Below are 56833 nucleotides of genomic sequence, written 5' to 3' on the forward strand. Positions count from 1 at the left end.
CCGCCGCTCTTGTGCGTTCCGGTCGCTGTTAGAGCGACGTGCGTCCAAGTGGACGCACAAAAGTACGCTCTAACACTTTAACGCTGCGCATCGTGCTTTCCGAAAATCGAACCGATTTTCGGGCCGATGCGCTAGCGGCCGAACAGGCTCCGGTCGCTGCCCTGCGGGGCGGACTTCTGTAAGTCGCCCGACGAGTTGAGCAGCTTGTAGACCGGCGAGCCGGTATTGCGTACCGAAGACGTCTGCGTGTTGTCGACGTTGATGGTCGCCTGCTTGTTGATGTCGGTTCCGCCAAAGTTGTCGCTACCGGCAAAAGCGCTGCCGGCAGCAATCAAAAGCGCGGCGGCGGTAACAACGATCTTCTTCATTTTCAAAACTCCTGGATTTTCTTGGTTCCACCAGCGCGGCGGGCAAATGCCGCCGCCGCTGTTGGAACGAACTGTTAGTTGTTGCCGAACAGGTTACGGTCGCTGCCGTTGACGGGTTTCTCGTGAGCCGGAACCGGATTCTGCGCCGAAGCCGAATTCCGAATCGAAGCCGTGTACGAGTTGCTGTCGACCGCGGCGGCCGGTTGGTTGGCACCGTTCGATCCAAAGTTGTCGCTGCCGGCAAAAGCGCCGCCGGAGACGGCCACAATGGCTGCGGTGGCAAGAATGAGCTTCTTCATTTCAAGTACTCCTGAGTTCCTCAGATCCCGAGCGGCGGACCGCCACTTTGCTGTTTGGGACCAGCTGTTAATTGTTGCCGAAAAGGTTGCGGTCGGCGCCCTGGCCAACGGGCTGCTTTTCAGCGTGAGCCGGCGCCTGGACAGAGGCCGTATACGAGCTGTCGATCGCAGCAGTCGGTTGGTTGGCGGCGTTGGACCCATAATGGTCGCTGCCGGCAAAGGCGCTGCCGGTGATGGCCAGAACGGCGACGGTAGCAAGAGCGATCTTTTTCATTTTTAGGACTCCAGTATCTTAGTCTTCCGTCCGGCTAGCGGCGTGTCTTGGGAGGATGCGCGTCGTTCGGACAGCCCCGATGTGGGAAGGCCATTCGGCGGATTCCAATCACGAAGTTGTTCCGTGTGGACCAAGAATCTACACCTTGAAATTGTACCAGAGGCATCTACTACCATGGTTTTATGGTTTGTTTTCAATATCTTATTCAAAATTAGCCATTCATGATTTGACGGATTGGCGAATTTGCGTTCACAGCGTGCTGCACGCATTGTCAACAGAAACGAACCGTTCGGTTCGATTTTAGAAGCGGCTAATAGTCACTTTTGTAAACTGTTATCCTTCCTGATCTCCGCCGCGGGTCGGATTCGATGTCACGGCAGCCGACAGTGGCCGCCGAAAAAGTGGGGTTTCAGCCCTGCAGATATAAACCTGCTGGTTTCGCCGGCCGTGTCGCGCCGCATGGATACGATGTCGCTTTCATGCCGACAGTCAGCCGGCCGGCATGATTAGATCACGCCATCTCAGGTGCCGCTTGGTGACGACGAAGCGGAGAATTGGGAAGCCGGTCAGAACCCGGCGCTGCCCCCGCAACGGTGGTGGAGTTCAAGTCGCAACGGGAGACCACTGGGCCACAAGCCTGGGAAGGTGTCGCGATGAGTCCGCAAGGACACTCCAGAGCCCGGAAACCAGCCCGAGATTTTTAGACTCGACTGATCGCGGTGGGCGGTCAAGAGGTGGATGATGCATCTCCGGCCCTGTCGCCGGCGTGCAAGCGGTCCTCCCTCCATCACCACCAGTTCAGTCCTTACACGAGGACAGGACATGGACGCGCGCAACGACATGCTGAGGCTCTTGCACGGCCGTAGGCAAGGCTATTCGCTCGAGCAGCCCTTCTACACCGATCCAGATTTCTTCAAGCTCGACATGGAGCTGATCTGGTATCGCGACTGGCTGTTCATCGGCCACGATTGCGAGTTGCCGAAACCTGGCAGCTACATCACCGCCCAGATCGGCGACTATCCGGTCGTGCTGGTCCGCGACCAGCAAGGCAAGATCAATGCCTTCCACAATTCCTGCCGCCATCGCGGCAGCCGTGTCTGCAATGCCGACAAGGGCACTGCGGCGAAGCTCGTCTGCCCCTATCACCAGTGGACCTACGAACTGGACGGCCGGCTGTTGTTTGCTCGCCAGATGGCAGACGGCTTCGACAAGAGCCAGTTCAGCCTGAAGCCGGTGGCTTGCGAAAGCGTTGGCGGCTGCATCTTTATCTGCCTGGCCAACGAGCCGGCCGACTTCGCGCCGATGCGCGCCATGATCGAGCCTTACCTCCTGCCGCACCGGCTGCGCGAGGCAAAAATCGCCTTCGAATCGACCATCGTCGAGAAGGGCAACTGGAAACTCGTCTGGGAGAACAACCGCGAGTGCTACCATTGCGCCGGCAACCATCCGGAACTCTGCAAGACATTCCCGGAAGCGCCGACCGTCACCGGCGTGCAGGGCGCCGACAGCGATCCGGAGATGCTCGCGCACTGGGCGAAATGCGAGGCGGCGGGCTTGCCGAGCAAGTTCCGCATCGATCCTGCCGGGCAGTATCGCGCCACCCGCGCGCCGCTGCTGCGCGACGCCGTCAGCTATACAATGACGGGCAGACGCGCGGTGAAGAGGGGCCTTTCCGACAGCGTTTCCACCGACCGTATCGGCTCGCTGCTGCTCTATCACTATCCGACGAGTTGGAACCACATCCTCGGCGATCATGCCGTCACCTTCCGCGTGCTGCCGATCAGCGCCACGGAAACGGCCGTCACCACCAAATGGCTTGTCCATAAGGACGCGGTCGAAGGCGTCGACTACGACCTCGCCGAGCTTACCCATGTCTGGACCGAGACCAACGACCAGGACCGTCGCATTGTCGAGGAAAACGCCTTCGGCGTCCTGTCGCCGGCCTATGAGCCCGGCCCCTATTCGGAACTGCATGAGGGCGGCGTCATCCAGTTCGTCGAATGGTACGCCTCCTTCATCGGGCCGCGCCTTGCCGAAGCCGGGCGGCCGGCGCTGCGCAGCGTCGCCTGAACGAGGTCAAGGGGATGAATGCGATGACGGACCTTGGCCTCTACCGCCATCTCGACGAGATGGCGCCCTGGAACGACAGGCTCCAGGTGCTGGAAGTCATCGGCGTCAGCGACGAGGCGCCTGACGTGAAGACCTTCACCTTCCGCTCTGACAACCAGACCTGGTTCCGCTACAGACCGGGACAGTTCGTGACGCTGGAACTGCCGACCACCGAGGGCCCGATGATGCGGACCTATACGCTGTCGTCCTCGCCGTCGCGGCCGTTCTCGATCGCGGTGACGGTGAAAGCGCAGGCCGGCAGCCTCGGCACCCGCTGGATGTTCGACAATCTGACACCCGGCGTTCACGTGAAGGCCTATGGGCCGGCGGGCGACTTTTCGCTGCACAGCCATCCAGCGGCCAAGTATCTGTTCATTTCGGCCGGCTCCGGCGTGACGCCGATGATGTCGATGCTGCGCTGGCTGAACGACTGCGCGCCATGGACAGATGTCGGCTTCGTCAACTGCGCGCGAAAGCCCGAGGAGATCATCTTCCGCAAGGAGCTCGAGCTGCTCGGCAGCCGCATGCCGGGCCTGACGCTCGACTTCATGATCGAGGAGCGGTCCAGCCGCGAGGGCTGGTTCGGCCATATGGGCCGGATCGACGCGATACGGCTGCCGCTGCTGGCCCCCGATTTTCGCGAGCGCGAAATTTTCTGCTGCGGCCCCGACCCGTTCATGCGCGCCGTGCGGCAGATGCTGGAGGCGGCCGGCTTCGACATGGCCAACTACCATCAGGAGAGCTTTGCGGCCCCGGCGGTGGAGGAAATACCGGCCCCGTTCGGTTCGCCGGCAGAGGGTGGGCCGGCAAAGGGCGGGCCGGCAGAGCGCGGGGTCGAGGTACCTGCCGAGGCCGCAACGCCGATCCGCTTTTCGCTTTCGGATATCGATGCCGAATGCGTTGCCGGCCAGACCGTGCTGCAGACGGCGCGCGCTTCGGGCGTACGAATTCCCGCAGCCTGCGAGTTCGGCCTGTGCGGAACCTGCAAGGTGAAAAAGGTCTCGGGCACAGTCGAGATGAGCCACAATGGCGGCATCCTCGATCACGAGATCGACGACGGCTTCATCCTGGCCTGCTGTTCGAAGCCGCTGACGGCGCTCGAGATCGACGCCTGACCGGGGAGCTTAAACCCCGTAGCGCTCGGTGCGGATGAGGCTTGCCGGAACGCCGGCATCGATCAGCGCCTGGGCGGCAGTCGACACGAAGGCATTCGAGCCGCAGACAAAGGCGAACCTTGGCGGTGCGGGCAGCCGCACCATCGATTGCTCTATCATCGCAACGTCGATCCGCCGTGAATAGTCCGCCGGGCGCCGGGCCGGCTCGCGGGTCAGCGCCAACACCAGATCGAAGCCGTCCCGGCGATCGTGGAGGTCGATCAACTCGTCGCGAAAGATCACCTCGTCCCAGACCCGTGCGGAAAATACCAGTGCCACGGGCACCGCCGATCTGCGCGCGGCGCGATGGCGGATCATCGCCATCAGCGGCACCACGCCGGACCCGCCGCCGACCAGCAGAAGCGGGCCGCCGTCGCTGTCGGACCAGACGAAGTGGCCGCCGAGCGGTCCGCGCAACTCGACCTCATCGCCAACCGCCGCGATATCGTGGAAGAAGGGGGAGACCTCGCCGTCATCGAGCCTTTCAATTGCCAGTTCGATCGTCTCGCCGGCTTCCGGCGCCGAGGCGATGGAGTAGGAGCGGCGCGCCTGATAGCCGTCCGGCGCCGTCAGCCTGACATCGACATGCTGCCCGGCACGATTAGGCGAAGGTCCGCGACGGCTGGAGGAAAAAGCTGGTGACGCGCGGCGTGCGCTTTTCGATGCGGGCGATGGTCACCGTCTGCCAGGGCGACTGCGCCGCCGGCCCATCGCTCATGGATCGCCCGTATAGCGCTGCTCACGCCACGGGTCGCCATAGATGTGATAGCCGCGCAGCTCCCAGAAGCCGGGCTCGTCGCGCTCGGTGAACTGCAGCCCGTTCAGCCATTTGGCCGACTTCCAGAAATAGAGATGCGGAACCAGAAGCCGCGCCGGGCCGCCATGGTCCGGCGTGATCGGCTTGCCTTCGTAGAGCAGCGCCACCATCGCTTTGCCGGCAATGAGATCCTGCGTCGGCACGTTGGTGGTATAGCCGTCGAAGGACAGCGCCAGCGTGAAGGCCGTCGGTGGCTTGATGCCGGCATCCGCCAGAATATCGTCGACCAGCACACCCTGCCACGCCGTGTCGAACTTGGTCCACGCGGTGACACAATGGATGTCGCGCGTCATCTTGGTCAAAGGCAGCGCGTTGAACTCTGTCCAGTTCCACGTCTTGATCGGCCGCGGTCCGTGCTTGAGCGTGAACGACCAGTCCTCGGTACGCACACGCGGCGTCGGCCCGGCCGACAGCACCGGAAACCCTTGCTCGAGATACTGCCCCGGCGGGATACGCGCATCCGCATCCCTCGGGGGCTTTCGTCCTGAAGAGAAGCCGCGGGTGACCATCGAGACAATCCGTTTGCATCAGGCCGCCTGTCGGCCTTCACCAATGTTGTCAAAGATACTCTGGCGGGCAACCAGATTCTTGGCTTATGCGCCGTCTGTTCGCCTGAGATAACCGGTGGCGATCTCGCGCATCCGTTTGGCATCGAAGCTTGGCCCATGGCCGCCATGGCCGATGCTGACAGGCAGATCGAGCAGCCGCTGCATGGTTCGGCGATAGGCTGATCGGTCGGAATCCGGCAGGTCGTCGATCAGCAAGGCGTCGTAGATGGCGTCGCCGGCGAAGAACAGGCCGTCGGCCTCATCGAACAGCGCGATCGAATCGGGCGAATGGCCGGGCAGATGCAGCACGCGGAATTGCCGGTCGCCAAGGTCGACCAGATCGCCCTCGTCAAGCGTCCGCGTCAGCGGCGCCGGCGGGATTCTGTAGTCGGCCGCTTTCCAGCCCGGCGCCGGCAGCTTCGAGACGGCGCCGTCGAGATCATGAAACATGTGGGCGTAGGTGACGGCGTCCTCCATGCTGTCGAATTGCGCGGCACTCATCCTCGGCCCCGCCCGCAGCGGGAATTCGTGCAGCGAGCCGACATGGTCGAGATGGATGTGGGTGGCGACGACGAGCAGCGGCTTGCCATCAGGCGTGTCGATCTCCGGCGCCAGCGGGCAAATCCCCATGCCGGTGTCGACAAGCAGGTCGACGTCGCGGCCGCGCAGATGCCAGATGTTGGCGCGCACGAAATCATCCACGAACGGCTCGGTCAGCATCGTCGTATCGGCGTCGATGACGGTCTTGCTGAACCAGTCAAGCATTCAGGAGATATCCGGCATCACGAGATTTCCGGCATCAGAAGCGAGCCGGCATCAGACGAACGGTTTTCCAACCTTGTACTTTTCGGGAACCAGCCGCTTCAGATAGGCCATTCCTGCGTCGGAGAGTTGGTTGGCATCCGGCAGCATGAAATCGTCGGGCATGTGACGGGTCTTGCCGGCAACGTTTTTCAGCGGCACCTTGTTCAGCACGGTTTTCTCGCCGTCATATTGCAGCGCCACCGAGCCTCCGCCCTGTTCGGCGACAGCGACCGCAAAGACGCCGGCATCGAAGGCTTCCTGCGCATCGACGGGGTTGATGGCGCCGACATAGCCGCGCGGCATGTAGCCGAGCGCATCGACGCGCGCCCGCTTGCCCGGCAATCCTTCGGCCAGCGCGCGCTCGAGGGCGGCCGGCAGGTCGCTGCCCGACAGCTTGACGTTGCCATGCGCATCGCGCTCCAGTTTGTCCGGCGGCACAAGACTTTCGACTAGCGCCTTGCCGTCGGCGGTGCTGACGCCTTCGGAGACTGCGACGATGCAGCGCTTGTGGCGATCGAGCGTGGCGCGCACGTCGTCGATGAAGGCTGCAGCCGAGAACGGACGCTCCGGCACATAAACGAGATGCGGGCCACTGTCGGGATCTAGCTGCCATGCGGCGGCGGCGGCGGTGAGGAAACCGGCGTGCCGGCCCATGACGATGCCGACATAGATGCCCGGCAGAGCACGGAAATCGAGGTCGACCGAGAGAAAGGCGCCAGCGACGAACTCGGCTGCCGAAATGAAGCCGGGCGTGTGGTCGTTCTCCTCGAGATCATTGTCGATGGTTTTCGGCGCATGGACGAAAGCCATCTTGCCGCCGGCGGCGTCGGTCAGGATCTGCTGCGTGCCGGACGTGTCGTTGCCGCCGATATAGATGAAGGCATCGGCGCCAGCCTTCTTCAGGCCGTTGAGGATGATCTCGCAATAGGCCTCGTCCGGCTTGTCGCGCGTCGAGCCAAGCGCGGCGCTCGGCGTCGCCGCAATCAACCGCAACCGGTCCTCAGGGATAGCCGAAAGATCGACATAGTTGCCGTCGCGGATGCCGCGCACGCCATGGATGGAGCCCAACACCTTGGCGCCGGGATGCCGCCTGCGAATCTCGAGTGTGGCGCCCACCACCGTCTGGTTGATGACGGCGGTCGGGCCGCCGCCTTGCGCGATGACAAAAGTTCCGGACATGCTTCACGTCTCCCGAGCAGTGACTTTGCAGGGCACATTCGCCTGTCTTGCGAGATCGCGCAACGGGAGAGTCGAGCGGCCGCGTCAGCCGCCTCGAGTTCAGACGATGACCGGGAGGGTCAGACGACGACGACCGGGTTCTTCCTGGAGACGCGGCTGTAGAGGTCGATGATGTCCTGGTTGATCAGGCGAACGCAGCCCGACGACATCGCCTGGCCGATGCTCCACCATTCGGGCGAACCGTGGATGCGGTAGCCGGTGTCCTGGCCGTTCTGGTAGATGTACAGCGCACGCGCGCCGAGCGGGTTGTCGAGGCCGCCGGGCTGCCCGGCCTGCCATTTCACCAGTTCCGGCTTGCGGGCGATCATCTCGGCCGGCGGCCTCCAGGTCGGCCATTCCTTGCCGTACTGGATGTTGGCGCGGCCGGACCAGCGAAAGCCTTCCTTGCCGATACCGACGCCGTAACGGATAGCGTCACCGCCGGGCTGCACCAAGTAGAGCAGCCGCTCCTGCGAATGGACGACGATGGTGCCGGGCTGCTCGCCAGTCGGGTCGACGACGATCTGGCGGCGGAACTCCGGCTTGACCTTGAGGTAGGGCACTTCCGGCAGCGTGAAGCCGCCGTCGGTGACGGAGGCATACATCACACCAGGGCTGGTGATGTTCTTGTCGACGCTGATGCTCGGGCGGACAGGGGTGATCGCGCCGGTGGTGACGCCGTCGAGTTGCAGCGCCGACAGGTCGAGCGTCTGGCTGCAGCCGGCGACGCCGAGCAGCCCCAGCGCACCGGCGCCGGACAACACTGCGCGGCGGGAAAGCTGGATTTCGGAAATTTCGATTTCGTCGCCATTGTGCGGCGGCGTCAGACCTTGCGGCAACTCGCGCATCTACCCAAACCCTACGCTGTCGGCGGGAAACACGGTCCGGCCGGATAGAGTGCATTTTCACCAATCATGGTTGAAAAAGCGTGAAGAACCGTCGCCCGATGTTAACCAGGGGCATTTTCGATTTTTGCCCCTTTACATCTTTGTGAGCCCAAGGATTTATCCTCTTCTTTGAGCTCAAGGAGACGAACATGTCCTTCGAAAACTGGGCCGCCTTTGCCGCCGCCTCGACGATCCTTCTTGTCATTCCCGGCCCGACCATCCTTCTGGTCGTATCCTATGCGCTCGGCCAGGGCTGGCGCACCGCGCTGCCGATGGCGGTTGGCGTGGCATTTGGCGATTTTACGGCGATGACGCTGTCGATGCTGGGCATCGGCGCGCTGCTGGCGGCGTCGGCCACCGTGTTCACGGTGCTGAAGGTGATCGGCGCCGGCTATCTGATCTATCTCGGCATAAAGCTGTTTCGCGCCGGCGGCACGCTCAAGGCCGAGCCGCGCCTGGACGCGGTGTCCTCGGCCAAGATGATGGCGCATGCCTGGCTGGTCACCGCGCTCAATCCGAAAAGCATCACCTTCTTCGTCGCCTTCCTGCCGCAGTTCCTCGACCGGCATGCCGATTTCTGGACGCAGATGGTGATCTTCGAGACGACTTTCCTGGCGCTCGCCTTCGCCAATGCCTTCGGTTACGCGCTGATCGCCGCAAGGGCACGCAACGTCGTTCGCAACCCGAAGGCGATCCGCATCTTCAACCGCACCGGCGGCACGCTGCTGGTCGGCGCCGGCATCGCCACAGTGGCGATGCGCTCGGGCAATTGAGGACATGACGTGGCAGTCAGGGATGCATTCGGGCTGACGTTTTCGGGCGCGGCGGAGGCCGGGTTCTCGCCCTACAGCCAGGCCGTGCGCGAACTGCAATGCTTCATCGGCGACCCGGTCGGCTCGGTCGATCGCGCCATCGCCGAGGATCCCGGCTTCGTCATGGCGCATGTGTTCAAGGGCTATCTCTTCGGCCTCGCCACCGAGCGCGAGGCGGCAGCCGTGGCCAAAACATGCCACGAGACGGCACTGCCGCTTGCAGCCACGCCGCGCGAGCAGGCGCATGTCGCAGCACTTGGCCATCTTGCCGCAGGACGCTGGCATGAAGCCGCTCGTCTGCTCGAGGATATCGCCATCGAGTTTCCGCTCGATGCGCTGGCGCTGCAGACCGGGCACCAGATCGATTTCTTCACCGGCAATGCCCGCATGCTGCGCGACCGCATCGGCCGCGCGCTGCCATCGTGGCAAAGCGGCATGCCGGGCTACCACGCCATACTCGGCATGCAGGCGTTCGGACTGGAGGAAATGGGCGACTATGCGCGCGCCGAAAAGCTTGGCCGCATGGCAGTCGACATCGAGCCGCGCGACGGCTGGGCGCAGCACGCCGTCGCCCATGTCATGGAAATGCAGAGCCGGCAAAGGGACGGCATCACTTGGATGCGCGCCAACCCCGACGCGTGGACGCGTGAAAGCTTCCTGAAAGTGCATAATTGGTGGCATCTGGCGCTGTTCCACTACGATCTCGGCGAGACCGACGAGGCGTTGGCGCTCTATGACGGCCCAATCTACGGCGAACGCTCGACGCTGGCGCTCAACATGGTCGATGCTTCGTCTATCCTGTGGCGGCTGCATCTCGGCGGCGTCGATGTCGGCGGCCGCTGGGCGGCACTCGCCGCCAACTGGGCCAAGGTCAGCGCCGGCAACTATGCCTTCAACGATGCCCACGCAATGATGGCCCTCGTCGGCGCCGGCCAAGAGACGCCGGCTCGCACCTTGCTCGAGGCGCAGCACGAGGCCATGCACGCCAACGACGACAACGCCGCCTTTACCCGGGATGTCGGCCATCCCCTGACGCTCGCCATCAAGGCGTTCGGCGACGGCAATTATGCCGAGACGGTCCGCCTGATCCGGCCCATCCGGGCGATCGCCCACCGCTTCGGCGGCAGCCACGCGCAGCGCGACGTCATCGACCTGACCCTGATCGAGGCTGCGCTGCGGTCGGGCGACCGTGCATTGGCAAGGGCACTTGCCGCGGAACGCGCGCTGGCGCGGCCCGACAGCCCGCTGTCGGCGCTGCTTTCGCGGCGGGCTGCCGATTTGTCGGAGAATTGACCGGAGGCGGATCTTGTCTTAAAAACTGCCAAGTCAGATTTTTTCGAGATCCGAAAAAATTAATGACAATGGGAGGACACCATGTATCTCGGCCTCGATCTGGGCACGTCGGGCGTCAAGGCGCTGTTGATCGATGCCGGGCAGAGCATCATCGGCTCCGGCCACGCGTCACTCGACGTGTCTCGGCCGCACTCCGGCTGGTCGGAGCAGAACCCCGCCGAGTGGATCCGCGCCTGCGAGGGAGCGATCGCCGAGCTCAAGGTTTCTCATCCAGAACAGCTCGCCGCCGTCAAAGGAATCGGCCTCTCCGGCCAGATGCATGGCGCTACATTGCTCGATGCCGGCGACCAGGTGCTGCGCCCCTGCATCCTGTGGAACGACACGCGCAGCCATGCCGAGGCCGCCAAGCTCGACGCCGACCCGCGCTTTCGCAAGCTGACCGGCAACATCGTCTTCCCCGGCTTCACCGCGCCAAAGCTGGTCTGGGTGAAAAACAACGAGCCGGATATTTTCGCCAAACTGGCAAAGGTCTTGCTGCCGAAGGATTTCCTGCGGCTCTGGCTCACCGGCGAGCATATTTCGGAGATGTCGGACTCGGCCGGCACCTCTTGGCTCGATGTCGGCAAGCGAGACTGGTCATCCGACCTGCTTTCCGCCACGTCGCTCGACGAGAAGCAGATGCCGTCACTGGTCGAAGGCACTGAGAAGGCCGGCGCGTTGCGCAGCGAACTGGCCTCGAAATGGGGGATGCAGGCGGGCATCCCGATCGCTGGTGGCGCCGGCGACAATGCGGCGTCGGCTTGCGGCATGGGCACGGTCGCCGCCGGCCAGGCCTTTGTCTCGCTTGGCACGTCAGGCGTGCTGTTTGCTGCCAATGCGGCCTATCTGCCCAACCCGGAAAGCGCAGTGCACACATTCTGCCACGCGCTGCCCGACACCTGGCACCAGATGGGCGTCATCCTGTCGGCAACCGATTCGCTCAACTGGCTGTCCGAGATATCAAGCAAAGGCGCCGGCGAGCTGACCGCCGAGCTCGGCGATACGCTGAAGGCGCCGACCGGCGTGTCCTTCCTGCCCTATCTCTCCGGCGAGCGCACGCCGCACAATGATTCGGCCATTCGCGGCTCGTTTACCGGGCTTGCGCATGAATCGAGCCGCGCCGTGTTGACCCAGGCCGTGCTGGAGGGCGTGGCTTTCGCCTTCCGCGACAGTCTCGAAGCCCTGGCCAAGGCCGGCACGACGCTGACGCGGGTGACGGCGATCGGCGGCGGCTCGCGCTCGCACTACTGGCTAAAGGCAATCGCCACCGCGCTCGGCCTGCCCGTCGACATTCCCGCCGACGGCGATTTCGGCGCCGCCTTCGGTGCAGCGAGGCTTGGCCTGATCGCGGCGACGGGCGCCGATCCGCTCAGAGTGTGCACGGCGCCGGCCACCGATGCCACAATCGAGCCGGTCGCCGCGCTAAGCAACGCTTATGCAGATGCCTATCAGCGTTACCGCTTGCTTTACCCGGCTATCAAGGCGGCCACGGCGTGAGTGGTTTCCCACCCCCGCCGCGGCCCGAGGTTTCCTCACTGTGCCGGGACCTTGTCGAGAAATCCGGTGACGTTTTTCAGGCGGCCATTCTCGACGACGCCGATGTCGGTGCCTTCGATGACGGAATCAGTGCCTTCCGGCCCGAGATTCCACGAGAAGCGGATCGTGTCGCCAAACCCGTCCGGCTTGCCCTTCAGCGAGAACCGGAAGCCGGCAAAACGTTTTTGGACACCATCGATCAGTGCGGCGAGGCCATTGTGGCCGTCTCCCTGCATGATCGGATCGCGGTAGCTGACGTCATCGGTGAAGGCCGCCTTGAGCAAGGCTTGCCGGCGCGCGGCATCGCTCTCGTTCCAGGCGGCGATGTAGTTTTCGGCGATCGTGTTGAGGTCGGTCATGGTTTGTCTCCGTTGTTGATTGGCTTTGACATGACCCTTTTCATCCAGCGCCAGCGCGAAACCAATTACGCCTGAGGTAATCAGGACCGAACCCTGCGAGAGGACAGACAGACATGACCAGCGGCTTTTTCGGCGACATCCAGAAGATCAAATACGAGGGGCCGGATTCGACCAATCCGCTGGCCTACCGGTTCTACAATCCCGATGAAATTGTCGCCGGCAAGCGGCTAGAAGACCATTTGCGCTTTGCCGTCGCCTATTGGCATTCCTTCGCCTGGCCGGGCGGCGATCCGTTCGGCGGCCAGACCTTTGAGCGGCCGTGGTTCGCCGAGGCCGGTGGCACCGATACGATGGAACTGGCCAAGCTCAAGGCCGATGTCGCCTTCGACATGTTTTCGCTGCTGGGTGTTCCCTATTTCTGCTTCCACGATGCCGATGTGCGGCCGGAGGGAAAAGACTTTTCTGAAAGTGCCGCGCGGCTCGACGAGATATCAGACTATTTTGCGGCGAAGATGAAGAAGACCGGGGTCAAGCTGCTTTGGGGCACGGCCAACCTGTTCTCCAATCGCCGCTTCATGGCGGGAGCCGCCACCAATCCCGACCCGGACGTCTTTGCCTATGCGGCAGCGACGGTCAAACACTGCATCGACGTCACCAAGCGGCTGAAGGGCGAGAATTATGTGCTGTGGGGCGGCCGCGAGGGCTATGAGACGCTGCTCAACACCGACCTTGCCCGCGAACAGGAACAGGCCGGCCGTTTCCTCAACCTGGTCGTCGACTACAAGCACCGGATCGGCTTCAAGGGCACCATCCTGATCGAGCCGAAGCCGCAGGAGCCGACAAAGCACCAGTACGACTATGATGTCGCCACGGTCTACGGCTTCCTGAAGCGCTTCGGGCTGGAGAAGGAGGTCAAACTCAACATCGAGCAGGGCCATGCGATCCTGGCCGGCCATTCCTTCGAGCATGAACTGGCGCTGGCCAATGCGCTCGGCATCTTCGGCTCGATCGACATGAACCGCAACGACTACCAGTCGGGCTGGGACACCGACCAGTTCCCCAACAATGTGCCGGAGATGGCATTGGCCTATTACCAGGTTCTGCAGGCCGGTGGCTTCAAGTCCGGCGGCACCAATTTCGACGCCAAGCTTAGGCGACAGTCGCTCGATCCGCAGGATCTGCTGATTGGCCATATCGGCGGCATGGATTGCTGTGCACGCGGCCTCAAGGCCGCCGCTCGCATGGTCGGGGACAAGGCGCTGTCGGGACCGTTGGCCGAGCGCTATGCCGGCTGGAACTCGGCCGAGGCCAAGGCGATGCTTGCCGGCAAGCGGACGCTGGAGGAGATCACCGAGCGCGTCGTCAAGAAGAAGATCGAGCCGCAGCCGAGATCCGGCCGCCAGGAACTGCTTGAGAATATCGTCAACCGGTACGTCTGAGGTGCCGCACCGGCGGGTTCTGTTGACCGACCCGCCGGCCCGGAACAGCTTTGCCGCGAGGGCGGAACCGACGACAAGGTTTTGCCTCGCACCGCCCCTCAATCGCCTCGCTCTTGCCTTCAAACAGCCGTCACGAATCTAGTATATGTGGTTCGTGGCGGGAACAGAAAGAAGGAGGCGAAACGATATGCAGCACGAACGCGAAATCGACGCCCTGCTCTCATCTGGCGAGGCCGGATCGATCATCGACCGGCTGATGGCACTGCCGCATCCGAAGGATGGCGCGCGCGGTGCAAACGAATGGGATCGCGCGGTCGCCAGCCGCTTCGAGACCCACCTTGCGAGACAGATGCGCTCGCATATCGACGGCAAAAGCGACCGCCAGGACGCTGCCTGATCCCGACTATCTCCTGCGCAGCCTGACCGGCGCTTCGCCGAAAGCTCTTGAAAACGCTCTGGAAAATGCCGCGGCGGACGAGAACCCCGTTCGCCCGGCAATATCGGCCATGGCCACGCGCGTGTCGACCACCAGCCGGCGCGCTGCACCCAGCCGCAGCCTGAGATAATAGGCGCCCGGCGTCTCGCCGATCGACTTGCGAAAGATGCTCTCCAGCGTTCGTGCCGTCACCCCGGCGCGCTTTGCCACCGCGGCAATGGTCAGGGGCTGGTCGACATGGGTTTCCATCAGCCGGATGGCTTGCGCAAGCCGCGGATCGTAGCCGTCGAGGCGGCCGAGCGAGACCAAAGGCTGCGCGTCGGTCGCGGCGCGTGCCTGGTCGTAGATGAAAACACTTGCCACATCGAGCGCAACGGCCATGCCGAGCCGCGTGCGGATCAGATGCAGCATCAGGTCGAAGGTCGGCGAAGCGCCACCGGAGGTGAAGACCGGCCCGTCGATGACGTAGCGGTCGGGGCGGACGTCGACATCGGGAAAGGCCGAGGAAAAATCCTCCATGTCCTCCCAATGGGTGGTGGCGCTGCGCCCTTCCAGCAGGCCGGCGCGGGCGACCAGCCAAGTACCGGCTTCGACGCCGCCGCAGGCGCGTGCGGCGCGCCCCGCTCGGCGCAGGCCGGCAAGCAGGGCCGACGTGGCATAGTTCTGCGTGCCGAAACCGGCGACGACGACAAGCACATCCGTCGTATCCGCCGCATCGAAGCGGCCGCTGACCGCAACCGGCAGGCCGCATGTGGTGACCGGCGCTTCGCCGGTCACCGAAACCAGCCTGAAATCGAACAGCGTCTCGCCGGCAATACGGTTGGCGGCGCGCAGCGGATCGACGGCCGAGGCCACACACATGATCGACGACCCGGAAAACACCAGCAGCGTCACCTTGAGCGGCAACCGTTCGGCGCGAAAGATCGACGACTTTTCGTTTTTCATCATACGCACTTCGTAAAATGCAAAACAGTTTCCGGCAAGTCAGGCATTGTTGCCATCTGTTCGATTGGGCCCATGTTTGATCGGGACCATCTGTGCTGATTGGGAGAAAAGTCGATGCCGCTTGCGATGAACCGTGAGGTCTTCATTACCTGTGCCATAACCGGGTCCGGCAGCTCGCAAGACCGCAGCCAACATGTGCCGCGCTCGCCCAAGCAGATCGCCGATTCGGCCATCGACGCGGCAAAGGCGGGTGCGGCGATCGTCCACTGCCATGTGCGCGACCCCGAAACCGGCAGGCCGCGCCGCGACGTGCAGCTTTATCGCGAAGTGACCGAGCGCATCCGTGCGGCAGACGTCGACGTGGTGCTGAACCTGACCGCCGGCATGGGCGGCGACATGGTGTTCGGCTCGCCAGAAAACCCGCTGCCGCTGAACGAGAAAGCCACCGATATGGGCGGCGCCACCAACCGCGTGGAGCATGTGCGCCAGTGCCTGCCGGAGATCTGCACGCTCGACTGCGGCACCATGAATTTCGCCGAGGCCGACTATGTCATGACCAACACGCCAGGCATGCTGCGCGCCATGGGCGGCATGATGACGGCGCTTGGCGTCAAGCCAGAGATCGAGGCCTTCGACACCGGCCATCTGTGGTTTGCCAAGCAATTGGTCGAGGAAAAGGTGCTCGACCCGGATGCTCTCGTGCAATTGTGCATGGGCGTGCCATGGGGCGCGCCGGACGATCTCAACACTTTTATGGCGATGGTCAATAATGTCCCGTCGAGTTGGACCTGGTCGGCGTTCTCCATCGGCCGCAACCAGATGGCCTATGCTGCCGCCGCGGTGCTGGCGGGCGGCAATGTCCGCGTCGGACTCGAGGACAATCTCTGGCTCGACAAGGGCGTGCTGGCAACCAATGCGCAGCTGGTCGAGCGGGCGGTTAGCATCGTGTCGAACATGGGCGCAAGGGTCATCGGCCCCGATGAGGTGCGCAAGAAGCTCAATTTGACAAAGCGCGCGCCGCTTTGAACAAGCAATCGGTAGGGAGGAGCCGCCGATGAAGACCGTGAAATTCACCGCAATGAAGGATGGCGACCGCGACGATTACGCGTTCCTTACCGAGCACGAGATCGACTATGCGGCGAAGACCGGCGAACGGCTGCTTGAGGCGCTTGTCCAACTCGACGAGGGGCTGTCCGGCTACAAGATCACCCGGCTCGGCCATTCGCTGCAGGCGGCGACGCGCGCATGGCGCGACGGCGCCGACACCGACTGGATCGTCTGCGCGCTACTGCACGACATCGGCGACGTCTACGCACCGTACAATCACGACGAATATGCAGCTTCGGTCCTAAAACCTTTCGTGCGCGAGCAGTGCACCTGGGTTGTGGAAAAGCACGGTGACTTCCAGCGCCTCTATTACGCCCACCATCTCGGCGGCAATCCGCATGCGCGCGACCGTTTCGCCGGCCATCACTATTTCGACGATTGCGACCAGTTCTGCGAGCGCTGGGACCAGTCGAGCTTCGATCCGGGTTATGAGACGTTGCCGATCGACTTCTTCCGGCCCTTCGTGCTCGAGGTGTTTGCGCGCAGGGCCTATGACCCCACCGTGATCCGCGCCGGCGAGCGCGTGCCTCTCATCGACCTGGAAAAAGCCAGGACAAGAACCGGAGCCTCCGCATGAGCATCATCACCAAGGCAGCTGCAATCGGCGGCGGCGTCATCGGCGCCGGCTGGGTGGCGCGGCTGCTCTTGAACGGCATCGACGTGTCGATTTTCGATCCCGACCCCGAAGCCGCGCGCAAGGTCGGCGAAGTGATGAAAGGCGCGCGCCGCGCCTACAAGCAGATGCTGCCCGACGGCCTGCCAAAAGGGGGCAAACTGACCTTTGCCAAGACCATTGCCGATGCCGTCGCCGATGCCGATTTCATCCAGGAAAGCGTGCCGGAACGGCTCGACCTGAAACACCGCGTGCTGGCCGAGATCGACCTCTATGCGCCGGCCAATGCCATCGTCGGCTCCTCGACTTCCGGTATCAAGCCGACCGACATGCAGGTGGCGATGAAGAAGCATCCGGAACGGCTGGTCGTCGGCCATCCATTCAACCCGGTCTATTTGCTTCCGCTGGTCGAGATCGTCGGCGGCGAGCAGACCTTTCCCGAGGCGATCGAGGTCGCCAAGGAGATGTACGCCTCGATCGGCATGAAACCGGTGGTGATCCGCAAGGAGATCGAGGCGTTCGTCGGCGACCGCCTGCTGGAGGCGGCATGGCGCGAGGCGCTGTGGCTGATCAAGGACGGCATCTGCACGGTCGAGGAACTCGACGACATCATGCGCTATGGCTTCGGCCTGCGCTGGGCGCAGATGGGCATGTTCCAGGTCTACCGCGTCGCCGGCGGCGAGGCCGGCATGCGCCATTTCATGGCGCAGTTCGGGCCGTGCCTGAAATGGCCGTGGACCAAGCTGATGGATGTGCCGGAGTTCAACGACGAACTGGTCGACCTGATCGCCACGCAGTCGGACGACCAGGCGGATGGCCTGTCGATCCGCGAGCTCGAAAAGATCCGCGACGACAATCTGGTCGCCATCATGGATGCGCTGTCGAAGCAGAACAAAGGCAAGGGCTGGGGCGCCGGCGCCTTGCACAAGGACTATACCAAGCAGCTCGCCAAGCTTGCGGCGAAGAAGCCCACCGCCTCCAAGGCGGCCGAGAAGGCCAAGGCCGAAAAGCCGAAGAAAAAGAAGAAAGGCTGAGACCATGGATTTTGGCCTCTCCGAGGAACAGAAACTGATCGTCGAGACGACGCGCGCCTTCGTCGAGAACGAGCTTTACCCGCATGAGCGCGAGGTCGAGCGCACCGGCGTGCTGCGCCGCGAACTGATCGAGGAGATCAAGGCCAAGGCGATCGAAGCCGGGCTCTATGCCGCCAACATGCCTGCGGAAGTCGGTGGCGCCGGCCTCGATACGGTGACCTGGCTGCTTTACGAAAAGGAACTCGGCCGCGCCAACTACGCGCTGCACTGGACCTGCGTGGCGCGGCCTTCCAACATCCTCTTGGCCGGCACGCCGGAGCAGCGCGAAAAATACCTTTATCCCTGCATTCGCGGCGAGAAATGGGATTGCCTGGCGATGACCGAGCCGAGTGCCGGCTCCGATCTGCGCGGCATGAAGGCGACCGCCGTGCAGGACGGCGACGACTGGGTGCTGAACGGCACCAAGCACTTCATCAGCCATGCCGATCTTGCCGATTTCGCCATCGTCTTCATGGCTTCGGGCGAAGAGGAGACGCCGCGCGGAAAACGCAAGAAGATCACCGCCTTCTTCGTCGACAAGGGCACCAAGGGTTTTACGGTGCGTGACGGCTACCGCAACGTCTCGCACCGCGGCTACACCAACGCCATCCTCGAATTCGACGATTGCCGGCTGCCCGGAGCCCAGGTTCTGGGCGAGGTCCACAAGGGTTTCGACGTCGCCAATTCATGGCTTGGCGCAACCCGCCTGCAGGTCGGCGCGACCTGTCTCGGCCGGGCCGAGCGGGCGCTTGGCCATGCGGTCGAGTATGCCGCGCAGCGCCAGCAGTTCGGCCAGCAGATCGGCAAGTTCCAGGGCGTTTCATTCAAGCTTGCCGATATGGCGACCGAACTGAAAGCGGCCGACCTGATGGTGTTCGAAGCCGGCTGGAAGTACGATCAGGGCACCGTCACCGATCAGGACATGGCCATGGCCAAGCTGAAGGCCACCGAAATGCTTGCCTTCGTCGCCGACGAGGCGATCCAGATCCATGGCGGCATGGGGCTGATGGATGATCTGCCGCTGGAGCGCATCTGGCGCGACGCCCGTGTCGAGCGCATCTGGGAAGGCACGTCGGAAATCCAGCGCCACATCATTTCACGGGCGCTGCTGCGCCCGTTCGGGGGCTGATAAATGCACAAACTTGAGCGCCTCTTGCGCCCGCGAACGATCGCCGTGTTCGGCGGCGCGCAGGCCGCCGCCGTCGTCGCGCAGTCGATCAAGATGGGCTTTGCCGGCGAGATCTGGCCGGTGCACCCGACCAAGGATGAAGTCGCCGGCCGCAAGGCCTACCGCTCGGTGGCCGACCTGCCCGGCGCGCCCGACGCCGCCTTTGTCGGCGTCAACCGGCATTTGACCATCGAGGTGGTCAAGGCGCTGGCCGAGCGCGGTGCCGGCGGCGCCGTCTGCTTTGCCGCCGGCTTTCTCGAGACCGAGGCTTATGACGAGCATGGCGAGCGATTGCAGGCGGAACTGGTCGCTGCGGCGGGCCAGATGCCGATCATCGGGCCAAACTGCTACGGCCTGATCAATTATGCCGACGGCGCGCTTTTATGGCCCGACCAGCATGGCGGCGTCAGGCTGGTCGAGGGTGGCCGCGGCGTCGCCATCATCACCCAGTCGTCGAACATCGCCATCAACATGACGATGCAGAAGCGCGGCCTGCCGATCGCCTTCCTGATGACCGCCGGCAACCAAGCACAGACCGGCCTTTCGGAAATGGCGCTCGGCCTGATCGAGGACGATCGGGTCACTTCGCTCGGCCTGCATATCGAGGCGTTCGATTCGGTAGCCGGCTTCGAAAGGCTGGCCGCGCGGGCGCGAGAGCTGAAGAAACCGATCGTCGCCATGAAGGTTGGCCGCTCCGAGCAGGCGCGGCAAGCAACGGTGTCGCATACCGCGTCGCTGGCCGGCTCGGACGCTGCCTCGGGCGCCTTCCTGAAGCGGCTCGGCATCGCCCGCGTCGATTCCATCCCGGCCTTCATCGAGGCGCTGAAGCTGCTGCACGTCACCGGACCCCTGCCCGGCTACCGGCTGTCGTCGATGAGCTGTTCGGGCGGCGAGGCGTCTGTCATGGCTGACAGCGCCGAAGGCCGCTGGGTGAATTTCCCGGCGCTGACCGACACCCACCGCGCCCACGTCAAATCGACGCTTGGGCCGCTGGTTGCGGTGGCCAACCCGCTCGACTACCACACCTTCATCTGGAACAACGAGCCGGCGATGACCGCCACCTTCACCGCCATGGTGTCGGGCGGCTTCGACCTAAGCATGCTGGTGCTCGATTTCCCGCGCCCCGACCGCTGCTCCGACACCGACTGGTGGACGACGCTGCGCGCCTTCGAATCGGCGCTGAAGACCAACAAGGCGCAGGGCGCGATCGTCTCCTCGCTGCCGGAAAACCTGCCCGAGGAATACACCGCCGGGCTGATGGGACGCGGCATGGTGCCGTTGTTCGGCATTTCCGAAGCCATGGACGCCGCCCAGGCGGCCGCCTTCATCGGCTGGGCCTGGCGCGCGCCGCAGGCGCAGCCGATCGACACCTCCGCTTCCGGGGCGCCGGCCGGCGACCATGTCACGCCTGATGAGGCCGAGGCGAAAGCGCGGCTGATCGAGGCCGGGCTCCCCGTGCCGAGGGGCGAACGCGCCGGCAATGCGGTCGAGGCGGTCATCTCCTCGATGGCGCTCGGTTTTCCGGTTGCGCTGAAGGCTTTGGGCGTCACCCACAAATCCGAGCTTGGCGCGGTTCGGCTCAACCTCAGGGACGCCGAATCCGTCAGCACGGCCGCCCATGATCTCGATGCGCTCGGCACCGGCCTCTATGTCGAGCGCATGGTGCGCGACGGCGTCGCCGAGCTGCTCGTCGGCTTCACCCGCGACCCGATGTTCGGCGCGGTGATGACGCTGGGCACCGGTGGTGTGCTGGTCGAGCTGCTGCGCGACAGCGTCACGCTGATGCTGCCGGCGACCCGCGACGACATCGAGGCGGCATTGCGCGGGCTCAAATTGTTCCCGCTGCTCGAAGGCTATCGCGGCCGGCCCAAGGCCGATCTCGCGGCGGCCATTGATGCGATATCAGGCATTGCCGCCTTCGTGCAGCAGAATGCCGGCGAGATCGAGGAGCTCGACATCAACCCGCTGATCGTCTGCGCGCAAGGCAAAGGCGCCTGGATCGCCGACGCGCTGCTGGTGCTTGGAGAAAACAAGAATGCCTGACGTCATCACCACCCGCCGCGAGGGCACGATCCTCGAAGTCACGCTCGATCGGCCCAAGGCCAACGCCATCGACCTTAACACCTCGCGGCTGATGGGCGAGACCTTCAAGGCGTTCCGCGACGATCCGGATCTGCGGGTCGCCATCATCAAGACCGCCGGCGACAAGTTCTTCTGCGCCGGCTGGGACCTGAAAGCCGCGGCCGGCGGCGATGCGGTCGACGGCGACTATGGCGTCGGCGGGTTCGGCGGACTGCAGGAACTGCGCGATCTCAACAAGCCGGTCATCGCCTGCGTCAACGGCATGGCGGTCGGCGGCGGCTTCGAGCTGGCGCTGTCCTGCGACCTCATCTACGCGTCGGATCACTCCTCCTTTGCGCTGCCGGAAATCCGCGCCGGTACGCTGGCCGATGCAGCGACGATCAAGCTGCCGAAGCGCATTCCCTATCATGTCGCCATGGACCTTTTGCTCACCGGCCGCTGGATGGATGTCGCCGAGGCGCATCGCTGGGGCTTGGTCAACGAGGTGCTGCCCAAGGAGAAGCTCGAGGATCGCGTCTGGGAGATCGCCCGGCTGCTCGCCGGCGGTCCGCCGCTGGTCTTTGCCGCGATCAAGGAGACGGCGCGGGTCGCCGAAGCGCTCACCTTCCAGGACGCGATGAACCGGGTGACGCGCCGCCAATTGCCGACGGTTGACGCACTGTACGGCTCGGAGGACAATCTCGAAGGTTTTCGCGCCTTCGCCCAAAAGCGCGACCCGGTGTGGAAAGGGAAGTGAAGGTATTGTTGGAATGACGGCACTCCGTCACACCCCCCTCTGGCCTGCCGGCCATCTCCCCCGCAAGGGGGGAGATCGGATGTCGCTTCGATTTTCGCCAATCTCCAACGTTGCAAGATGGGCTGCAAGGCCGAAGCTGCCAATCTCCCCCCTTGAGGGGGAGATGCCAAATTCTGTCAAACAGGGCAGGCCAGAGGGGGGTGTCCAGGCGAATTCGTTGCGATCCGGTCAGCGTCCATGACCGACTACAAAAAACTGATCGACGCCGAGACCTGGGCCTTCATCGAGCGGACCAATTCCTATTTTCCGCCTGATGCGATCGACTACACCATCGATCAGCAGCGCGACATCTACGACCGCATGTGCCGTGAATTCTCTGCCGGCCACCCAGACAACGTTACGGCGGAGACCACCGCCATTGCCACGCCTTCGCATCCCATCCCGATCCGCATCTACCGCACACCCGCGCCGGAAGCGGCGGCGATGGTGCTTTATTTCCATGGCGGCGGTTATATCCTCGGCGGGCTCGACAGCCATGACGACCTCTGTGCCGAGCTTTGCAGCCGCACCGGCTATGAGCTGGTTTCGGTCGATTACCGGCTGGCGCCGGAACATCTGCATCCGGCCGGCTTCGACGATGCCATCAGCGCCTTCGAATGGGCGGCGACGACCTACAAGCGCCCGATCCTGCTTTGCGGCGACAGCGCCGGCGGCAATCTTGCCGCCGCGGTCAGCCATGCGACGCGCGGCCATGCACGAAGGCCGATCGGCCAGGTGCTGATCTATCCCGGCCTTGGCGGCGACCGCTCGCAAGGCTCTTACGTGACCCATGCCGAGGCGCCGATGCTGACGGTCCGCGACCTCGATTTCTACACGAATATCAGGACCGGCGGCGAAGACCGCACCGGCGATCTCACGCTGTCGCCGCTGGCCGATGCCGATTTTGCCAATCTGCCGCCGACTGTGCTGATCACCGCCCAATGCGACCCGCTGTCGTCAGACGGCGAGGCCTATCGCGACCGCCTCGTCGCGGAGGAGGGTCACGCCTACTGGTTCGAAGAGCCGGGGCTGGTGCATGGCTATCTCAGAGGCCGGCACACGGTCGGTCGTGCGCGCTCGAGCTTTACCCGGATCGTTGACGCGGTATCGGCTCTGGGACGCGGCGAATGGATCTGGTGAGGGTCCTACCCCACTGCCCGCGACGCCGCCCGGCCGGCGCCGCGGCCTGAAAAAATGCAGCCGCCAAGAAATGTCCCTTCCAGCGCCGCATAGCCATGCATGCCGCCGCCGCCGAAACCGGCGGCTTCGCCGACCGCGTACAATCCCTCGACCGGCTGGCCATCGGTACCCAGGACACGGCTGTCGAGATCGGTCTGCAAGCCGCCCAGCGTCTTGCGGGTCAGGATGTTGAGCCTGACCGCGATCAGCGGCCCATTGGCAGGGTCGAGCATCTTGTGCGGCTTGGCCGTGCGGATCAGCCGGTCGCCGAGATAGGCTCGGGCGCCGCGCAAGGCGGTGATCTGCATATCCTTGGAGAACGGATTGTCGAGCTGCCGGTCACGGGCGCGGATTTCGTGCTCGACCTGCGCCAGTTCGAGCAGCGGCTCGCCGCCGACAAGCGCGTTCATGCGGGCGACCAGCGCCGGCAAATCAGGCTCGACGATGAAATCCTCGCCCTTCTCCATGAACGCCTTCACCGGACCGGGAACGCCCGATGTGGCGCGGCCAAGCACTTGGCGCCAGCTTTTTCCGGTGAGGTCGGGGTTCTGCTCGGAGCCCGACAGCGCGAACTCCTTCTGGATGATCTTTTTGGTCAGGATGAACCAGGAATAATCGAAGCCGGTGCTCATGATGTGGCTGAGCGTGCCCAGCGTGTCGAAGCCGGGATAGAGCGGGACCGGCAGGCGCTTGCCGCGGGCGTCGAGCCAAAGCGACGACGGGCCGGGCAGGATGCGGATCGCATGGTCGGTCCAGAGCGGCGCCCAGTTCCTGATGCCTTCGACATAGTGCCACATGCGGTCGCGGTTGATGATGCTGCCGCCGGCCTGTTCGGTGATCGCCAGCATGCGGCCGTCGACATGATCGGGAACGCCGGTGATCATGCGTCTGGGCGGCGTGCCGAGCCGCTGCGGCCAGTTTTTGCGGACAAGCTCGGGATTGCCGCCGATGCCGCCGGAGGCGACGATGACCGCTTGCGCCATGAGCTCGAAGTCACCGGCGATGCCGCGCGAACTCCTGCGGCCGCGCTCGACATCGCTCGGCTCAAGCATGTCGCCGCGCACGCCATTCACGACGGCGCCTGTCCGCGTCAGTCCGTTGACCCGGTGGCGGAATTTGAAGCGGATCAGCCCGCTATTCTCGGCCTCGCGCACGCGCCGTACGAACGGGTCGAGCGCGCCCGGCCCGGTGCCCCAGGTGACGTGAAAGCGCGGCACCGAATTGCCGTGGCCGACGGCGTTGCCGCCGCCGCGCTCGGCCCAGCCGACGACGGGGAAGAACTTCATGCCGCGCTGCGTCAGCCAGGAGCGCTTCTCGCCGGCGGCGAAGCCGACATAGGCCTCGGCCCAGCGGCGCGGCCAAAAATCTTCCGCACGGTCGAAGGCGGCGGTGCCAAGCCAGTCCTCGAGCGCCAGATCATGCGAATCGCGGATGCGCATGCGCCGCTGCTCGGGCGAATCGACGAGGAAGATGCCGCCAAGCGACCAGAACGCCTGGCCGCCGAGCGACTGTTCAGGCTCCTGGTCGACAACGATGGTCTTCTTGCCGGCCTCGGCCAGCTCGGCCGCCGCGACGAGCCCGGCAAGGCCGGCGCCGACAATGATCACATCCGCATCGTCAGCCACTTTCTCCCCCCGGCTCTCCTCCCCGGCTGACGATTGTCAGACCGTCTCCCAGCCTTCCTTCTCGCCGGCGCGGAAGATGGCGTCGATGACCTTCTGGTTGAGCACGGACTCTTCCAGCGTGAAGACGCGGTCGGTGCCGCCCTGTGCCGCCCGCGCGAAGGCCTCGACCTCCAGCCGGTATTGCTGCATGCCGGGGAAGCGGAACACTTGCGCCTCGCTGTGGTTCTCGTTGTGCAGCTCGATGCGATGGTGGTCGTAGATGCCGGCGTTGAACGGCGAAAGCACCTCGATGAAGCCCTTCTCGCCGTGGAACACCATCACCTGCCGGGCCGCCATCTGCGTCGAGAGATAGAACGACAATTCGAATTCGCCGAAATCGGCGCGGATGGAGGAGTAGATGTCGGTGCCGAATGTCTTGTCGCGCTCGATCGTCGCCTGGACGCGCAGCGGCTCCTTGCCCGTCGAAAAGCGCGTCGACACCGTCGGGTAGACGCCGATGTCGGGCAGCGCGCCGCCGCCGAGGTCGAGCTGGTTGCGCATGTTCTTGGGATCGACATTGTAGTAGGAGAACGCGCCCTGGACATGGCGCAGCCGGCCAATGGCGCCGCTGGCGATCAACTCGCGCACCTTGATCCATTGCGGGTGGTAGACGACCATGAAGGCTTCGCAAACCAGCACGTTTTTGGCGTCGCGCAGCTTGATCAGCGGCGGAATGTCCCTGGCGTCGAGCGCCAGCGGCTTTTCGACGAGAACATGCTTGCCGGCCTCGATCGCCTTGGCCGTCCATTCGACATGCTGGGCGGTCGGCAGCGGGATGTAGACGCCGTCGACATCCCTGGATGCGAGCAGCTCGTCATAGGAGCCGAAGGCATGGGGGGCGCCGAACCGATCGGCCAGGGCACGGGCTTTCGACAGGTCGCGGCTGGCGATCGCCGACAGCACGCCGTTCTCCGCCTCGACCATTGCAGGCAAAAGATGCTCGCGGCCGATCTTGGCCGTCGACAAAACACCCCATCGGAACATCAGGCTTCTCCCTCTTCAAATTGCAGGCGTGGAGGTTTGCCTGAAATCGGCAAAAAAGCCAATGCGAAGCATGGCAGCGAGCAAGGCGATCGTCTGCGGCTTGTTCGGATGCCGGCGCTGCCCTCCGCAGAGCTTGGGTTCCTCGTCTCCGCAAAGGGGGGCGAGGAAACCAGGTCCTGCAAAGGCTATCCCCTTCTACCTGTATGTGTCATGTCTAAGCCGACGACGCTCCCACAAGCCGGCTTTCTATCTTGAAGAAATCGACAAAGGCTCGCAGCGCCGGCCGCACCTGGCGGCGGCTCGGGTAGTAGGCGAAGAAACCGTCGAAGGGCGGGCACCAGTCTTCCAGCACGCGAATGAGCCCGCCGGTGGCCAACGCCTCGCGGACATAGTCCTCGAACAGGAAGGCAAGCCCAGCGCCGTCGGCCGCCGCATTGGCGATCAGATGGTCCTCGTCGAGGATCAGCGGCCCTTGCACCGCCAGTTCGATCTCCTCGCCATCCTTCTCGAATTCCCAGCGGTAGAGGATGCCGCTGGAGAAACGGAAGCGGATGCAACGGTGACCGACGAGATCGTGGGGATGGCGCGGCCTGGGCATGGTCGCGAAATAGGATGGCGCGCCGACGACGGCGCCGCGAAGGTTTGGCCCGATGCGCACCGCGATCATGTCGCGCTGCAGGCTCTCGCCTAGCCGGACGCCGGCGTCGAAGCCGCCTTCGACCACATCGGTGAAGCGGTCTTCGATGACGATCTCCAGCACGATGTCGGGATAGGCCGATGCAAAGGCACCGAGCCGCGGCGTCAGCGCCAGGTGGGCGGCGGTGCGCGGCACGGTCAGCCGGAGATTGCCAGCCGGCCGGTCGCGCGCCTCGACCGCCGATTCCAGCGCCAGATCGATTTCCGACAGCGCCGGCCTCAGCCGCTCGAGCAGCTGTGCGCCTGCCTCGGTCGGGGCGACGCTGCGCGTGCTGCGCGCCAGGAGCCGCACGCCAAGACGCGCCTCCAGGCTGGAAACCGCGTGGCTGACTGCCGATGGCGCGATGCAGAGCTCCTTGGCCGCGCCGCGAAAGCTGCCGCACTGGGCGACGGTAGCCAGCACTGCGAGTTGGGAAAGATCAGTTCGCTTCATTGTTCTATTTCTTGGAACAGCCCGTGCAAATGAGAGCCGATTATCGAACGCGGTGCAAGGCGCTATCTCTGCCGCATCACAACAAGGAGACGCGTGATGCAAACCCGCAAGCTTGGAAATGAACTTTATGTCTATCCGGTCGGTCTCGGCTGCATGGGGATGAGCTTCGGCTATGGCGGCCAGCCGGAGGTGGACGCGATCGCCACACTGCGCCGCGCCGTCGATATCGGCGTCAATTTCTTCGACACGGCCGAGGTCTATGGCCCGTACGAGAATGAGATCCTGCTCGGCAAGGCGCTGAAGCCGGTGCGTGACCAGGTGACGATCGCGACGAAATTCGGCTTCAAAATCCTTGAAGAAGGTAACGGCGTCGAGCGCATGGCGGGTGTCGACAGCCGCCCCGAACACGTCAAGGCGGTGGCCGAAGCGCCGCTGAAGCGGCTGGGCGTCGAGGTGATCGACCTGTACTACCAGCATCGCGTCGATCCCAATGTGCCGATCGAGGATACGGTCGGCGCCATGGCCGAGCTGGTGCGCGAGGGCAAGGTGCGCGCGCTCGGCCTGTCGGAGGCGAGCGCGGCGACCATTCGCCGGGCGCATGCGGTGCATCCGATATCAGCCGTGCAGAGCGAATATTCGCTGTGGAGCCGCGATCCGGAGGAAGAGGTGTTCGCCGTCTGCCGCGAGCTCGGCATCGGCTTTGTCCCCTACAGCCCGCTCGGCCGCGGCCTGCTGACCGGCACGATCGCCAAGCCCGAGGCTCTCGGCGCCGATGACTGGCGGCGTAGACTACCGCGCTTCCAGGCCGACGCCATGGCGGCCAATGCGGCTGTTGTCGCGACGCTGGAGACAATGGCGGCGGGCAAGGGCGTGACGCCGGCGCAACTGGCGCTCGCCTGGGTGCTGCATCAGGGCGACTTCATCGTGCCGATCCCCGGCGCGCGAAAAATCCGCCATCTTGAGCAGAATGCGGCAGCGGCACAGATTGCGCTGAGCCAGGCGGAAGTGGCGGCCATTGGCGACGCCCTGTCGCCGGAGAAGGTCGTCGGCAAGCGCTACACTGAAGAAATGCTGGCGCTGGTCAACGGATGACAGCGGCTATGAAATCCCTCCAGGCTTGAGTTGCCCATTCCGGGGGGCGAGCGCCAGCGTGAGGTCTCGCGCGGCTCTGCCTTCTCCCCCTTGTGGGAGAAGGTGTCGCCGAAGGCGACGGATGAGGGGTGTTCCAGCTTGGCAAAAGCCGCGCTCCGTCCAACACCCCTCTTCCGTCTTGGCGCTNCGCGCCAATCCACCTTCTCCCACAAGGGGAGAAGGCAAGATGGCGCGGTACCCCTTCTTAGTTTGCAACTTAGGCCCGCAGCACGCCGCCGGTCTGCTTGTTCACATTCTCGACGATGCGCTTTGCCAATGCCTCAAAATCCTCGTCGGTCAGCGTCTTTTCGACCGGCTGGATCGACACTTCGATGGCGATCGATTTCTTGGCGGCGCCGAGTGACGCCCCTTCGAAAACGTCGAAGACCGAGACGTTGGTGATCAGCTTCCTGTCGGCGGAAAGCGCTGCGCGGGTCAGCGTGCCGGCTTCGATCGCCTTGTCGACGACGAAGGCGAAATCGCGCTTGACCGCCTGGAAGGCGGACAGTTCCAGTCTCGGTTTTGTCCGCGTCGGCTTGACCTTCGGCTCGGGCACGGCATCGACGAAAACCTCGAAGCCGCAGAGCGGCCCGGAGACGTCGAGTTCTTCCAGCGTCTTCGGGTGGAACTCGCCGAACGTGCCCAAAATGACCTTCGGCCCGAGCTTGATCGTGCCGGAACGGCCGGGATGATACCAGGCCGGGCCGCCGGCCTCGATCTGCAGCCGCTCGACCGGCGCGCCGCAGGCTTCAAGTGCTGCGATCGCGTCGGCCTTGGCGTCGAACACGCCGACCGGACCGGCATTGCCGGCCCAGTGGCGGCCGGAGCCTTCGAGCTTGGCCGTGCCGCGCCGCACGCCGGCGGCGACGCGCCGCTGCTGGTCGGCCGCGTCACCCTCGTAGGTGCCGGACACTTCGAACAGCGCTACATCGCCGATGCCCTTGTCGGCATTGCGCTGCGCGGCGGCGATCAGGCCCGGCAGCAGCGACGGCCGCATATCGGACATGTCGGCAGCGATCGGGTTGGCGAGCTTCAGTGCGCTCTGGCCGCCGCCGAACAGTTCGGCATGCTTTGCCGGAATGAACGACCAGGTGACCGCCTCCATCATGCCGCGCACCGCCAGCGCCCGCTTGGCGGCGCGGGTGCGGACCTGCAGGACAGTCAGGATCTTGGCGTTGACGGCACCATGCGCGCCGAGCGGCTGCGGCGCGATGTTGTCGACGCCATGGATGCGCATGACCTCCTCGACCAGATCGGCCTTGCCGTCGACATCCGGCCGCCAGGACGGCACCGCCACATTGACGACATCGCCCGCGCCGTCCGGCTTGAAGCCGAGGCGCGAGAGAATGGCGAGGCTCTCGTCCCTGAGCACCTCTATGCCGGTCAGCCGCTTCACTTCCGACAGCGGGAAGGAAACGAACTTCGGCGCGTGACCGGCATAGCCGACGACTTCGGTTTCGGTCGGCGTGCCGCCGCAGAAGTCCAGCACCAGCTTGGTCGCCAGTTCCACGCCGGGCACCATGAATTCCGGGTCGACGCCGCGCTCGAACCGGTAGCGCGCATCGCTGATGATGCCGAGCGTCCTGCCGGTGCGGGCCGTGGTGATCGGATCCCACAGCGCCGATTCGATCAGCACGTCGGTGGTGTTCTCGTCGCAGCCGGAATGTTCGCCGCCCATGATGCCGGCGATCGATTCGACGCCGTCCTGGTCTGCTATCACGCACATGTCAGGCGCCAGCGTGTATTCGCGGCCGTCAAGCGCAAGCACCTTTTCACCGTCACGCGCCCGGCGCACGGTAAGGTTGCCGGCGACCTTGTTCGCGTCGAACACATGCAGCGGCCGGCCGCGATCGAAGGTGACGAAATTGGTGATATCGACCAGCGCGCTGATCGGCCGAAGCCCAATGGCGATCAGCCGCTGCTGCAGCCATTTCGGCGACGGACCGTTGTTCACGCCTTTCACCAATCTCAGGGCGAAGCCGGGGCAGAGCTCAGGGGCTTCGATCGTCACCTTCACCGGGCACATGCCACTGCCGGCATGCGGCATGATCGCGCCGCCGACGAGGCGGCCGAGTCCGCTCGCCGCCAGATCGCGGGCAATGCCGTAGACGCTGGTCGCATCCGGACGGTTCGGCGTCAAATTGATCTCTATGACCGGATCGTCGAGATGGGCGTAGGCGGCGAAGCTGGTGCCGACCGGCGCATCGGCCGGCAGATCGATGATGCCGTCATGCTCTTCGGAAAGCTCGAGCTCGCGCTCGGAGCACATCATGCCATGGCTTTCGACGCCCCTGATCTTGCCGACCGTCAGCGTCACGTCGATGCCCGGAATATAGGTGCCGGGTACTGCAAAGGCGCCGATCAGGCCCGCGCGGGCGTTCGGCGCTCCACACACAACCTGCACGGGTGCCTTGCCGTCGCCGGTATCGACCGTCAGCACGCGCAACCGATCGGCATCGGGGTGCTGCACCGCCGCCAGCACCTTGGCGATGACGAAGGGTTTTAGGCTCGATCTGTCGTCGACATGCTCGACTTCGAGGCCGATCGAGGTCAGCCGCTCGACGATCTCGCTGAGCGAGGCGTCGGTCTCGAGGTGGTCCTTGAGCCAGGAGAGGGTGAATTTCATGACTGTGTTCCGTCTGGTCTGGGCACGCTGGTCTTCAGATGTCTCGGCAAGTCATCCGGCATGTGCACGAAGGGAAGCTGCTCGCGCACATGGGCGTGGTGCGTCGGCTTGAAATAGGCCGGCATGTCCATGGCGCCGAGCATGAAATAGATGTGGTCGGCCAGCCGCTCATCGACATAGGCGATCGGCGAACCGCAGATGCCGCAAAAGGAGCGCGTCACCGGCCCGTTCTCGAACATCTTCAGCGCCTTGCCCGTGAAGGCGACCTGCTCGGTGATGAAGCCGACGAAGGCCGATACCGGCGCGCCGCTGGCCCGCCGGCAATCGCCGCAATGGCAATAGCTGACATGGTGCGGTTCGGCCGAAGCCTCGAACCGCACGGCGCCGCAGCGGCAGCCGCCGGTGTGGGCCGCTGTCATGTGCTCAAGCCTGCGAACAGCGTCGGCATGTCGAGCGGCCGGAAGCCGTAATGCGACAGCCAGCGCACATCGGCGTCGAAGAAGGCGCGCAGGTCCGGCATGCCGTATTTCAGCATGGCGATGCGATCGATGCCCATGCCCCAGGCAAAGCCCTGATATTCGTCGGGATCGAGCCCGCCATATCTCAGCACATTGGGGTGGACCATGCCGCAGCCGAGGATCTCCATCCAGTCGGAGCCTTCGCCAAAGCGCACCTCGCCCGGCCGCGAACGGTCGCACTGGATGTCGACCTCCATGCTGGGTTCGGTGAACGGGAAGAAGCTCGGCCGGAAGCGCATCTTGACTTGGCGTACCTCGAAGAAGGCCTTGCAGAACTCCTCCAGCACCCATTTCATGTTGGCGACGTTGGCTGATCTGTCGATCACCAGCCCTTCGACCTGATGGAACATCGGCGAGTGCGTGGCATCGGAATCCTGGCGGTAGGTTTTTCCGGGAATGACGATTCGGATCGGCGGCTTCTGCACCTCCATGGTGCGGATCTGCACCGGCGAGGTGTGGGTGCGCAAAAGCTTGCGCTCGCCCTTCTTGTCCGGCTGGAAAAAGAAGGTGTCATGCATCTCGCGCGCCGGATGGCCTTCCGGGAAGTTCAGCGCGGTGAAATTGTAGTAATCGGTCTCGATATCGGGACCTTCGGCGATGGCAAAGCCGAGGTCGCCGAAGATCGCGGCAATCTCGTCGCTGACCTGGCTGATCGGATGGATGCGGCCGCGCTCGGCCGGCGATTGCCGCACCGGCAGTGTGACGTCGACCTTTTCCGCCGCGAGCCGTGCCGCGATCGCTGCGTCCTTGAGTTCGGCGCGGCGCGCGGTAAGCGCCTCGGTGATGCGGTTCTTGAGACCGTTGATCGCCGGGCCTTTTATCTGGCGCTCTTCTGCGCTCATCGAGCCGAGCGTCTTCAGCATTTCGGAGACCGAGCCCTTCTTGCCGAGCGCTGAAACACGCACGGCTTCGATCGCCTGCTCGTCGGCGGCCGACGAAATGTCGCTCATCAGGGAATTTTCGAAAGTTTCCATGTCACTCATGTTTCAGACTCGATTGAAGGCAAAGAAAAACCCGCGCCAGCCCTGCCAGCGCGGGTTTCCCAAATCAAGTGTCGATGTGCTTGGGAAGGCGCTGGTTAGGCTACAGCGCTTTCAAAAGCGTTTGGCGTGGTGTTCTTGAGGTACTCGAGCGCGACCTTGGCCTTGGCCACAAGGGCGGCAAATGCCTGCGGCTCGTGGATGGCCATGTCCGACAGGACCTTGCGATCGATCTCGATACCGGCCTTGTTGAGACCGTCGATGAACCGGCCATAGGTCAGGCCATGCTCGTGGGTCGCGGCATTGATGCGCTGGATCCACAGAGCGCGGAACGAACGCTTACGGTTCTTGCGGTCGCGGTAGGCATACTGCAGCGACTTTTCCACCGCCTGCTTGGCGATGCGAATGGTGTTCTTGCGGCGGCCGTAGAAACCCTTGGCGGCTTTCAGGACCTTTTTGTGCTTGGCGTGCGAGGTGACGCCTCTTTTTACGCGTGCCATGTCATGATCTCCTTAAAACTTGTCCAGACCGAATGCCTTAGAGGCCGTTCGGCAGAAAATTCTTGATGACCTTCTTGCCATCCGGTTCAGCCAGAACCATCGTGCCGCGGGCATTTCGAATGAACTTGTTGGAACGCTTGATCATGCCGTGACGCTTGCCGGCCGCAGCCGACAGGACTTTTCCCGTACCTGTGATCTTGAACCGCTTCTTGGCGGCTGACTTGGTCTTCATCTTGGGCATTTTGCTACTCCGTTTATGTGCGCATCATCGCGCTTTTTGTTCGCTTCAGGCCGACCAAAGCCCGAAAAGCAAATGAAACCGCCACGGCATGCCCTGCCGGGCGGTTTTTGGGAACGGCGGTGCTATACGTCAAAGCGGGGCGGCGTGCAACACCCTGTGCCGACACACCTTGGGCCTATGGGAAACGGAACAGCACCGGCAGTATGCCCGATTGCTGGGCGGCGTCGATCGATTCGAAAAACGGCATGGCGACGAGGAACACCAGTCCGTCCAGCAGCGTCGTCCGCAGCAGGCGCGGCTTGAAGCCGCCGGTGTCGCCTTCCTGATACAGCGAAAGCTTCGGGAAAAAGCGCGGCACTCGCGCCATATAGGCCTGGAATGGCGTTCCGAAGGCCTCCTTCAGGAACGTCTCTTCGCGCAGGATGACGACATGAAAGGCGGCGGCGCAAATCACCGCGAAGCCGATCGCCGCACTGATCGAGCCCATCTGCGCGCCGACGCCGGCGGCAGCTATCGAGGAGAAGACATAGAGCGGATTGCGGGTGATCGAATAGGGTCCGCCGGTAACCACCTCGGAGGATTTGCGTCCGCCGATATAGAGCGTCGACCACAAGCGCCCGACAATGCCAAGAAAGATCAGCAGGACGCCGACCATTTCGATCGTTTCGTGCGGCACGCTTTCGGGAGGAAAAGCAGACTGGCCAAACAGCAGCGCTGCGAACATGACGACCACGAGGGCGGCAAGCACCATCCTGCGCGCGTGCTGATACCTGCCCAGCGCACGCCTGGCCTGCGCTTGTTCGGCCTGCGCCGATTTAACTTCATTGAGCATGTCGGGAATCCAATCGTCGAGGAACTTGCCGGTGATCGCGGCATCCGCAGTTCAATACAGCCAGAAGAGGACGGGAATTACACCGCTTTCCTGTCCGGACTCGATGAGTTCGAAAAACGGTACGGAAGCCACGAACATCAAGCCGTCGCGCAGCGTGTGATTAAAAATGCGCGGTGTGAAGGTGACCTCGGCCTGATCGCGATAAAGCCGGGGATTGGGAAAAAACCGCGGCACCCGTGCGATGTAGTCCTTGTACGGCGCCCCGAGCACGGTCGTCAAATGCCGTTCCTCGCGCAACGTGACGATGTAGAACGCGGCCGCGCACAAAACCGCCGACGCCACCGAGGCGATCACGCTGCCGGTCTGGGCGCCGATGCCGGCGGCCCCTATGGTGGAGAAAAAATACAGCGGGTTGCGCATTACCGAATATGGGCCGGTAGCAACCAGTTCGGCCGATTTGCGGCCGCCGATATAGAGGATCGACCAGAGCCGGCCGCCGATCCCGATCAGTATCAGGGCGATGCCGTATTGCCCCTCTATGCGTTCGTGGCCTAGTTCATCGTGCGTGGAGCCGCCGAAGATCAGCAAAGCGCAAAAAGCACCGATCAGCAGCGCCAGCAGGACGCGCCGGCGCCGCTGATAGCGGCCCATTTCGTCGAACGATCTTTCAATCGGAGAACGTGCCGCAGCGGCCATGGACAATCCTTTCGCCGCGAGGACCGGCACCCGGACTCCTTGTCGATGCAACTTGCGGAGAAATCATGGCGAAGACAAAAACAAACAAAAGGCCGCCGAAGCGGCCTTTGCTTTGACGGGACCGCTTTAGCGGAATCGCTTAGCGGGGCGCCAGCACCATCATCATCTGGCGGCCTTCGAGCTTCGGTTCAGCTTCGACTTTGGCGATCGGTGCAACTTCCTCGCGAACCTTGTTCAAAAGCTGCATGCCGAGTTCCATATGCGCCATCTCGCGGCCGCGAAAGCGCAATGTCAGCTTGACCTTGTCACCTTCCTCGAAAAACCGCCGGACCGCTTTCATCTTGGTCTCGTAGTCATGGCTGTCGATGTTCGGGCGCATCTTGATCTCTTTGATCTCGATGACCTTCTGGTTCTTGCGCGCCTCAGCCGCCTTCTTCTGGTTGGCGTATTTCAGCTTGCCAAGATCGAGAATTTTTACGACGGGCGGCACTGCGTTGGGCGATATCTCGACCAGATCGAGCCCAGCCTCTTCGGCGAGCAGCAATGCGTCGTTGATGGAGACATCGCCATGGTTGTGGCCTTCGGCGTCGATAAGCTGGACCCGGGGAACCCGGATGTCACGGTTGGAGCGCGGGCCCTCCTTGGTGGGCGCCGTTGCTTTGAAAGGTCTGCGAATGGTCGTGGTCTCCTTGAGCCGTTTCGTTAAGGGGTTTTCAATTCAGAATTGCGAACGCGCCAATGTGGTGAGCGCGCGGCCGGAGTCAATAGCACAGCGCTCACAGGAAATCACCTGTTCCCTGACTTCTGCCTGCACCAAACGAAGAAAGTTGCCGAGCACTTTTCGTGGAACCGTCCGCTGTGTCAAAAGACCTGCGTGAGGAGTGAGCCATGACCGCACCGGTTTTTCTCGACGTCGACGGAACCAGCATCGCTGTCAGGCGCGCTGCGGGTGCCGCGCCAGGCATTGTCTGGCTCGGCGGCTACAAGTCGGACATGCTGGGCACCAAGGCCGAGAAGCTGGCGGAATGGGCGAGCGGGCAAGGCCGGGCTTTCCTGCGCCACGACTATTCCGGTCACGGCGAATCGGGCGGCGCCTTTGCCGACGGCACCGTCTCGAACTGGCTTTCGCAAAGTCTCGCCGTCTTCAATCATTTCACGCAAGGCAGGCAAATCCTGGTCGGCTCCTCGATGGGCGCATGGATCGCGCTGCGCATGGTCCAGGAATTGCGCCAGGAATTGCACACGCCAGGCGAGAACCGCATCGCCGGTCTGGTGCTTCTAGCGCCGGCGCCGGATTTCACCGCCGAGTTGGTCGAGCCGGCGCTGACCAAAGCGCAGAAGCGCGATCTTGCCAAAAAAGGTTTTTTCGAGGAGCCGTCGGACTATTCGGCCGAGCCTTACATCTACACCCGAGCGCTGATCGAGGACGGCCGCAACAACCGGGTACTGACCGGGCCGATCGACACCCACTGCCCCGTCCACATATTGCAAGGGCTGGCCGATGCCGACGTGCCGCCGAGCCATGCGCTGAAACTGGTCGGCCTGCTGCCGGCCGACGACGTCACGCTGTCGCTGATCCCCGACGGCGACCACCGCCTGTCGCGGCCTCAGGATCTCGACATGCTGGTGCGGGCGGTCGATGCCATCGTGCGGCAGGCAGGCTAGGACATGCGCATTTCCATTCCGGTATCCGCCTTCGTCGCAGCGATCGTCGGCTTCGGCGGCACGTTGGCCATCGTCATCGCCGCCGCCAAGGCGGTCGGCGCGACGCAGGTCGAAACCGCGAGCTGGGTGACGGCGATCTGCCTCGCCATGGCGATCGAGAGCCTGTGGCTGTCGTGGCGCACCAGGATGCCGGTCATCGCCGCATGGTCGACCCCGGGGGTGGCGCTGATCGCGGCATCGAGCGGCTTTTCGATCGGCGAGGCCGTCGGCGCCTTCATCGTCACCGGGATTTTGCTGATTGCCACCGGCCTGTTCAGGCCTTTGACCAAGCTGATCGCCAGGATACCGGCCTCGGTCGCGTCGGGCATGCTCGCCGGCATCGTCGTCACCTTCGCCATCAATGCTGTGAAGGCGATTCCCGTCGACCCGTGGCTGGTCCTGCCGCTGATCGCCGCCTTCTTTGTCATCCGCCTGTTCAATCCGGCGCTCTCGGTGCTGGCGGTGCTGATCGGCGGCGGCGCAGCCGCCTTCCTCACCGGCCGGGTCGGTGGTCTGCCGACCCCGGAACTTTCGACATTGACGCTGATTGCGCCGCAGTTCACCGTCACGGCGATCGTCGGCCTGGCGCTGCCGCTTTATCTCGTCACCATGGCCTCGCAGAACCTGTCCGGCCTCGCCGTGCTGAGGGCCGCGGGCTACCACCCGGAACCCGGCCCGCTGATCGGGGTCACCGGCCTGCTTTCGCTGCTGTCGGCGCCATTCGGGGCCTCGACCACCAATCTGGCGGCGATCTCGGCGGCGATCTGCACCGGCCCCGACGTGCATCCCGATCCGGGCGAGCGCTGGAAGACCGGTCCCTTCTACGCGCTTGCCTACCTCGTCTTCGCCATTTTCGGCGCCTCGCTGGTGGCGATCTTTGCCGTGCTGCCGCAGAGCCTGATCGTGCTGGTCGCCGGACTGGCGCTGATGGCGCCGCTCGCCAACGCGCTGTCGATCGCCTTGAAGGAAGACGGCGAACGCATGGCCGCTACCGTCACCTTTGCCGTCACCGCCTCGGGGCTGACGCTGTTCGGCGTCGGTGCGGCGTTCTGGGGGCTGATTGCGGGCCTGGTCGTCCTTTTCCTTGAAACGCTCAAAAAGCGATAATCATTTCAAACGCTTGTCCGGTTTTGGCCGACACTGTCTTGAATCGCCGTTTTTCTCATCCCATTTCGATTCCACGCAGCCGGGATTGGCTGTCTCCAACTGAAGGATTGGGAGAAAATGAACACATCTGCATTGATCCGTCCGGCCTGGACGCCGGCGACCATCGCTCTGATGGTGATCGGTTTTATGGTGTTCTGGCCGCTCGGCCTCGCCATGCTCGCCTACATCATCTGGGGCGACCGGCTTGACGGCTTCAAGCGCGACGTCAACCGCGCGACCGACGGCATCTTCGCCGGCTGCCGCCGCGGTTCCGACAAAGCGGCGCGCTGGGGCCACGGCTCCGCCCGCACCGGCAACGTCGCTTTCGACGACTGGCGCGAAAAAGAACTCGAGCGGCTCAATGAAGAGCGCCGCAAGCTCGACGAGATGCTGAGCGAGTTCGACGAATACGCCAGGGAATTGCGTCGCGCCAAGGACCAGGAAGAGTTCGACCGTTTCATGGCGAACCGCAACAAGTCGACGTCACCCACAACCGGCGGGCCCACAACCGGCGGTGGCAAATCCACGCCAGGCCTGCTTGACGAGTAAGGCACTTGCCTCGACATAAATAATAATCAAAAACGGCGTCGCGTCAGCGGCGCCGTTTCTTTTTTGTTCTATTCGTTTTCCTCGAATCACGTATCGTCCCGGCCATGTCATTCGGCTTCTTCCGCAACCTGACCAAACCCAGGCCCGCCCCCGTCGTGGAGCGGGAGCATTGTGTTGCCGGCCGCACGCTGCCGCTCAAGATCGTCGAGAGCGACCGGGCGCGGCGATTGACGCTGCGCATCGATTCCGGTGGCCGGGGCCTGCGCATCACCGTGCCACCGGGCCTGCGGCGAGGCGAGGTGGAAAAATTCCTTGACCGCCATCAAGACTGGCTGGAGCAGCGGCTGGCCAAGGTGCCCAACAGGCCGCAGGTGCGGCCCGGCATCAAAATACCGGTGCGCGGCGTGCCGCATCGCATCGTTCATGAGCCCTCGAAACGCGGTACCGTCACGCTGTCGTGCGACGAACGCGGTCCGCTGATGATCGTGCATGGCGAGCGCGTGCACCTGCCGCGCCGCATCGCCGATTTCCTCAAGCGCGAGGCCAAGCGCGAGATCGAGCGGTTGGTGGTCAGGCACACCGGGACGATCGGCAAGCGCGCCAAGGCAATCCGCTTCAAGGACACGTCGAGCCGCTGGGGGTCATGCACGTCGGACGGCAACCTGTCGTTCTCCTGGCGCATCATGATGGCGCCGCGACCGGTCATAAACTACCTCGTCGCGCATGAGGTGGCGCATCTCAAGGAGATGAACCACGGCCCGAAATTTTGGAAACTGTGTGAGCAGCTCTGCCCCGACACCGAGCGCTGCAAGGACTGGCTCAAGCGCAATGGCGGCGCGCTGCAAGCGATCATGTTCGAGTAGGATGCTTGAAGGCGGAGCGGAATAAAAACTGTAGCGATCCTTCGCACCCCCTCTGTCCCGCCGGCATCAATAGGTTCTGCACTGCTGCTCAGTCGTCATTCGCCGCATTCAACTCCTCCGGCCGCAAGCCTTCGTCGGTATGGCGCGGCCATGGCAGGAAGTCCTTCTTGAAGGCATTGCTGCCAAAATAGTCGAGCGCGCGGTGTGCCTCGGCGCCGTTGAAGGCGGCCTTGTCCATCAGATGGGCGATGACCTCGCGAGCCTGCGCGACTTTTTGCCTGAGTTGGGCGACGGTATGGTCTGCCATGCTTGTTTGCTCCCGTCGGTATTATCTGAAGTAAGTAGCCCGTTCCGCTCTCTTGTCTTAGGAAGGTAGCGCGTTCCGCGCCGGTGGCAAACATGCGCTTTTTCTCGACTCTTTTGCCGTTTCGTGCCAATCCCCGCGTCATGGCGCTCGACATCAAGATATGCGGACTGAAGACCGACAAGGCATTGGCCGCGGCATTGGCCGGCGGCGCCAGTCATGTCGGCTTTATTTTCTTTGCCAAAAGCCCGCGCTATATCGAGCCGGCGGAAGCCGGCCGCTTGCGCGAAGCGGCAATCGGCAAGGCCAAGGCGGTTGCCGTGACGGTCGACGCCGGCGATGCGTTTCTGGATGAAATCGTCGAAAAAATGCAGCCCGACATGCTGCAGCTGCATGGCTCGGAAACGCCGGAGCGGGTGGCCGAGATCAAGGCCCGCTATGGCCTGCCGGTGATGAAGGCGCTGCCGGTCAGCGATACTGCCGACCTGGAGCGGACAAGACCCTTCGTCGGCATTGCCGACCGTTTCTTGTTCGACGCCAAGCCGCCGAAGGGTTCGCAACTGCCGGGCGGCAACGGCATTGCTTTCGACTGGCGACTTCTGGCCGGCCTTGACGCAGGCGTCGATTACATGCTTTCCGGTGGGCTCAACGCCGCCAACATCGGCGATGCCTTTCGGCTTGCCAACCCGCCCGGACTAGACATTTCCTCAGGCGTGGAAAGCGCGCCGGGCGTCAAGGATCCGGCGCTGATCGAACAGTTTTTCCAGGCCGTCAAGGCAGCACGCGACAGCCGCGCCGCCTGACCGTGCTTCAAACCACAAGCTAGGAGATCGGCGATGAACAAGCCGGCGATACCCAATTCCTTCCGCACCGGACCCGACGAGCAGGGCATGTTCGGCATCTTCGGCGGTCGTTTCGTTGCCGAAACATTGATGCCGCTGATCCTCGACCTCGAGCGGCACTGGAACGAGGTCAAGGACGATGCGGATTTCAAGGCCGAACTGACTGACCTTTCGACCCACTATGCCGGGCGGCCGTCGAAGCTTTATTTCGCCGAAGGCCTGACCAGGCATCTTCGCGAGGTTTCCGCGGCTAAGGGCCTCGGGGGCGGCGCAAAGGTCTATTTCAAGCGCGAGGATCTGAACCACACCGGCTCGCACAAGATCAACAACTGCCTCGGCCAGATCCTGCTGGCCAAGCGCATGGGTAAGAAACGCATCATCGCCGAGACCGGCGCCGGCCAGCACGGCGTGGCGTCGGCCACCGTGGCGGCGCGTTTCGGCTTTCCGTGCGTCGTCTATATGGGTGCCACCGACGTCGCCCGGCAAAGCCCGAACGTCTTCCGCATGAAGCTGCTCGGCGCCGAGGTGCGGCCGGTGAGCGCTGGCCACGGCACGTTGAAGGACGCCATGAACGAAGCTCTCCGGGATTGGGTGACCAATGTCGAGGATACCTACTACCTGATCGGCACCGCCGCCGGCCCGCACCCCTATCCCGAGCTGGTGCGCGACTTCCAGTCGGTGATCGGCATCGAGGCGCGCGCCCAGATCCTCGAGCAGGAAGGCCGGCTGCCGGACACCATCATCGCCGCCGTCGGCGGCGGCTCCAACGCCATCGGCCTTTTTCACCCGTTCCTCGACGACCGCAGCGTAAAGATCATCGGCATCGAGGCCGGTGGCCGCGGCCTCGACGGCATCGAGCATTGCGCCTCGATGAACGCCGGCGCGCCCGGTGTGCTGCACGGCAACCGCACCTATCTCCTGCAGAACGCCGACGGGCAGATCATGGACGGGCATTCGATCTCGGCCGGCCTCGACTATCCCGGCGTCGGGCCGGAGCATTCCTGGCTGCGCGACAGTGGCCGCGTCGACTATGTGCCTGTTCTCGACGACGAGGCGCTGGAGGCGTTCCAGTTGACGACGCGCGTCGAAGGCATCATTCCGGCGCTCGAATCCGCCCACGCCATCGCGCATGCGGTGAAGATCGTGCCGGCCATGGACAAGGACCAGATCGTCATCGTCAACCTGTCCGGCCGCGGCGACAAGGACGTGCATACGGTGGCCAATATGCTGGGCATGGAGATCTGATCATGACCACCCGCATCGACCGTCGCATGGCCAAGCTGAAGGCCGAAGGGCGCCCGGCACTCGTCACCTATTTCATGGGTGGTGACCCAGACTACGACACCTCGCTGTCGATCATGAAGGCATTGCCCGGCGCCGGCAGCGACATCATCGAGCTCGGCATGCCGTTTTCCGATCCGATGGCCGACGGCCCGGCGATCCAGGCGGCCGGCCTGCGCGCGCTGAAAGGCGGGCAGACGCTGGTCAAGACGCTGAAGATGGCGTCGGAATTCCGTGCCGCCGACAATGAAACGCCGATCGTTTTGATGGGCTACTACAATCCGATCTACATCCACGGCGTCGACCGCTTCCTCGGGGATGCGCTGGCCAGCGGCATAGACGGGCTGATCGTCGTCGACCTGCCGCCGGAAATGGATGAGGAGCTGTGCATTCCGGCGCTGAAGGCCGGCATCAATTTCATCCGGCTGGCGACGCCGACCACCGACGACAAGCGCCTGCCCAAGGTGCTGCAGAACACCTCCGGCTTCGTCTATTACGTGTCGATGACCGGCATCACCGGCTCGGCGCTTGCCGACACCGGCAAGGTGGCGGCGGCGGTCAGGCGCATCAAGGGCCATACCGACCTGCCGGTCTGCGTCGGCTTCGGCGTCAAGACCGCCGAGCAGGCCCGCATCATCGGAGCGTCGGCCGACGGCGTCGTCGTCGGCACTGCGATCGTCAATGCGGTCGCCAATGTTCTGGGGCCGAAGGGCGAAAAGACCGCCGACCCGGCCGAGGCGGTCGCCACGCTGGTCAGCGGGCTTTCGCAAGGCGTGCGCGCGGCCCGCCTTGCTGCCGCCGAATAGCAGTCCTACCTCTTCGTCAGGACAGGAGCCGAAGCGATGAACTGGATCACCAACTACGTTCGACCGAAGATCAATTCGATGCTCGGCCGGCGCACCGACATGCCTGAAAACCTCTGGATCAAGGATCCGGAGACCGGCGAGATGGTCTTCCACAAGGATCTGGAGCAGAACCAGTTCGTCATCCCGTCCTCCGGCCATCACATGAAGATCTCGGCCAGGGAGCGGCTGAGATTCTTCATGGACGACGGCAAGTACGAGATGCTCGAAAACCCCAAGGTGGTGCAGGATCCGCTGAAATTCCGCGACGAGAAGCGCTACACCGACCGGCTGAAGGACGCCAAGGCCAAGACCGGGCTGGAGGACGCGATCATCAATGCGCTGGGCACCGTCGAAGGCCTGCCGGTGGTGGTGACCGTGCAGGACTTCGCCTTCATGGGCGGCTCGCTCGGCATGGCCGCCGGCGACGCCATCGTTCGTGGCTTCGAGGTCGCAGTGCAACGCAAGCGGCCGCTGATCCTGTTCGCGGCCTCCGGCGGCGCCCGCATGCAGGAGGGCATCCTGTCGCTCATGCAATTGCCGAGAACCACGATCGGCGTCGATCGGCTGAAGGAAGCCGGTCTTCCCTATATCGTCGTTCTGACCAACCCGACTACCGGCGGCGTCACTGCCTCCTACGCCATGCTGGGCGACGTGCACATCGCCGAGCCCGGCGCGCTGATCGGCTTCGCCGGGCCGCGCGTCATCGAGCAGACGATCAGGGAAAAGCTGCCCGACGGCTTCCAGCGCTCCGAGTATCTGATGGAGCACGGCATGGTCGATTTGGTGGTGTCGCGGCTGGAGATGCGCCAGACGATCGCACGGCTCCTGAAAATGCTGCTCAAGCTGCCGGAAGAAGAAAAGCCGCTGGAACCGGAAATCCTGCCGCCGGTGGCGGTGCCGGCGGAAGCACGCCCGCAAGCCTGACGCGACATCCGTCGTCGCGAACCGCGATTGCGCGCCATCTGTGGCGCTGTAGCATCTTGATTTCACGCATGACTCCTTTCCGAAAATCGATTTCGATTTTTCGGGGTCATGCGCTAGGATTCTCCCATGAGCACGCTTGCCGCCGACCGCGAAATCGAAAGCCTGATGTCGCTTCATCCGAAGGGCTTCGATCTTTCGCTCGACCGCATTTCGCGGCTGCTGCAGCGGCTTGGCAATCCGCAGGACCATCTGCCGCCGGTCATCCACATCGCCGGCACCAACGGCAAGGGCTCCTGCGCCGCGTTTTCGCGGGCGCTGCTCGAAGCGGCCGGCCACCGCGTCCATGTCCACACATCGCCACATCTGGTGAACTGGCATGAGCGCTATCGGCTGGCCGCCGACGGCGGCGGCAGGCTGGTCGAGGACGAGGTCTTCGCCGATGCCATCGCCCGCGTCGCCAAGGCCAATGAAGGCCAGAAGATCACCGTCTTCGAGATCCTCACCGCCGTCACCTTCCTGCTGTTTTCCGAACATCCGGCAGATGCAGTCATCATCGAGGTCGGCCTTGGCGGCCGCTTTGATGCCACCAATGTCATCAAGGAACCGGCGGTGTCGGTGATCATGCCGGTCTCGCTCGACCACGAATCCTTTCTCGGTGACCGTGTCGAACTGATCGCAGCCGAAAAGGCTGGCATCATCAAGGGCGATTGCCCGGTGGTCATCGGCGCGCAAGAGAGCGAAACGGCGCTTCAGGTGCTTATCGAAACCGCCGAGCGGCTCGACTGTCCCGCCTTCGTCTATGGCCAGGATTTCCTCGCCTTCGAGGAAAACGGCCGGATGGTCTATCAGGACGAAGACGGGCTGATGGACCTGTCGCCACCGCGCCTGCCAGGGCGCCACCAGTTCGCCAATGCGGCGGCGGCGATTGCGGCGGTCAAGTCGGCAGGTTTCGAGATCAGCCATCGCGTCGCCGACAAGGCGATGGCCAATGTCACCTGGCCGGGGCGGATGCAGAAATTGCCGCAAGGCAGGCTGACGGAACTGGCGCCAAAGGGCGCCGACATCTGGCTCGACGGCGGCCACAATCCCGGCGCCGGCGTGGTCGTCGCCGAGGCATTGGCCGAGCAGGAGGAAAAAAACCCGCGGCCGCTGTTCCTGATTTGCGGCATGATCAACACCAAGGACCAGAGCGGCTATTTCCGCGCCTTCAAGGGCCTGGTGCGGCATGTCTACACGGTGCCGGTGAGCCTCAGCGAGGCCAGTGTGCCGAATGACGAACTGGCGATCCGCGCCGTCGAAGCCGGCCTGTCGGCCGAACCGGTGAGCTCCGTCGCCAATGCGCTGATGCTGCTGCGCGACACGTGGGACGGACCGCCGCCGCGCATCCTGATCAGCGGCTCGCTCTATCTGGCCGGCGCGGTGCTGGCTGAAAACGGCACGCCGCCGGTTTGAGCGGCGCTGGTTCACCAGGCCATGATGACGGACTTCGTCAAATCACCACGAGGAGCCAGTCATGATCAAGGTAAAGCAGCTCGCTCACGTTTGCATCTTCGCGGATGATCTCGAAGTGACGCGAAGCTTCTATCGGGACGTCCTCGGCATGGACACCCAGTTCAACTTCCTGCGCGACGGCAAGATTTTCGGTTTTTACCTCAATTGCGGCAGCCGCAGCCACGTCGAGGTGTTCCAGAAAGACGGGGCCAGCTATAGCGACTTGAACCAGATCAACCACTTCTGCCTTGAAGTGGAAAACCTTGACGCCGCGATCGCCCACGTAAGAGCGAAAGGCGTTGATGTCACGTCAAAGAAACACGCATGCGATGATACCTACCAGGCGTGGATTCGCGATCCTAACAACGTGAAGATAGAACTGTTTGAATACACAGAGAAAAGTGCGCAGTTCGTCGGAGGCGATCGTATCGCGGATTGGTGATCGCCTCACGCCTATGGCGGAGACGGTCTCGGTGGGACTACTTCAGCTCAATCTCGATGAAGGCATACTCGCCCTCATTGGCATTGATGACGTCATGCTCCACGCCCTCCTTGCGGAAATAGGGCGCCCCCTTCTTCATTTCGGCGAAGGATTCGCCGTCCTTGGTCAGGAGCTTGAGCTTGCCGTCCATCAGCGGCACGACGACATAATCATGGCCATGGCGGTGCCAGCCGGTATTGTCGCCCGGCGCGAAGCGGTATTCGGTGACGATGACGCGCTCATTGTCGATGAAGACGGTGGCCTTGGCGGATCCGGTCATGTCGTTCTCCTGCTTTAAGCCAGACAAGAACATGGGCCGGCAAGTGGCGAGTGCCACGGCGGACCAGCCGCATGACCCAGAAAATCCGAATCGATCTTCTGGGTCGGATCAAGCGCTGCAACGTCCTTCGCGCGTCCAGGAGGACGCGCGGCACTGTAGATGACGCCGCGAAAAAGCCCGGCGCGAGGGCCGGGCTTGTCTGCGGATTTCCGCCGGATCAGGCGAGATTGCCGTTGATCCAGTGCGACAGCGCCGTCTTCGGCGCGGCGCCGACCTTCATGTCGGCCATTTCGCCGCCCTTGAAGATCATCAGCGTCGGGATCGAGCGCACACCGAACTGCGCGGCCAGCTCGGGATTCTCGTCGATGTTGAGCTTGGCGATCTTGACCTTGCTGCCGAGTTCGATGGCGATGTCTTCCAGCGCCGGCGCGATCATCTTGCAGGGGCCGCACCATTCCGCCCAGAAATCGACGACGACCGGCTCCTTGGCGTCTAGCACATCGGTCTGGAAATTGCTCTTGTCGACCTTGACGGTGGCCATGCGAAAATCCTTTCGAGAGTTATTGTCCGAGAGTTATTGTCGCACCAAATGTGGTGGTGATCGCGCCCTTCTTCAAGCAGCTGTTGTGTCACGCTCCCGTGAGTCGGGCAAGGGCGTCATCCATCGCCGCCGGCGGCAGCTCGATCAATCGTGGCGCCTCAGTGAACAGCAGCGCCGCCGAGACCTCATGCCCGGGATAAAGCGGCTGGAGCAGCGCGCGATAGAGCGCGAGTTGCAGGACATAGGCCGGAGGAACGTCCGACAGAGTTGCAGGCGCCGGCCGGTTGGTCTTGTAGTCGACGATCGACACCTTGCCTGATGCCACCGCCAGCCGGTCGATCTTGCCGGAGATCGAGCGCAGCTTGCCCTTGACCTCCAGGCTGCCCATGACCGCGACCTCAGCGCGTGAGTTCGGCGCAAACAGCTGATCGAAGCGGCTGTCGGCAAGGATCGCCGCCACTGAAGCCAAGGCCTTGTCGCGCTCGGTTTCAGGCCATCGCGCGCCAGCGCGCTTGAGGTAGCGCTCCGCGGCATCGCGGCGTTCGGTCTCGGCAATGCCGGGCAGCATCTGCAGCAATTTGTGCAGCGCCAGCCCCCGCATCACTGCAAAGCCAGGTTCTGCCTCGGTGTCCAGCACCGGCGAGCCGGTGTCGACTACGGCTTGCCTGGCCTCATCGATCAGCGCCGAGGCGCCGGACGGCGACAGCGGCCGCGGCAGATCCTCGAAGGGCGGCAAGGGCTGGAACAGGCTCTTCGGCAACGGCTCGAACTGTCGCGCCTGCCGCGCCGCTTCGGCGGCCGCCTGTGCGACCGGCGGCAATTTTGTCACGTGAAAGCGATGCACGGTCTCGCCGGTGGCGGGATGCTGCCGCTCGATGCTTTCGGGCGCGCCGACCAGCGCCCGGCTGACGATCGAGTGCCAGGTGCCGGCATTCGGCACCCGCTTGCCGTGATAGCCGCAGACGATCAGCTGGTCCTCGGCGCGGGTCATGCCGACATAGAGCAGCCGGCGGTATTCGTCGTCGGCCAGTTCGCGCGCGCGGACCGAAGCGGCCCGCGAAAAGCCATTGGCGACATCGCCGGCCGAACGCCAGAGATAGCCCTTGCCGTCCCAGTGTTGGCCCGAGCCATCGAACGGCATCAGTCGCGGCAGATGCTGATCGCTGAACGGCGCCGAGCCACCATCGACCAGGAACACGACGGGCGCCTCAAGGCCCTTGGCGGCATGCACGGTCATGACGCGAACCTCGTCGCGGGTCTGGTCCATTTCGCGCTTGATCTCGGGGCCGGCATTCTCCAGCGTCGACAGGAAGGATTCCAGCCCCGGTAGGCCGGTCCGCTCCTCGGCCAGGCAGAAGCTCAGGAATTCGTCGAGGATGTCGCCGGCTTCCGGCCCGAGCCGCGCGATCATTTTCTTGCGCAAGCCGTCGCGGGCGAGAGCCCCAGCATAGAATTCGAACACCGGCCTGAATGCGGCTTCATCGGACCATGTGTCGAGTTGGGCGACGATTGCGGCCAAGGCGGCGCTTTCGCCTGCCTGCTGCCTGAGCGATGCGATCAGCGAGAGGCCGGACGGCCGGACGCCGGCGAGCGCGAAAAGCATCTCTTCCGAAACGTCGAACATCGGGCTGCGCAGCACGGCGGCGAGCGACAGATCGTCCTCGGGCTGGACAAGAAAGTGGCCGAGCGCGATCAGGTCCTTGACCGCGATATGACCGGGCAGGCTGAGGCGGTCGGCGCCGGCGACCGGGATGTCGCGGCGCTTCAGTGCGCGCGTCAGCGCATGGACGAAACGATCGCGCTTGCGCACCAGCACCAGCACGTCGCCGGGCCGAAGCGTCTTGCCGCGACCTTCGATGACCTCGCCGCCGCCGATCCAGCCGGCAATGGTTGCCGCGACGTTTTCGGCAACACGCACCGCCGGCGCATGGGCGTGGTCGACGGCTTGCGTCCAGTCGTCGGGCTCATCGACGACGTCGGCGCCGATCGACGGCCAGACCTCGACATAGCCCGGCGCATCGCTGCGGATCGCCTTGTGGGTCAGCGGGTCGGGATCGTGGCTGATGCCGCGCCGCACGAGCGGGTCGGCAAAGACACGGTCCACCGCCGCAAGCACGTCTTCGGTCGAGCGGAACGACCAGGTCAGCTTGAGATCGGCGAAGGCGGCTTTGGCGTCGCGCACTTTTGCGGAAAACAGCAGCCTTGAGTCGGCGAAGGAGTCGGGCGCCGCTCCTTGAAAGGAATAGATCGACTGTTTTTCGTCGCCGACGGCGAACACCGTGCGGTGAACATTGTCGCGTGCGCCGAGCCCGGCAAAGAATTCCTCGGCCAGTCGCTTCACCACCTCCCACTGGTCGGGACTGGTGTCCTGCGCCTCGTCGAGCAGGATATGGTCGATGCCCTGGTCGAGCTTGTATTGCACCCAGGGGCCGGCGTCGGGCCGCGCCAGGAGATTGACAGTTCGGGTGATGAGGTCGTTGAAATCGAGGAAGCCGCGGGCGCGCTTCAGGTGCTCGTAGCGGGCGATCAGCCAGTCGGCGATGGTCAGCGCCGCACGTGTGCCCTCCAGCATCCTGAACAAGGCCAGTCGGTCGGAGATTTCGAGAATAGCATCGACCGCTGACAGATAGCGCTCGGCAAGATCCGGCAGCCGGTCGAGCAACGCCTTGAACGTTTTTGCCGGCTCATAAGGCTTGCCATCGGTTCGCAGGAAGGCTTTTGCCAGCAGATGCAGCCGGCGAACCGGATCATCCTCGGCGAAGGCAAGACGCGCATAGGGCAGAACGTTGTTGAGCACGAAGCGGGCATCGGCGTCTTCGGCAGCGCGGGCAAAGGTGATGAAATAGTCCGGCAGGAAGCCCGGCAGCGGCCAGACGGACGCCGCCAGGCCTTCGGCGGTCTGGCCGGCGCGAAACCTGAACTCGTCGAACAGCGCCTGAAAACCATCGCCGCCGGCCGCGCTGATGAAGGCGCGCAGACCGTCGCGCTTGCGCACGATTTCGGCCAGCAAGGCATCGAGCCCATGTTCGCCGCCGCGTTCCAGAATGGTGGCGAAAGCCTCGGCCAGCCCCGCATCGCCGGCGGCCGTGCCCGAGATCATGTCGCGGCGGGCGGCGGAGAAGAGCGACGCCTCCATCTGCGGATCGAGCATTTCGAAATGGGCCGGTATGTTGGCCTCCAGCGGGAACTGGTGCAGCACCGATTCGCAGAAGGCGTGGATGGTCTGGATCTTCAGCCCGCCGGGCGTCTCCAGCGCCTCGGCGAACAGCCGGCGGGCGCGGCGCATGGTTTCGCGATCGGGCTGGCGACCGTCCAGCGACTCTATCCTTGTCGCCAGTTCTGCGTCGCCAAGCGCCGTCCATTCCGACAATGTCGAAAACACCCTGTTCGACATGTTGGCGGCGGCGGCGCGGGTGTAGGTCAGGCACAGTATCTTCGACGGATCGGTGCCACGCAGCAGAAGACGGATGACGCGCTGGGCCAGCACATGGGTTTTGCCCGATCCGGCGTTGGCCGACACCCAGGCGGAATTTTGCGGGTTTGAGGCGCTTGCCTGGCTGACGGCGGTATCGGTCGGGATGGGATAGGCCTTCTTCATGCCTCCCCTCCCTCGTCGTCGGCGTCGCCGCCGGCAGACCATTCGAGCACGCGGGCGAGATGGTCGTAGTCGCCGTCGGTCTCGCCCTCGCGGAACGGCAACGCCCGCGACAGGTATCCGGTCGCCGGGTTGGCATAGTGGATCAGCAGTTTTTCGAGCCGCGCCCAGGCTTCCTCGGCGAGGTCTGCGGCGGTTCGCGGCTTGCGGTTGTATTCGAGGATGGATTCCTCGAACACCTCGCCGTCGGGCTTCAGCCTGATGAAGGCCAGCTGCGACGGCTCGCGCGCGCCAAGCCCCTTGAAGGCGCCGCGCCTGAGCAGCGCGCCTTCGAGCGCCAGTTGCGGCGAAAGCAGCGTATGAGCCTGCGCCTTCGACGGCGAGGAGCCGGTCTTGTAATCCAGGATGTCGGCCATGCCGCCGGCCAGGAGATCGACGCGATCGGCATAGCCGGACAGCGTCACGCCGGACTGGCCGACGCCGGTTTTCTCGGCGCGCTCCTCGGCATGCCGCATTGTCACGGCGAAGGCGCGGCCGCGTTCCCATTCGATGATGCCGGCGGCGAGCTTTTCGAAGCGCGGCCACCACACCGCCTCGACATCGGGAGGAAGGGCCGCCTCGGCAAAGCATTCGCGGCCGGCGGCAATGAGACCGTCCAGCGCCTCCGGCACAAGCGGATCGGCCACGGTCCGCGAAAAGAGATGCAGGATGGCGTGAAACAGCGTGCCGCGTTCGGCAGCACCCGGGTCGCGGATGACCGGGTCGAGCGGCATCAGGCGGAGGATCCTCCTGGCATAGATCGCGTAAGGGTCGCGGCGCAGCGTTTCGATCTCGGTGACCGAGAAATGTTGCGGCCGCACATCCAGCGGTGGCTTCGGCTGCGGCCGAGGCGCGAAGTCTCTTCTTTCGCCGGCATCAAGCGCACGGGCCCAGGACACGATTTCATCACCGCGCCGGCGAAGCACCGCCGCATTGTCCTTGCCGATGAAGGTCAGGAGGCGCTGCAGCCAGCGCGACGGCACTGCCGGCGCGTCGCCGGAGCGGGCAGAGCGCGCCAGCACCACTTTCTTCGCCCCCATCGCCATCTGGAAATCATGGGCGGCCAGGCCGATGCGCCGTTCGGGCGGCTCGAGATCGATGCCGGTCTTCATCAGCCGGGACATGAAGCGGTCGCTTTCCGGCTTGCGCGGCCACACGCCTTCGTTGAGCCCGCCGACGACCAGCGTGTCGACGTTCTGCAGCCGGGCTTCCAGCGCACCCCAAATGGCGATGTTCCTGTCGGTGCCTTGTGCCGGCTTGACCGTCTCGGGTGCGATCAGCGCCTCCATCACGTCGGGCCATTCGTCGGCCGCGAAGGAGAACGACGCCGAGGCAGCGACCAGCCCGCGCAAGAGCTCGGCGAGTTTTTCACCGGCGTCGTCGGCATAGAGTTCGCTCAGACTGCCACCCGCGGAGCGGCCGAGACCTTCGAGCGCGACGACGCTGGCCCGCACAAGCGTGGCAAGATCGGCATTCTCCTCGTCGCGATAGGCAACCAGCGGCGCAAGCGCGGCGGTTAACCGGATCAGCAGGTCTCGGGCTTCTTCGATGCGCCTGACCGAAAGCCGCGATCGCCAGAAGGGCGGGCGGCGATTGCCGCGATCGTCGAATTCGAGGAGCCGGGCATCGAAGAGCTCCGGCAGCGATGCGACGTCGGGGCGGCCGGTGCCGCCGCGCAGCGCCACCAGTTCGACGATCTCCACCGCGTGACGGACGCTTGTGCGTTCCAGACCGAGGCCAAGCAGCGGGTGCTTGAGCAGCGACAGCAGGGCCACGGGATCGCCGGGGCGGAACGCCGCCTGAAGCGCCAGTCTGAGCAGGCCGGCGGCTGGCGTGTTGATGAGCGGTGTGCCGCCCGAATCGTCGGCGACGACACCAAACCGCAACAACTCGACCGAAACGCGCCGCGCCAGGGCGCGGTCGCCGGTGACGAGCGCGGCGCGCTGGCCGGGCTGTTCGACGGCGCGTCTGAGCGCGACGGCGATCGCCACTGCTTCGTCGCGCTCGCCGGCGGCTTCGAGCAGCGTCACCTCGGCGAAGGCCGCGGTAATATCGCCGGTCGTAAAGCGGGCGCGCGTCTCGACCCACAGCTCGGTGGTCTCCGCCGGCCGCAGCGCCTCGCCGACAAGTGCGGCGCGCAGCGCGAGCGGCCTTTCGGCAACGGCGATCTCCTCGACATCGCCGCGCAGCACACCGATCTTGCCGATCAGTTTTGCCAGGCCGTATTGCGGGTGGCCAAGCAAGGCCGGCCGCGCGCCGGGCACCGCAATTGCCTGGAATGACGGCTCATCCAGCATCAGGTCGAGGCCGGGCAGCACGACGGCACCGCTGGGCAGGCCGGCGATCACCGCAAGCAGTTCGGCGGTGGCGGGAATGGACCCGGTGGAGCCGGCGGCGATCACCGGCCCGGTCGGCGGATTGCGCTTCAGCCGCGCCGCTTCCAGCCTTATCAGTGCATTGCGATGCGCGGCCGGGTTGGAGCGATTGCGTTCCTCGAGGAGATTCGGCCAGTTTTCGGTGACGATGCTCAGGAAGTCGAGCGTCACTTGCCACCAGCCGGCGAGGTTGCCGGTCACCAGATCGGCGAGCCTGGTCCAGTCCGTGCCATCCGTCTCGATCTCGTCCATCAGCCGGGCCAGGTCGCGCGCCAGCCAGATGGCATCGGCGGCCGACGCCGGCACAACGATCTCCTCGTCGAAAAGTGCCGCGACATGCGCCGGCAGGCGGCGTTTCCAGGCGCGCACCAGCGGCGCCAGCAGCAGCAGGCGCTCGATCGCGGCGATCGGCGGCGCGAGGTCGATGGCGGCCGATGCGTCGGCCTCGAACGCGGCCTCGTCCTCGTCGAACTCGCCGAGCGGGCGGACGACCGGCAGGATCGCCGAGCGGCCACCCAGACAGTCGACGAAGACGCCGCGCAGCGCCCGCGCGGCGCGGCGCGTCGGCACGTAGATGGTGGCGTCGGCCAGCGCCAGCGGGTCGCCGTCGAAGCGGAAACCGGAAACGAGCCGCCCTGACAGCAGGGCCTCGGCCAGCGTCGGCAGAAACGGCGCTCCGGGCGGGATCGAGAAAACGCGGCGGGAGCCGCTCATTTCAACTCGGTGAGAGCGCTGGTCAACTCGGTGAGAGTGCCGGGCGCCTCAGCAAGAGCGGTGGCAACGGCCGCTTCCGCAAGCGGAATGGCGTCGGGCGTGCCGACGGTGATCCAATGGCCGTGCATCACCATGCCGTACAGGCGGTCGGCTGCGGTGGCCGCATCGAAATAGGCGTTGAGCGAATGCGGCCCGGCCGGCGCATCCTTGAAAAGCCTGGGATGGACGATCGCCGCGCCGGCATAGATCAGGCCTGTCGGGTCGCCTTTCGAACGCCGCAAGGCTCCGTCCGGCGCCATCAGGAAATCGGTGCCGCCGCTGTGTCCGGTTGCTGACTGGGAATCCGCGAGCATCAGCAGAATATCCATTTTCGCCGCGTCCCATGCAAGGGCGAGGCGGGCAAGGTTGGGCACGCCGCTGTCGATCCAGAAAGTGTCGGCGTTGACGATGTAAAAGGGAGCCCCTCCCAGTTCCGGCAAAGCATGGACGATACCGCCGGCGGAATCGAGCAGTGTTTCGCTTTCGTCGGAAATAACGACCCGCGGCGCGCGGCGCGCGGCGACGTGGGCGACGATCTGCTCGGGAAAGTAATGGACGTTGACGATGGCCTTGTCGACGCCGGCACGGGCCAGGCTGTCCAGGCTCCAGTCGAGCAACGTCTTGCCTGATATCCTGACAAGCGGTTTCGGCATTGTGTCGGTGATTGGCCGCATGCGCTTTCCCAGCCCGGCGGCAAGCACCATTGCGGTTTTGGGGCGTGTCGTCACAGCGGCCGCTCCTCCAGCAGCCCTTGGGCGGTATAGAAATCCCGCAGGCCGGCCAGTGCCGGATGCGCCAGCGCCCGCCGGAGATAATCGCGAATGCGCGGCAGGTGTTTCAGATAATAGGGCTTGCCGTCCCGCTTTTCGAGCCTGACGAAAATGCCGAGGATCTTCGAATTGCGCTGCGCCGCCATGATCGCATAGGTCTCGACGAATTCGTCTTCGTTAAAAGCACCGGCCTTATGGCGCGCGGCGATATAGGCATCGAGCGTCCGTCGCTCGATCTCAGGCGAGATCGTAACCCGCGCATCCATGGCGAAAGAGGCGAGATCGTAGGCGGAAGGGCCGATCAGCGCGTCCTGGACATCGACGATGCCAAGGCGATCGTGACCGGTACGATTGCCGCGCCAGATGATGTTCGGCGAATGAAAGTCGCGCAGCATGAGCGTGTATTCGCGCCCCTCTAGCCGGTCGAGGACCGCGTTCCATTGCTTGGTATAGCCGGCGCGCAAGGCATCGCTTGCCGGGCCGCCTGTGATTGCCGGCACATACCAGTCGAGCAGCAATTCGGCTTCGATCATCATGGCGTCGCGGTCGAAAGGCGGCACATCGTGAAAGACGCCGGGCGCGACCTTGATGCGATCGGGCCACGTCTTGCCATGCATCATCGCCAGCAGTTCGGCCGCCGCCGCGTAGCGCTCCGCCAGCGGCTGACCGTGCTGGCCGAGAAATCCCTCCGAGCCGAGATGCTCCATGAGAAGAAAGCCCTGGTCCAGGTCCTGCGCGTGGATTTCCGGGGCGCTGACGCCGCCGGCCCGCAATGCCCGATCGATGGCGACGAAGGCCGCGACGGATTGTGCGGTGTGGGCGATCACCGCATAGGGCTTGCCGTCGCGGACCGGCGGCCCGAGCACCAGCCGCGGCGAGTTCATCAACACGCGCGGCGGCAGGCCGGCCAGCGAGACGACCTCATAGGAGCGGGCCGAGGCGTCGCCGATAAAATAGCGTCTCTGCGCTTCACCCCAGCCGGCTGTTTCGAGAAAATTGCGCATGGCCAGCGAGCGCGCCGCGCGCTCGAAGGCAGCGCCTTGTCCCGACAATCTCGCCAGGCGTCCGTCGTCCTGATGGACGAGGTCGATCAGCACCGCAGTTTTTGGCAAATAGGCCTCTGCCCGTTCCGGCCATTCGACCAGGGCAGCGCCTTGCGCCAGCGCCCCGTCGAAACCCAGTTCGTCAAGTTCGGACGCCGCGGACAGGCGATAGAGGTCGAAATGATGGACGGGGACGCGCGCCTCATAGCTCTGGACCAGCGTGAAGGTCGGGCTCGGCACGTCGAGACCGGCATCGTCGGTCATTGCCCTGATCAGCGCCCGCGCCAAACTCGACTTGCCGGCGCCGAGATCGCCTCTGAGAGCCAGCACGTCGCCGGGGCGCAGCGACATGGCCAGATCCTCGCCCAGCCTTGCGGTCGCAGCCTCGTCGGCGAGAAAACGCTCCAGCACCATGCCTGCCATCGAACGCGCTACTCGGCCGCCGCGCGGATGCCGGACGGCGTGTCGGGAAAGGCACAAATGACGGTGGTGCCGATGTCCTTGCCGGTTTCGATGCGGACACTGCCGCCATGCAGCTCGACAAAGCTCTTGACGATCGACAGGCCGAGGCCGGGGCCGCGCCGGCGGCCGCCATTGGTGCGCGGTTCGAAACGACGGAACACGGAATCGAGCAGGTCCGGCGGCATGCCGGGACCATCGTCGTGAACGGAGAATTCCACGCCTTCGGCAAGCGAGCGGCAGGCGAGCGTGATGGTGCTCGCCTCCGGTGCGTAGTTCGCGGCATTGCTCAGCAGGTTGTAGAGTATCTGGCGGATGCGGATTTCGTCGCCGTGGAACGTCTTTGGCGCAGTGGTCGCATCGATCTTGAGCCTGATCGCATGCTCCTCCAGCCGGTCGGCAACAAGCTCGGCAGCGGCAGCGATGGTCCGGTCGACGTGAACTTCGGAGATATCGAGTTCCATGATGCCGGCATCCACGGTCGCCAGGTCGAGGATGTCGTTGACGATGGTGAGCAGGACCGAGGAAGACGAGCTGACATGCTCGACATATTCGCTCTGCTTCTGGTTCAATGGCCCGGTCGAGGGCAGCGAAAGCAGCTCGGTGAAGCCGATGATGTTGGTCAGCGGCGAGCGCAGCTCGTAGGAGACGTGCTGCACAAACTCGTTCTTGAGCTGGTCGGATTTTTCCAGTGCCTCATTCTTGTCCTTCAGCGCCCGCTCGACATTGACGCTGTCGGTGACGTCGACGAAGGTCATCATCACCTGCCCGTTGGGCAGCGGGATCATCGCGTAGCGCAGCACGGTGCCGTTGTTCAGCTCGGTCTGGCCGTGGCGGTCGCGGCGCTCGTCGTCGAAACCGGTGACGGCGGCAACGAACCCGCGCCAGGGGCTGTCGGCGGCGCGCCGGTCGCACAGATCGCGGATCGTGGAGACGTGAACGTTGGGCTTGGCGGCATCGGCGTCGAGCCCCCAAAGTGCTGCGAATGCAGGGTTCGACAATCTGAGCCTGCCGTCGGGGCCGAACACGGCTACGCCTTCGGCAAGATTGTCGAGCGTTTCGCCCTGGACCCGCACCGCGGTCTGGTAGCGGCTTTCAAGGTCCATCTTCTCGGTCAGGTTCTCGAACACCCAGGTGACGCCACCTTTGGGCTGCGGATTGGCGACGACGCGGATGGTCTTGCCGTCCGGCAAATGCCACCAATGTTCCTGCGACTCGACCGCGCGATAGGCGCCAAGCAGGCTTTCCTTCCAGCGCCGCCATTCGGGCTGCTCGGCGATCTTGCCTTCGCTGCGCAGCCGGTCGAGCAACAAGGCGTTGTCCGGAGCGCTGTGCAGGAAGCCGCTGTCGAGACCCCATAGTTTCTGAAACGCCTGGTTGAAAAACCGCAGTTTTTCGTCGGTATCGAAAATCGCCACGGCGGTGTTGAGCTGGTCGAGCGTGTCGGCATGGCTGCGCACGGTCCGCTCATATTCGCTACGGATCGTTTCGATGGCGCTGGTGTCGCAGGCGAGACCCGCCGAGCCGTCCGCCCCGGCGAAGTCGGTCACGGCGAACATGCGGCGGTCGCCTTCGATCACGGTGGAAAGCGCCTGCTCGAAGACGGGATGCGACTTGTGCTGCGCAGCGATCGCATCGCGCGCTTGGCCGCCCAGGAACTCCTTCGCGTCGCGAACCGCAGCTTCGGCGTTTTCCGCCTCGACCGCCCTGGCATAGGCGCGGTTGACCCATTTCAGCCGCCCGTCCGCCGAGCGCAGCCAGGCTGGCATGCTGAGTGCGTTGAAAAGACCGAGCATGGTGTCATAGTCGGCGGCAAGGCGCTGGTTCTCGATTCTTAGCTTGGCCTCGCTTCGCTGCGCTTCAGAAAGCGAGACGAAGCGGACGAGCACGTGTGCTGCGCTCTTGCGGCCGTG

At 64.1% G+C, this 56833-nt stretch carries 53 protein-coding genes, 1 pseudogene and 1 riboswitch (1 of these 55 cut by a window edge); of the genes and pseudogenes, 25 read left to right on the plus strand and 29 right to left on the minus strand.

The genetic code is table 11. From position 1 onward, the window contains the following. Nucleotides 1-131: 131 nt before the first annotated feature. From M727_RS0106480 to M727_RS0106490, 3 genes are all read right to left on the minus strand, one after another. A complete protein-coding gene (locus M727_RS0106480) occupies nucleotides 132-368 on the minus strand; it encodes a DUF680 domain-containing protein (protein WP_027151989.1) in 237 nt (78 codons plus the stop codon). A gap of 74 nt (nucleotides 369-442) precedes the next feature. Then, nucleotides 443-667, minus strand: coding sequence for a DUF680 domain-containing protein (locus M727_RS0106485; protein ID WP_027151990.1), 225 nt, complete (start codon nucleotides 665-667; stop codon nucleotides 443-445). A gap of 67 nt (nucleotides 668-734) precedes the next feature. After that, entirely contained in the window at nucleotides 735-941 is a 207-nt protein-coding gene (locus M727_RS0106490; RefSeq protein ID WP_027151991.1) for a DUF680 domain-containing protein, read from the minus strand. A 506-nt stretch (nucleotides 942-1447) separates the two neighbouring features. After that, a riboswitch (cobalamin riboswitch) is annotated at nucleotides 1448-1651 on the plus strand. A gap of 112 nt (nucleotides 1652-1763) precedes the next feature. On the opposite strand from M727_RS0106490, the gene M727_RS0106495 reads away from it, so the two are divergent. Further along, entirely contained in the window at nucleotides 1764-3011 is a 1248-nt protein-coding gene (locus tag M727_RS0106495) for an aromatic ring-hydroxylating dioxygenase subunit alpha (RefSeq protein WP_027151992.1), read from the plus strand. 23 nt (nucleotides 3012-3034) lie between these two features. After that, complete coding sequence (locus M727_RS0106500) at nucleotides 3035-4165, plus strand: hybrid-cluster NAD(P)-dependent oxidoreductase (protein ID WP_027151993.1); 1131 nt, start codon at nucleotides 3035-3037, stop codon at nucleotides 4163-4165. Between the two features lie 9 nt (nucleotides 4166-4174). On the opposite strand, the pseudogene M727_RS35955 reads toward M727_RS0106500, so the two are convergent. The 5 genes and pseudogenes from M727_RS35955 to M727_RS0106525 form a co-directional block, all read right to left on the minus strand. Next, nucleotides 4175-4922, minus strand: a pseudogene (locus M727_RS35955) (FAD-binding oxidoreductase). Continuing rightward, nucleotides 4919-5530, minus strand: coding sequence for a sulfite oxidase-like oxidoreductase (locus M727_RS0106510; protein ID WP_027151994.1), 612 nt, complete (start codon nucleotides 5528-5530; stop codon nucleotides 4919-4921). The pseudogene M727_RS35955 and the gene M727_RS0106510 overlap by 4 nt, the downstream one beginning before the upstream one ends. Before the next feature lie 84 nt (nucleotides 5531-5614). After that, nucleotides 5615-6334, minus strand: coding sequence for an MBL fold metallo-hydrolase (locus M727_RS0106515; protein ID WP_027151995.1), 720 nt, complete (start codon nucleotides 6332-6334; stop codon nucleotides 5615-5617). 51 nt (nucleotides 6335-6385) lie between these two features. Then, nucleotides 6386-7552, minus strand: a complete 1167-nt coding sequence (locus M727_RS0106520; protein WP_027151996.1) for a diphosphate--fructose-6-phosphate 1-phosphotransferase — start codon at nucleotides 7550-7552, stop codon at nucleotides 6386-6388. A 119-nt stretch (nucleotides 7553-7671) separates the two neighbouring features. Next, nucleotides 7672-8439: a L,D-transpeptidase gene (locus M727_RS0106525; RefSeq protein WP_027151997.1), complete on the minus strand. Its 768-nt coding sequence runs from the start codon at nucleotides 8437-8439 to the stop codon at nucleotides 7672-7674. 188 nt (nucleotides 8440-8627) lie between these two features. Here M727_RS0106525 and M727_RS0106530 point away from each other — a divergent pair, with 188 nt between their 5' ends. The 3 genes from M727_RS0106530 to xylB all read left to right on the plus strand — a co-directional run bounded on the left by M727_RS0106530 (nucleotide 8628) and on the right by xylB (nucleotide 12119). Continuing rightward, entirely contained in the window at nucleotides 8628-9251 is a 624-nt protein-coding gene (locus M727_RS0106530) for a LysE family translocator (RefSeq protein WP_027151998.1), read from the plus strand. A gap of 9 nt (nucleotides 9252-9260) precedes the next feature. Further along, complete coding sequence (locus M727_RS0106535) at nucleotides 9261-10583, plus strand: tetratricopeptide repeat protein (protein WP_027151999.1); 1323 nt, start codon at nucleotides 9261-9263, stop codon at nucleotides 10581-10583. A gap of 81 nt (nucleotides 10584-10664) precedes the next feature. Next, the gene (gene xylB, locus M727_RS0106540; protein WP_027152000.1) at nucleotides 10665-12119 is read left to right on the plus strand and encodes a xylulokinase; all 1455 of its coding nucleotides are present in this window, start codon (nucleotides 10665-10667) and stop codon (nucleotides 12117-12119) included. Nucleotides 12120-12154: 35 nt separating this feature from the next. On the opposite strand, the gene M727_RS0106545 is transcribed toward xylB, so the two are convergent. Beyond that, nucleotides 12155-12517, minus strand: a complete 363-nt coding sequence (locus M727_RS0106545; RefSeq protein ID WP_027152001.1) for a nuclear transport factor 2 family protein — start codon at nucleotides 12515-12517, stop codon at nucleotides 12155-12157. 113 nt (nucleotides 12518-12630) lie between these two features. Here M727_RS0106545 and xylA point away from each other — a divergent pair, with 113 nt between their 5' ends. Next, on the plus strand, nucleotides 12631-13956 hold the full coding sequence (xylA, locus tag M727_RS0106550; protein ID WP_027152002.1) for a xylose isomerase: 1326 nt from the start codon (nucleotides 12631-12633) through the stop codon (nucleotides 13954-13956). 187 nt (nucleotides 13957-14143) lie between these two features. After that, nucleotides 14144-14353: a hypothetical protein gene (locus M727_RS0106555; RefSeq protein ID WP_027152003.1), complete on the plus strand. Its 210-nt coding sequence runs from the start codon at nucleotides 14144-14146 to the stop codon at nucleotides 14351-14353. Nucleotides 14354-14359: 6 nt separating this feature from the next. Here the strand turns inward: M727_RS0106555 and M727_RS0106560 are convergent, their stop codons facing one another. Next, nucleotides 14360-15340 carry a GlxA family transcriptional regulator gene (locus M727_RS0106560; protein ID WP_027152004.1) on the minus strand — a complete coding sequence of 327 codons (981 nt, stop codon included), beginning with the start codon at nucleotides 15338-15340 and terminating at the stop codon, nucleotides 14360-14362. A gap of 111 nt (nucleotides 15341-15451) precedes the next feature. On the opposite strand from M727_RS0106560, the gene M727_RS0106565 reads away from it, so the two are divergent. From M727_RS0106565 to M727_RS0106595, 7 genes are all read left to right on the plus strand, one after another. After that, entirely contained in the window at nucleotides 15452-16363 is a 912-nt protein-coding gene (locus M727_RS0106565; RefSeq protein ID WP_027152005.1) for a 3-keto-5-aminohexanoate cleavage protein, read from the plus strand. 28 nt (nucleotides 16364-16391) lie between these two features. After that, on the plus strand, nucleotides 16392-17021 hold the full coding sequence (locus M727_RS0106570; protein WP_027152006.1) for an HD domain-containing protein: 630 nt from the start codon (nucleotides 16392-16394) through the stop codon (nucleotides 17019-17021). Then, on the plus strand, nucleotides 17018-18091 hold the full coding sequence (locus M727_RS0106575) for a 3-hydroxyacyl-CoA dehydrogenase NAD-binding domain-containing protein (protein WP_027152007.1): 1074 nt from the start codon (nucleotides 17018-17020) through the stop codon (nucleotides 18089-18091). Before M727_RS0106570 ends, M727_RS0106575 begins: the two co-directional genes overlap by 4 nt. Nucleotides 18092-18095: 4 nt before the next feature. Then, nucleotides 18096-19259, plus strand: a complete 1164-nt coding sequence (locus M727_RS0106580; protein WP_027152008.1) for an acyl-CoA dehydrogenase — start codon at nucleotides 18096-18098, stop codon at nucleotides 19257-19259. A gap of 3 nt (nucleotides 19260-19262) precedes the next feature. Then, the gene (locus M727_RS0106585; protein WP_027152009.1) at nucleotides 19263-21341 is read left to right on the plus strand and encodes an acetate--CoA ligase family protein; all 2079 of its coding nucleotides are present in this window, start codon (nucleotides 19263-19265) and stop codon (nucleotides 21339-21341) included. Next, a complete protein-coding gene (locus M727_RS0106590) occupies nucleotides 21334-22116 on the plus strand; it encodes a carnitinyl-CoA dehydratase (RefSeq protein WP_027152010.1) in 783 nt (260 codons plus the stop codon). The genes M727_RS0106585 and M727_RS0106590 overlap by 8 nt, the downstream gene beginning before the upstream one ends. A 237-nt stretch (nucleotides 22117-22353) precedes the next feature. Then, complete coding sequence (locus M727_RS0106595; protein WP_027152011.1) at nucleotides 22354-23295, plus strand: alpha/beta hydrolase; 942 nt, start codon at nucleotides 22354-22356, stop codon at nucleotides 23293-23295. Nucleotides 23296-23300: 5 nt separating this feature from the next. On the opposite strand, the gene M727_RS0106600 is transcribed toward M727_RS0106595, so the two are convergent. The 3 genes from M727_RS0106600 to M727_RS0106610 all read right to left on the minus strand — a co-directional run bounded on the left by M727_RS0106600 (nucleotide 23301) and on the right by M727_RS0106610 (nucleotide 27111). Next, nucleotides 23301-24959, minus strand: coding sequence for an FAD-binding dehydrogenase (locus M727_RS0106600; RefSeq protein WP_027152012.1), 1659 nt, complete (start codon nucleotides 24957-24959; stop codon nucleotides 23301-23303). 36 nt (nucleotides 24960-24995) lie between these two features. After that, on the minus strand, nucleotides 24996-25982 hold the full coding sequence (locus tag M727_RS0106605) for a Gfo/Idh/MocA family oxidoreductase (RefSeq protein ID WP_027152013.1): 987 nt from the start codon (nucleotides 25980-25982) through the stop codon (nucleotides 24996-24998). 214 nt (nucleotides 25983-26196) lie between these two features. Then, nucleotides 26197-27111 carry a LysR family transcriptional regulator gene (locus M727_RS0106610; protein ID WP_027152014.1) on the minus strand — a complete coding sequence of 305 codons (915 nt, stop codon included), beginning with the start codon at nucleotides 27109-27111 and terminating at the stop codon, nucleotides 26197-26199. 96 nt (nucleotides 27112-27207) lie between these two features. Here M727_RS0106610 and M727_RS0106615 point away from each other — a divergent pair, with 96 nt between their 5' ends. Next, complete coding sequence (locus M727_RS0106615) at nucleotides 27208-28203, plus strand: aldo/keto reductase (RefSeq protein ID WP_027152015.1); 996 nt, start codon at nucleotides 27208-27210, stop codon at nucleotides 28201-28203. Nucleotides 28204-28459: 256 nt separating this feature from the next. On the opposite strand, the gene pheT is transcribed toward M727_RS0106615, so the two are convergent. The 8 genes from pheT to infC all read right to left on the minus strand — a co-directional run bounded on the left by pheT (nucleotide 28460) and on the right by infC (nucleotide 35311). Further along, nucleotides 28460-30868, minus strand: coding sequence for a phenylalanine--tRNA ligase subunit beta (gene pheT / locus M727_RS0106620; RefSeq protein ID WP_027152016.1), 2409 nt, complete (start codon nucleotides 30866-30868; stop codon nucleotides 28460-28462). After that, nucleotides 30865-31287 carry a GFA family protein gene (locus tag M727_RS0106625; protein WP_027152017.1) on the minus strand — a complete coding sequence of 141 codons (423 nt, stop codon included), beginning with the start codon at nucleotides 31285-31287 and terminating at the stop codon, nucleotides 30865-30867. Before M727_RS0106625 ends, pheT begins: the two co-directional genes overlap by 4 nt. Further along, nucleotides 31284-32369 carry a phenylalanine--tRNA ligase subunit alpha gene (pheS, locus tag M727_RS0106630; RefSeq protein WP_027152018.1) on the minus strand — a complete coding sequence of 362 codons (1086 nt, stop codon included), beginning with the start codon at nucleotides 32367-32369 and terminating at the stop codon, nucleotides 31284-31286. Before pheS ends, M727_RS0106625 begins: the two co-directional genes overlap by 4 nt. Before the next feature lie 95 nt (nucleotides 32370-32464). Then, the gene (rplT, locus tag M727_RS0106635; RefSeq protein ID WP_023796882.1) at nucleotides 32465-32866 is read right to left on the minus strand and encodes a 50S ribosomal protein L20; all 402 of its coding nucleotides are present in this window, start codon (nucleotides 32864-32866) and stop codon (nucleotides 32465-32467) included. Between the two features lie 37 nt (nucleotides 32867-32903). Next, nucleotides 32904-33107 carry a 50S ribosomal protein L35 gene (gene rpmI, locus M727_RS0106640; protein ID WP_006201248.1) on the minus strand — a complete coding sequence of 68 codons (204 nt, stop codon included), beginning with the start codon at nucleotides 33105-33107 and terminating at the stop codon, nucleotides 32904-32906. A gap of 175 nt (nucleotides 33108-33282) precedes the next feature. Beyond that, entirely contained in the window at nucleotides 33283-33939 is a 657-nt protein-coding gene (locus M727_RS0106645) for an isoprenylcysteine carboxylmethyltransferase family protein (RefSeq protein WP_027152019.1), read from the minus strand. Nucleotides 33940-33990: 51 nt separating this feature from the next. Beyond that, the gene (locus M727_RS0106650) at nucleotides 33991-34635 is read right to left on the minus strand and encodes an isoprenylcysteine carboxylmethyltransferase family protein (RefSeq protein ID WP_051505541.1); all 645 of its coding nucleotides are present in this window, start codon (nucleotides 34633-34635) and stop codon (nucleotides 33991-33993) included. A gap of 139 nt (nucleotides 34636-34774) precedes the next feature. Continuing rightward, nucleotides 34775-35311, minus strand: a complete 537-nt coding sequence (gene infC, locus M727_RS0106655; protein WP_077374810.1) for a translation initiation factor IF-3 — start codon at nucleotides 35309-35311, stop codon at nucleotides 34775-34777. 212 nt (nucleotides 35312-35523) lie between these two features. Here infC and M727_RS0106660 point away from each other — a divergent pair, with 212 nt between their 5' ends. From M727_RS0106660 to M727_RS0106675, 4 genes are all read left to right on the plus strand, one after another. After that, nucleotides 35524-36300, plus strand: a complete 777-nt coding sequence (locus tag M727_RS0106660) for an alpha/beta hydrolase (protein WP_027152021.1) — start codon at nucleotides 35524-35526, stop codon at nucleotides 36298-36300. Nucleotides 36301-36303: 3 nt separating this feature from the next. Beyond that, nucleotides 36304-37446, plus strand: coding sequence for a benzoate/H(+) symporter BenE family transporter (locus M727_RS0106665; RefSeq protein WP_027152022.1), 1143 nt, complete (start codon nucleotides 36304-36306; stop codon nucleotides 37444-37446). Between the two features lie 117 nt (nucleotides 37447-37563). Further along, complete coding sequence (locus M727_RS0106670) at nucleotides 37564-38034, plus strand: DUF2852 domain-containing protein (RefSeq protein WP_023796888.1); 471 nt, start codon at nucleotides 37564-37566, stop codon at nucleotides 38032-38034. 104 nt (nucleotides 38035-38138) lie between these two features. Next, entirely contained in the window at nucleotides 38139-38897 is a 759-nt protein-coding gene (locus tag M727_RS0106675; RefSeq protein ID WP_027152023.1) for a M48 family metallopeptidase, read from the plus strand. An 88-nt stretch (nucleotides 38898-38985) separates the two neighbouring features. Here M727_RS0106675 and M727_RS0106680 read toward each other — a convergent pair whose 3' ends face one another. After that, a complete protein-coding gene (locus M727_RS0106680; protein ID WP_027152024.1) occupies nucleotides 38986-39204 on the minus strand; it encodes a hypothetical protein in 219 nt (72 codons plus the stop codon). Nucleotides 39205-39344: 140 nt separating this feature from the next. Between M727_RS0106680 and M727_RS0106685 the strand changes: the two genes are divergently transcribed. From M727_RS0106685 to M727_RS0106710, 6 genes are all read left to right on the plus strand, one after another. Further along, complete coding sequence (locus M727_RS0106685; protein ID WP_027152025.1) at nucleotides 39345-40004, plus strand: phosphoribosylanthranilate isomerase; 660 nt, start codon at nucleotides 39345-39347, stop codon at nucleotides 40002-40004. Between the two features lie 33 nt (nucleotides 40005-40037). Then, the gene (gene trpB, locus M727_RS0106690) at nucleotides 40038-41288 is read left to right on the plus strand and encodes a tryptophan synthase subunit beta (protein WP_027152026.1); all 1251 of its coding nucleotides are present in this window, start codon (nucleotides 40038-40040) and stop codon (nucleotides 41286-41288) included. A gap of 2 nt (nucleotides 41289-41290) precedes the next feature. Next, nucleotides 41291-42130, plus strand: coding sequence for a tryptophan synthase subunit alpha (gene trpA / locus M727_RS0106695; RefSeq protein ID WP_027152027.1), 840 nt, complete (start codon nucleotides 41291-41293; stop codon nucleotides 42128-42130). 36 nt (nucleotides 42131-42166) lie between these two features. After that, nucleotides 42167-43093 carry an acetyl-CoA carboxylase, carboxyltransferase subunit beta gene (accD, locus tag M727_RS0106700; protein ID WP_027152028.1) on the plus strand — a complete coding sequence of 309 codons (927 nt, stop codon included), beginning with the start codon at nucleotides 42167-42169 and terminating at the stop codon, nucleotides 43091-43093. Nucleotides 43094-43219: 126 nt separating this feature from the next. Then, the gene (locus M727_RS0106705) at nucleotides 43220-44545 is read left to right on the plus strand and encodes a folylpolyglutamate synthase/dihydrofolate synthase family protein (RefSeq protein ID WP_027152029.1); all 1326 of its coding nucleotides are present in this window, start codon (nucleotides 43220-43222) and stop codon (nucleotides 44543-44545) included. A 61-nt stretch (nucleotides 44546-44606) separates the two neighbouring features. Further along, nucleotides 44607-45026 (plus strand): VOC family protein, encoded by a 420-nt coding sequence (locus tag M727_RS0106710; protein WP_027152030.1) that lies wholly within the window; start codon nucleotides 44607-44609, stop codon nucleotides 45024-45026. Nucleotides 45027-45063: 37 nt separating this feature from the next. On the opposite strand, the gene M727_RS0106715 is transcribed toward M727_RS0106710, so the two are convergent. The 7 genes from M727_RS0106715 to M727_RS0106745 all read right to left on the minus strand — a co-directional run. Continuing rightward, complete coding sequence (locus M727_RS0106715; RefSeq protein ID WP_023796896.1) at nucleotides 45064-45345, minus strand: cupin domain-containing protein; 282 nt, start codon at nucleotides 45343-45345, stop codon at nucleotides 45064-45066. Nucleotides 45346-45562: 217 nt separating this feature from the next. Further along, nucleotides 45563-45886, minus strand: coding sequence for a thioredoxin (gene trxA / locus M727_RS0106720; RefSeq protein ID WP_027152031.1), 324 nt, complete (start codon nucleotides 45884-45886; stop codon nucleotides 45563-45565). Between the two features lie 88 nt (nucleotides 45887-45974). Continuing rightward, nucleotides 45975-49484 carry a double-strand break repair helicase AddA gene (gene addA, locus M727_RS0106725; protein WP_027152032.1) on the minus strand — a complete coding sequence of 1170 codons (3510 nt, stop codon included), beginning with the start codon at nucleotides 49482-49484 and terminating at the stop codon, nucleotides 45975-45977. Continuing rightward, a complete protein-coding gene (gene addB, locus M727_RS0106730; RefSeq protein ID WP_027152033.1) occupies nucleotides 49481-52609 on the minus strand; it encodes a double-strand break repair protein AddB in 3129 nt (1042 codons plus the stop codon). The genes addA and addB overlap by 4 nt, the downstream gene beginning before the upstream one ends. After that, the gene (locus M727_RS35960; RefSeq protein ID WP_084646657.1) at nucleotides 52606-53376 is read right to left on the minus strand and encodes a nucleotidyltransferase family protein; all 771 of its coding nucleotides are present in this window, start codon (nucleotides 53374-53376) and stop codon (nucleotides 52606-52608) included. Before M727_RS35960 ends, addB begins: the two co-directional genes overlap by 4 nt. Further along, on the minus strand, nucleotides 53373-54884 hold the full coding sequence (tsaE, locus tag M727_RS0106740) for a tRNA (adenosine(37)-N6)-threonylcarbamoyltransferase complex ATPase subunit type 1 TsaE (protein WP_027152034.1): 1512 nt from the start codon (nucleotides 54882-54884) through the stop codon (nucleotides 53373-53375). The genes M727_RS35960 and tsaE overlap by 4 nt, the downstream gene beginning before the upstream one ends. Before the next feature lie 8 nt (nucleotides 54885-54892). Next, nucleotides 54893-56833, minus strand: partial view of a PAS domain-containing sensor histidine kinase gene (locus M727_RS0106745; protein ID WP_027152035.1) — the 3' portion only. 639 nt of this gene lie beyond the right edge of the window; the window shows 1941 of its 2580 coding nt (coding positions 640-2580); its start codon lies off the right edge, out of view — the gene reads right to left on this strand; its stop codon occupies nucleotides 54893-54895.

The organism is Mesorhizobium sp. WSM2561 (assembly GCF_000513915.1).
GTDB classification, from domain to species: Bacteria; Pseudomonadota; Alphaproteobacteria; order Rhizobiales; family Rhizobiaceae; genus Mesorhizobium; species Mesorhizobium muleiense.

Coding starts and splice junctions, on each gene's coding strand:
- tsaE (WP_027152034.1), bottom strand. CDS start 54,884: ATGGCAGGCATGGTGCTGGAGCGTTTTCTCGCCGACGAGGCTGCGACC.
- M727_RS0106490 (WP_027151991.1), bottom strand. CDS start 941: ATGAAAAAGATCGCTCTTGCTACCGTCGCCGTTCTGGCCATCACCGGC.
- addB (WP_027152033.1), bottom strand. CDS start 52,609: ATGAGCGGCTCCCGCCGCGTTTTCTCGATCCCGCCCGGAGCGCCGTTT.
- M727_RS0106685 (WP_027152025.1), top strand. CDS start 39,345: ATGGCGCTCGACATCAAGATATGCGGACTGAAGACCGACAAGGCATTG.
- rpmI (WP_006201248.1), bottom strand. CDS start 33,107: ATGCCCAAGATGAAGACCAAGTCAGCCGCCAAGAAGCGGTTCAAGATC.
- M727_RS0106610 (WP_027152014.1), bottom strand. CDS start 27,111: ATGAAGCGAACTGATCTTTCCCAACTCGCAGTGCTGGCTACCGTCGCC.
- M727_RS0106650 (WP_051505541.1), bottom strand. CDS start 34,635: ATGGCCGCTGCGGCACGTTCTCCGATTGAAAGATCGTTCGACGAAATG.
- M727_RS0106660 (WP_027152021.1), top strand. CDS start 35,524: ATGACCGCACCGGTTTTTCTCGACGTCGACGGAACCAGCATCGCTGTC.
- M727_RS0106565 (WP_027152005.1), top strand. CDS start 15,452: ATGCCGCTTGCGATGAACCGTGAGGTCTTCATTACCTGTGCCATAACC.
- accD (WP_027152028.1), top strand. CDS start 42,167: ATGAACTGGATCACCAACTACGTTCGACCGAAGATCAATTCGATGCTC.
- M727_RS0106615 (WP_027152015.1), top strand. CDS start 27,208: ATGCAAACCCGCAAGCTTGGAAATGAACTTTATGTCTATCCGGTCGGT.
- M727_RS0106665 (WP_027152022.1), top strand. CDS start 36,304: ATGCGCATTTCCATTCCGGTATCCGCCTTCGTCGCAGCGATCGTCGGC.
- M727_RS0106570 (WP_027152006.1), top strand. CDS start 16,392: ATGAAGACCGTGAAATTCACCGCAATGAAGGATGGCGACCGCGACGAT.
- M727_RS0106605 (WP_027152013.1), bottom strand. CDS start 25,982: ATGTTCCGATGGGGTGTTTTGTCGACGGCCAAGATCGGCCGCGAGCAT.
- xylB (WP_027152000.1), top strand. CDS start 10,665: ATGTATCTCGGCCTCGATCTGGGCACGTCGGGCGTCAAGGCGCTGTTG.
- M727_RS0106670 (WP_023796888.1), top strand. CDS start 37,564: ATGAACACATCTGCATTGATCCGTCCGGCCTGGACGCCGGCGACCATC.
- M727_RS0106715 (WP_023796896.1), bottom strand. CDS start 45,345: ATGACCGGATCCGCCAAGGCCACCGTCTTCATCGACAATGAGCGCGTC.
- M727_RS0106560 (WP_027152004.1), bottom strand. CDS start 15,340: ATGATGAAAAACGAAAAGTCGTCGATCTTTCGCGCCGAACGGTTGCCG.
- addA (WP_027152032.1), bottom strand. CDS start 49,484: ATGAAGAAGGCCTATCCCATCCCGACCGATACCGCCGTCAGCCAGGCA.
- rplT (WP_023796882.1), bottom strand. CDS start 32,866: ATGGCACGCGTAAAAAGAGGCGTCACCTCGCACGCCAAGCACAAAAAG.
- M727_RS0106675 (WP_027152023.1), top strand. CDS start 38,139: ATGTCATTCGGCTTCTTCCGCAACCTGACCAAACCCAGGCCCGCCCCC.
- M727_RS0106520 (WP_027151996.1), bottom strand. CDS start 7,552: ATGTCCGGAACTTTTGTCATCGCGCAAGGCGGCGGCCCGACCGCCGTC.
- M727_RS0106705 (WP_027152029.1), top strand. CDS start 43,220: ATGAGCACGCTTGCCGCCGACCGCGAAATCGAAAGCCTGATGTCGCTT.
- trpA (WP_027152027.1), top strand. CDS start 41,291: ATGACCACCCGCATCGACCGTCGCATGGCCAAGCTGAAGGCCGAAGGG.
- M727_RS0106575 (WP_027152007.1), top strand. CDS start 17,018: ATGAGCATCATCACCAAGGCAGCTGCAATCGGCGGCGGCGTCATCGGC.
- pheT (WP_027152016.1), bottom strand. CDS start 30,868: ATGAAATTCACCCTCTCCTGGCTCAAGGACCACCTCGAGACCGACGCC.
- M727_RS0106590 (WP_027152010.1), top strand. CDS start 21,334: ATGCCTGACGTCATCACCACCCGCCGCGAGGGCACGATCCTCGAAGTC.
- M727_RS0106485 (WP_027151990.1), bottom strand. CDS start 667: ATGAAGAAGCTCATTCTTGCCACCGCAGCCATTGTGGCCGTCTCCGGC.
- M727_RS0106555 (WP_027152003.1), top strand. CDS start 14,144: ATGCAGCACGAACGCGAAATCGACGCCCTGCTCTCATCTGGCGAGGCC.
- M727_RS0106585 (WP_027152009.1), top strand. CDS start 19,263: ATGCACAAACTTGAGCGCCTCTTGCGCCCGCGAACGATCGCCGTGTTC.
- M727_RS0106645 (WP_027152019.1), bottom strand. CDS start 33,939: ATGCTCAATGAAGTTAAATCGGCGCAGGCCGAACAAGCGCAGGCCAGG.
- trpB (WP_027152026.1), top strand. CDS start 40,038: ATGAACAAGCCGGCGATACCCAATTCCTTCCGCACCGGACCCGACGAG.
- M727_RS0106510 (WP_027151994.1), bottom strand. CDS start 5,530: ATGGTCACCCGCGGCTTCTCTTCAGGACGAAAGCCCCCGAGGGATGCG.
- M727_RS0106480 (WP_027151989.1), bottom strand. CDS start 368: ATGAAGAAGATCGTTGTTACCGCCGCCGCGCTTTTGATTGCTGCCGGC.
- trxA (WP_027152031.1), bottom strand. CDS start 45,886: ATGGCCACCGTCAAGGTCGACAAGAGCAATTTCCAGACCGATGTGCTA.
- M727_RS0106625 (WP_027152017.1), bottom strand. CDS start 31,287: ATGACAGCGGCCCACACCGGCGGCTGCCGCTGCGGCGCCGTGCGGTTC.
- M727_RS0106525 (WP_027151997.1), bottom strand. CDS start 8,439: ATGCGCGAGTTGCCGCAAGGTCTGACGCCGCCGCACAATGGCGACGAA.
- pheS (WP_027152018.1), bottom strand. CDS start 32,369: ATGAGTGACATGGAAACTTTCGAAAATTCCCTGATGAGCGACATTTCG.
- xylA (WP_027152002.1), top strand. CDS start 12,631: ATGACCAGCGGCTTTTTCGGCGACATCCAGAAGATCAAATACGAGGGG.
- M727_RS0106495 (WP_027151992.1), top strand. CDS start 1,764: ATGGACGCGCGCAACGACATGCTGAGGCTCTTGCACGGCCGTAGGCAA.
- M727_RS0106710 (WP_027152030.1), top strand. CDS start 44,607: ATGATCAAGGTAAAGCAGCTCGCTCACGTTTGCATCTTCGCGGATGAT.
- M727_RS0106595 (WP_027152011.1), top strand. CDS start 22,354: ATGACCGACTACAAAAAACTGATCGACGCCGAGACCTGGGCCTTCATC.
- M727_RS0106500 (WP_027151993.1), top strand. CDS start 3,035: ATGACGGACCTTGGCCTCTACCGCCATCTCGACGAGATGGCGCCCTGG.
- M727_RS0106530 (WP_027151998.1), top strand. CDS start 8,628: ATGTCCTTCGAAAACTGGGCCGCCTTTGCCGCCGCCTCGACGATCCTT.
- M727_RS0106680 (WP_027152024.1), bottom strand. CDS start 39,204: ATGGCAGACCATACCGTCGCCCAACTCAGGCAAAAAGTCGCGCAGGCT.
- M727_RS0106580 (WP_027152008.1), top strand. CDS start 18,096: ATGGATTTTGGCCTCTCCGAGGAACAGAAACTGATCGTCGAGACGACG.
- M727_RS0106545 (WP_027152001.1), bottom strand. CDS start 12,517: ATGACCGACCTCAACACGATCGCCGAAAACTACATCGCCGCCTGGAAC.
- M727_RS0106515 (WP_027151995.1), bottom strand. CDS start 6,334: ATGCTTGACTGGTTCAGCAAGACCGTCATCGACGCCGATACGACGATG.